52 protein-coding genes and 1 tRNA gene (2 of these 53 cut by a window edge) are annotated in these 56893 nt (G+C 67.7%); 18 read left to right on the top strand and 35 right to left on the bottom strand.

Annotation, left to right across the window (positions count from 1 at the left end; all coding sequences use genetic code 11):
- Window positions 1–868: the 5' portion of a D-2-hydroxyacid dehydrogenase gene (locus tag RIN18_RS02825; RefSeq protein WP_309102426.1), read on the bottom strand. It extends 191 nt beyond the left edge of the window; the window shows 868 of its 1059 coding nt (coding positions 1–868); it begins with the start codon at window positions 866–868; its stop codon lies beyond the left edge, outside the window.
- A 127-nt stretch (window positions 869–995) separates the two neighbouring features.
- On the opposite strand from RIN18_RS02825, the gene gndA reads away from it, so the two are divergent.
- Window positions 996–2444: an NADP-dependent phosphogluconate dehydrogenase gene (gene gndA / locus RIN18_RS02820; RefSeq protein ID WP_309102425.1), complete on the top strand. Its 1449-nt coding sequence runs from the start codon at window positions 996–998 to the stop codon at window positions 2442–2444.
- A gap of 65 nt (window positions 2445–2509) precedes the next feature.
- Here the strand turns inward: gndA and RIN18_RS02815 are convergent, their stop codons facing one another.
- The 6 genes from RIN18_RS02815 to RIN18_RS02790 form a co-directional block, all read right to left on the bottom strand.
- Window positions 2510–3748, bottom strand: a complete 1239-nt coding sequence (locus RIN18_RS02815) for an FAD-binding protein (RefSeq protein WP_309102424.1) — start codon at window positions 3746–3748, stop codon at window positions 2510–2512.
- Window positions 3749–3821: 73 nt separating this feature from the next.
- Window positions 3822–4973, bottom strand: coding sequence for a galactonate dehydratase (dgoD, locus tag RIN18_RS02810; RefSeq protein ID WP_309102423.1), 1152 nt, complete (start codon window positions 4971–4973; stop codon window positions 3822–3824).
- Window positions 4970–5494: a gluconokinase gene (locus RIN18_RS02805; protein WP_309102422.1), complete on the bottom strand. Its 525-nt coding sequence runs from the start codon at window positions 5492–5494 to the stop codon at window positions 4970–4972. The genes dgoD and RIN18_RS02805 overlap by 4 nt, the downstream gene beginning before the upstream one ends.
- Before the next feature lie 2 nt (window positions 5495–5496).
- Window positions 5497–6366 carry a carbohydrate ABC transporter permease gene (locus RIN18_RS02800; protein ID WP_309102421.1) on the bottom strand — a complete coding sequence of 290 codons (870 nt, stop codon included), beginning with the start codon at window positions 6364–6366 and terminating at the stop codon, window positions 5497–5499.
- Window positions 6367–6371: 5 nt separating this feature from the next.
- On the bottom strand, window positions 6372–7298 hold the full coding sequence (locus RIN18_RS02795) for a sugar ABC transporter permease (RefSeq protein WP_309102420.1): 927 nt from the start codon (window positions 7296–7298) through the stop codon (window positions 6372–6374).
- Window positions 7299–7365: 67 nt separating this feature from the next.
- On the bottom strand, window positions 7366–8676 hold the full coding sequence (locus tag RIN18_RS02790) for a sugar ABC transporter substrate-binding protein (RefSeq protein WP_309102419.1): 1311 nt from the start codon (window positions 8674–8676) through the stop codon (window positions 7366–7368).
- Between the two features lie 136 nt (window positions 8677–8812).
- Between RIN18_RS02790 and RIN18_RS02785 the strand changes: the two genes are divergently transcribed.
- The 3 genes from RIN18_RS02785 (at window position 8813) to RIN18_RS02775 (ending at window position 11857) form a co-directional block, all read left to right on the top strand.
- Window positions 8813–9574, top strand: coding sequence for an FCD domain-containing protein (locus RIN18_RS02785; RefSeq protein ID WP_309102418.1), 762 nt, complete (start codon window positions 8813–8815; stop codon window positions 9572–9574).
- 88 nt (window positions 9575–9662) lie between these two features.
- Window positions 9663–10385, top strand: coding sequence for a response regulator transcription factor (locus RIN18_RS02780; protein WP_309102417.1), 723 nt, complete (start codon window positions 9663–9665; stop codon window positions 10383–10385).
- Window positions 10386–10411: 26 nt separating this feature from the next.
- Entirely contained in the window at window positions 10412–11857 is a 1446-nt protein-coding gene (locus RIN18_RS02775) for an ATP-binding protein (protein ID WP_309102416.1), read from the top strand.
- Window positions 11858–11863: 6 nt separating this feature from the next.
- Here RIN18_RS02775 and RIN18_RS02770 read toward each other — a convergent pair whose 3' ends face one another.
- The 6 genes from RIN18_RS02770 to RIN18_RS02745 form a co-directional block, all read right to left on the bottom strand.
- On the bottom strand, window positions 11864–13435 hold the full coding sequence (locus tag RIN18_RS02770) for a flavodoxin reductase (RefSeq protein ID WP_309102415.1): 1572 nt from the start codon (window positions 13433–13435) through the stop codon (window positions 11864–11866).
- Window positions 13436–13449: 14 nt separating this feature from the next.
- Complete coding sequence (locus RIN18_RS02765) at window positions 13450–14331, bottom strand: FAD:protein FMN transferase (protein WP_309102414.1); 882 nt, start codon at window positions 14329–14331, stop codon at window positions 13450–13452.
- 9 nt (window positions 14332–14340) lie between these two features.
- Window positions 14341–14808 (bottom strand): FMN-binding protein, encoded by a 468-nt coding sequence (locus tag RIN18_RS02760; RefSeq protein ID WP_309102413.1) that lies wholly within the window; start codon window positions 14806–14808, stop codon window positions 14341–14343.
- A gap of 91 nt (window positions 14809–14899) precedes the next feature.
- Window positions 14900–15934 (bottom strand): ribose-phosphate diphosphokinase, encoded by a 1035-nt coding sequence (locus RIN18_RS02755; protein WP_309102412.1) that lies wholly within the window; start codon window positions 15932–15934, stop codon window positions 14900–14902.
- Window positions 15935–15940: 6 nt separating this feature from the next.
- Entirely contained in the window at window positions 15941–17371 is a 1431-nt protein-coding gene (gene glmU, locus RIN18_RS02750) for a bifunctional UDP-N-acetylglucosamine diphosphorylase/glucosamine-1-phosphate N-acetyltransferase GlmU (protein WP_309102411.1), read from the bottom strand.
- A gap of 1 nt (window position 17372) precedes the next feature.
- Window positions 17373–17444: transfer RNA gene (locus RIN18_RS02745), tRNA-Gln, on the bottom strand.
- 115 nt (window positions 17445–17559) lie between these two features.
- Here RIN18_RS02745 and RIN18_RS02740 point away from each other — a divergent pair.
- Genes RIN18_RS02740 through RIN18_RS02730 form a run of 3 tightly spaced genes read left to right on the top strand, consistent with a single transcriptional unit; the run spans window position 17560 to window position 19523 of the window.
- Entirely contained in the window at window positions 17560–18057 is a 498-nt protein-coding gene (locus RIN18_RS02740; protein ID WP_309102410.1) for a GNAT family N-acetyltransferase, read from the top strand.
- Between the two features lie 7 nt (window positions 18058–18064).
- Window positions 18065–18559, top strand: coding sequence for a MarR family transcriptional regulator (locus tag RIN18_RS02735; protein ID WP_309102409.1), 495 nt, complete (start codon window positions 18065–18067; stop codon window positions 18557–18559).
- A 22-nt stretch (window positions 18560–18581) separates the two neighbouring features.
- Window positions 18582–19523: a pseudouridine synthase gene (locus tag RIN18_RS02730; RefSeq protein ID WP_309102539.1), complete on the top strand. Its 942-nt coding sequence runs from the start codon at window positions 18582–18584 to the stop codon at window positions 19521–19523.
- 12 nt (window positions 19524–19535) lie between these two features.
- Here RIN18_RS02730 and RIN18_RS02725 read toward each other — a convergent pair whose 3' ends face one another.
- From RIN18_RS02725 to RIN18_RS02710, 4 genes are all read right to left on the bottom strand, one after another.
- Window positions 19536–20198: a methionine ABC transporter permease gene (locus RIN18_RS02725; protein WP_309102408.1), complete on the bottom strand. Its 663-nt coding sequence runs from the start codon at window positions 20196–20198 to the stop codon at window positions 19536–19538.
- A complete protein-coding gene (locus RIN18_RS02720; protein WP_309102407.1) occupies window positions 20198–21241 on the bottom strand; it encodes a methionine ABC transporter ATP-binding protein in 1044 nt (347 codons plus the stop codon). The genes RIN18_RS02725 and RIN18_RS02720 overlap by 1 nt, the downstream gene beginning before the upstream one ends.
- Before the next feature lie 98 nt (window positions 21242–21339).
- Entirely contained in the window at window positions 21340–22251 is a 912-nt protein-coding gene (locus RIN18_RS02715) for a MetQ/NlpA family ABC transporter substrate-binding protein (RefSeq protein ID WP_309102406.1), read from the bottom strand.
- Between the two features lie 103 nt (window positions 22252–22354).
- A complete protein-coding gene (locus tag RIN18_RS02710) occupies window positions 22355–24103 on the bottom strand; it encodes a Na+/H+ antiporter (RefSeq protein WP_309102405.1) in 1749 nt (582 codons plus the stop codon).
- 145 nt (window positions 24104–24248) lie between these two features.
- Here RIN18_RS02710 and RIN18_RS02705 point away from each other — a divergent pair, with 145 nt between their 5' ends.
- Window positions 24249–25415 carry an aminotransferase class I/II-fold pyridoxal phosphate-dependent enzyme gene (locus tag RIN18_RS02705; protein WP_309102404.1) on the top strand — a complete coding sequence of 389 codons (1167 nt, stop codon included), beginning with the start codon at window positions 24249–24251 and terminating at the stop codon, window positions 25413–25415.
- Between the two features lie 9 nt (window positions 25416–25424).
- Here the strand turns inward: RIN18_RS02705 and RIN18_RS02700 are convergent, their stop codons facing one another.
- Complete coding sequence (locus RIN18_RS02700) at window positions 25425–27239, bottom strand: ABC-F family ATP-binding cassette domain-containing protein (RefSeq protein WP_309102403.1); 1815 nt, start codon at window positions 27237–27239, stop codon at window positions 25425–25427.
- Window positions 27240–27686: 447 nt separating this feature from the next.
- Between RIN18_RS02700 and RIN18_RS02695 the strand changes: the two genes are divergently transcribed.
- Window positions 27687–28640, top strand: a complete 954-nt coding sequence (locus RIN18_RS02695; RefSeq protein ID WP_309102402.1) for a beta-ketoacyl-ACP synthase 3 — start codon at window positions 27687–27689, stop codon at window positions 28638–28640.
- A 137-nt stretch (window positions 28641–28777) separates the two neighbouring features.
- Here the strand turns inward: RIN18_RS02695 and RIN18_RS02690 are convergent, their stop codons facing one another.
- The gene (locus RIN18_RS02690; RefSeq protein ID WP_309102401.1) at window positions 28778–29362 is read right to left on the bottom strand and encodes a TetR/AcrR family transcriptional regulator; all 585 of its coding nucleotides are present in this window, start codon (window positions 29360–29362) and stop codon (window positions 28778–28780) included.
- Window positions 29363–29425: 63 nt separating this feature from the next.
- Between RIN18_RS02690 and RIN18_RS02685 the strand changes: the two genes are divergently transcribed.
- The 4 genes from RIN18_RS02685 (at window position 29426) to RIN18_RS02670 (ending at window position 33797) form a co-directional block, all read left to right on the top strand.
- Complete coding sequence (locus RIN18_RS02685) at window positions 29426–30847, top strand: MFS transporter (protein WP_375163485.1); 1422 nt, start codon at window positions 29426–29428, stop codon at window positions 30845–30847.
- 146 nt (window positions 30848–30993) lie between these two features.
- Window positions 30994–31275 (top strand): metal-sensitive transcriptional regulator, encoded by a 282-nt coding sequence (locus RIN18_RS02680; protein ID WP_309102400.1) that lies wholly within the window; start codon window positions 30994–30996, stop codon window positions 31273–31275.
- 31 nt (window positions 31276–31306) lie between these two features.
- Window positions 31307–31630: a cation transporter gene (locus tag RIN18_RS02675; RefSeq protein WP_309102399.1), complete on the top strand. Its 324-nt coding sequence runs from the start codon at window positions 31307–31309 to the stop codon at window positions 31628–31630.
- 55 nt (window positions 31631–31685) lie between these two features.
- Window positions 31686–33797 (top strand): heavy metal translocating P-type ATPase, encoded by a 2112-nt coding sequence (locus RIN18_RS02670; protein WP_309102398.1) that lies wholly within the window; start codon window positions 31686–31688, stop codon window positions 33795–33797.
- A 686-nt stretch (window positions 33798–34483) separates the two neighbouring features.
- Here the strand turns inward: RIN18_RS02670 and RIN18_RS02665 are convergent.
- The 7 genes from RIN18_RS02665 to rsmA form a co-directional block, all read right to left on the bottom strand.
- The gene (locus RIN18_RS02665; RefSeq protein WP_309102397.1) at window positions 34484–35605 is read right to left on the bottom strand and encodes a substrate-binding domain-containing protein; all 1122 of its coding nucleotides are present in this window, start codon (window positions 35603–35605) and stop codon (window positions 34484–34486) included.
- A gap of 62 nt (window positions 35606–35667) precedes the next feature.
- Window positions 35668–37038, bottom strand: coding sequence for a multiple monosaccharide ABC transporter permease (gene mmsB, locus RIN18_RS02660; protein WP_309102396.1), 1371 nt, complete (start codon window positions 37036–37038; stop codon window positions 35668–35670).
- Window positions 37035–38585 (bottom strand): multiple monosaccharide ABC transporter ATP-binding protein, encoded by a 1551-nt coding sequence (gene mmsA, locus RIN18_RS02655; RefSeq protein ID WP_309102537.1) that lies wholly within the window; start codon window positions 38583–38585, stop codon window positions 37035–37037. Before mmsA ends, mmsB begins: the two co-directional genes overlap by 4 nt.
- Before the next feature lie 125 nt (window positions 38586–38710).
- A complete protein-coding gene (locus tag RIN18_RS02650) occupies window positions 38711–39724 on the bottom strand; it encodes a LacI family DNA-binding transcriptional regulator (RefSeq protein ID WP_309102395.1) in 1014 nt (337 codons plus the stop codon).
- A gap of 102 nt (window positions 39725–39826) precedes the next feature.
- Window positions 39827–40759: a 4-(cytidine 5'-diphospho)-2-C-methyl-D-erythritol kinase gene (locus tag RIN18_RS02645; protein WP_309102394.1), complete on the bottom strand. Its 933-nt coding sequence runs from the start codon at window positions 40757–40759 to the stop codon at window positions 39827–39829.
- A 35-nt stretch (window positions 40760–40794) separates the two neighbouring features.
- Entirely contained in the window at window positions 40795–41862 is a 1068-nt protein-coding gene (gene mgrA / locus RIN18_RS02640) for an L-glyceraldehyde 3-phosphate reductase (protein ID WP_309102393.1), read from the bottom strand.
- Window positions 41863–41884: 22 nt separating this feature from the next.
- Window positions 41885–42727: a 16S rRNA (adenine(1518)-N(6)/adenine(1519)-N(6))-dimethyltransferase RsmA gene (rsmA, locus tag RIN18_RS02635; RefSeq protein WP_309102392.1), complete on the bottom strand. Its 843-nt coding sequence runs from the start codon at window positions 42725–42727 to the stop codon at window positions 41885–41887.
- Window positions 42728–42801: 74 nt separating this feature from the next.
- On the opposite strand from rsmA, the gene RIN18_RS02630 reads away from it, so the two are divergent.
- From RIN18_RS02630 to RIN18_RS02620, 3 genes are read left to right on the top strand one after another with little or no spacing between them, the layout of a single operon-like run.
- Window positions 42802–43383 (top strand): winged helix-turn-helix domain-containing protein, encoded by a 582-nt coding sequence (locus RIN18_RS02630; protein ID WP_309102391.1) that lies wholly within the window; start codon window positions 42802–42804, stop codon window positions 43381–43383.
- Window positions 43376–44071, top strand: a complete 696-nt coding sequence (locus RIN18_RS02625; RefSeq protein WP_309102390.1) for an SRPBCC domain-containing protein — start codon at window positions 43376–43378, stop codon at window positions 44069–44071. The genes RIN18_RS02630 and RIN18_RS02625 overlap by 8 nt, the downstream gene beginning before the upstream one ends.
- A gap of 9 nt (window positions 44072–44080) precedes the next feature.
- Entirely contained in the window at window positions 44081–45343 is a 1263-nt protein-coding gene (locus tag RIN18_RS02620; protein WP_309102389.1) for an MFS transporter, read from the top strand.
- 2 nt (window positions 45344–45345) lie between these two features.
- Here RIN18_RS02620 and RIN18_RS02615 read toward each other — a convergent pair whose 3' ends face one another.
- The 4 genes from RIN18_RS02615 to rsmI are packed head-to-tail and all read right to left on the bottom strand — an operon-like array spanning window position 45346 to window position 49372.
- Window positions 45346–46224, bottom strand: a complete 879-nt coding sequence (locus RIN18_RS02615) for a TatD family hydrolase (protein WP_309102388.1) — start codon at window positions 46222–46224, stop codon at window positions 45346–45348.
- A gap of 46 nt (window positions 46225–46270) precedes the next feature.
- On the bottom strand, window positions 46271–47848 hold the full coding sequence (gene metG, locus RIN18_RS02610; RefSeq protein ID WP_309102387.1) for a methionine--tRNA ligase: 1578 nt from the start codon (window positions 47846–47848) through the stop codon (window positions 46271–46273).
- A 58-nt stretch (window positions 47849–47906) separates the two neighbouring features.
- Window positions 47907–48554, bottom strand: coding sequence for a class I SAM-dependent methyltransferase (locus RIN18_RS02605; protein WP_309102386.1), 648 nt, complete (start codon window positions 48552–48554; stop codon window positions 47907–47909).
- Window positions 48551–49372: a 16S rRNA (cytidine(1402)-2'-O)-methyltransferase gene (rsmI, locus tag RIN18_RS02600; protein ID WP_309102385.1), complete on the bottom strand. Its 822-nt coding sequence runs from the start codon at window positions 49370–49372 to the stop codon at window positions 48551–48553. Before rsmI ends, RIN18_RS02605 begins: the two co-directional genes overlap by 4 nt.
- A gap of 35 nt (window positions 49373–49407) precedes the next feature.
- Between rsmI and RIN18_RS02595 the strand changes: the two genes are divergently transcribed.
- Entirely contained in the window at window positions 49408–50961 is a 1554-nt protein-coding gene (locus RIN18_RS02595) for a phospholipid carrier-dependent glycosyltransferase (RefSeq protein ID WP_309102384.1), read from the top strand.
- A 7-nt stretch (window positions 50962–50968) separates the two neighbouring features.
- Here RIN18_RS02595 and RIN18_RS02590 read toward each other — a convergent pair whose 3' ends face one another.
- From RIN18_RS02590 to RIN18_RS02580, 3 genes are read right to left on the bottom strand one after another with little or no spacing between them, the layout of a single operon-like run.
- Window positions 50969–51457: an Lrp/AsnC family transcriptional regulator gene (locus tag RIN18_RS02590; protein ID WP_309102383.1), complete on the bottom strand. Its 489-nt coding sequence runs from the start codon at window positions 51455–51457 to the stop codon at window positions 50969–50971.
- 4 nt (window positions 51458–51461) lie between these two features.
- On the bottom strand, window positions 51462–52850 hold the full coding sequence (locus RIN18_RS02585; RefSeq protein WP_309102382.1) for an amino acid permease: 1389 nt from the start codon (window positions 52848–52850) through the stop codon (window positions 51462–51464).
- The gene (locus RIN18_RS02580; RefSeq protein ID WP_309102381.1) at window positions 52847–53974 is read right to left on the bottom strand and encodes a histidinol-phosphate transaminase; all 1128 of its coding nucleotides are present in this window, start codon (window positions 53972–53974) and stop codon (window positions 52847–52849) included. Before RIN18_RS02580 ends, RIN18_RS02585 begins: the two co-directional genes overlap by 4 nt.
- Before the next feature lie 313 nt (window positions 53975–54287).
- Here RIN18_RS02580 and trpS point away from each other — a divergent pair, with 313 nt between their 5' ends.
- The gene (gene trpS, locus RIN18_RS02575) at window positions 54288–55340 is read left to right on the top strand and encodes a tryptophan--tRNA ligase (protein ID WP_309102380.1); all 1053 of its coding nucleotides are present in this window, start codon (window positions 54288–54290) and stop codon (window positions 55338–55340) included.
- A 94-nt stretch (window positions 55341–55434) separates the two neighbouring features.
- Here trpS and RIN18_RS02570 read toward each other — a convergent pair whose 3' ends face one another.
- Both RIN18_RS02570 and RIN18_RS02565 read right to left on the bottom strand, forming a co-directional pair.
- Window positions 55435–56091: a phosphotransferase gene (locus RIN18_RS02570; protein WP_309102379.1), complete on the bottom strand. Its 657-nt coding sequence runs from the start codon at window positions 56089–56091 to the stop codon at window positions 55435–55437.
- Between the two features lie 125 nt (window positions 56092–56216).
- Window positions 56217–56893, bottom strand: partial view of a thioredoxin domain-containing protein gene (locus tag RIN18_RS02565; protein ID WP_309102378.1) — the end only. 1126 nt of this gene lie beyond the right edge of the window; the window shows 677 of its 1803 coding nt (coding positions 1127–1803); its start codon lies beyond the right edge, outside the window; the stop codon is at window positions 56217–56219.

Here is a 56893-nt window from a genome sequence, read left to right as displayed (position 1 = left end):
CGTCGAGCGCGGCGAAGCCGATCCGTCCGTCCTCGAGCGCAGCCAGCAGCGCCCGCTCATCGATGACGGTGCCACGTCCGACGTTCACCAGTGTGGTGCCCTCTGCCACGGCGCCCAGTACGGCGTCGCCGATGAGGTGGTGCGTCTGCTCGGTGCCGGGCAGCGTCACCACGATCGCGTCGACGTGCCCCGCGGCGTCGGTGAGCTGGTCGAGCGCGACGAGGCGGTCGACGGCGTCGACCGGGTCGCCGGTGCGCGTCGTACCCCAGACTCGGGCGCCGAGTGCCTTCAGCCGCCATGCGCACTCGCCACCGATGCCGCCGAGCCCCACCACCAGCACGGTCATGTCGTCGACCTGGCGCATCTCCCAGCGGTCCGGCCAGTTCCGGTCGCGCTGGTCAGCGGCCAGGCGCGGCAGCCCTTTCGCGCCGGCGAGTACACCGAACACGGCGAACTCGGCGAGGGGACCGCCGTGGACGCCGGCGCTCGTGGTGAAGACGACTCGATCCAGAACCGCACGCTCCAGACCCGCCTCCTTCACCTGGCTGCCGCCGCCGGCCGCCGTGGTCATGACCCAGCGGAGTGCGGGGTTGGCCGCAGTGGTTCGCGCGAGTGCCGCGGCGTCGACATCGGGGATGCCGAACAGCGCGTCCGCGGAGTCGATCATCGCCTCGAACGCCGCCTGCTGCTCATCGGTGCGCACGTATGCAGGATCCCCCGTCCAGTCCGCGGGGCCCCGCATCGGCGGCGTGAGGGTATGGTCGCGGACGAGTTCGATCCGCGGCTCGAGCTCCTCGATCAGCCGGCAGTGCGCCTCGGACAGCGGCACCGCCACGACGGCCCGCAGTCTCTTATCGTTCTCGGCCATCCGCGGCTCCTCCCGACGATCATCGACGCCACCACGCTACCCGCCGCGCACCTGTCATACGTGCGCGCCGACCCCGCCCGCAGCGATACGCTGAAACCACCCCTTCTTCACGATCGAGGAGCCTTCTGTGCCCGAAGCATCAGCGAACATCGGAGTCGTCGGACTCGCCGTCATGGGATCGAATCTCGCCCGCAACCTCGCCAGTCGCGAGGGCAACACCGTGGCGATCTTCAACCGCAGCCATGAGAAGACGCAGACGCTTCTCGACGAGCACCCCGAGGCCGAGTTCATCGGAACGAGCACGTACCGCGAGTTCGCTGACAGCCTGCAGAAGCCGCGCACCGCGATCATCATGGTCAAGGCAGGTGGCGCCACCGACGCCGTGATCGATTCACTCGTCGAGGTGTTCGAGCCGGGCGACATCATCGTCGACGGCGGGAACTCCTACTTCCCCGACACCATCCGCCGCGAGAAGGCGGTCCGCGAGACCGGCATCAACTTCGTCGGAGCCGGCATCTCGGGCGGCGAGGAGGGCGCGCTGCTCGGCCCGTCGATCATGCCGGGCGGATCCGACGCGTCGTGGGTCACCCTCGGGCCCATCCTGAAGTCCATCGCCGCCGTCGCCGAGGGCGAGCCCTGCGTGACGCACGTCGGCCACGATGGCGCCGGTCACTTCGTCAAGATGGTGCACAACGGCATCGAGTATGCCGACATGCAGCTCATCGCCGAGGCCTATGACCTCATCCGCCGCGGCACCGGCAAGTCTCCCGCCGAGATCGCCGAGATCTTCGCCGAGTGGAACAAAGGCGAACTGGAGTCGTATCTGATCGAGATCACCGCCGAAGTCCTTCGGCAGGTGGATGCCGAAACCGGCAGGCCCCTCGTCGACGTCATCCTCGACCAGGCCGGCGCCAAGGGAACGGGCGCGTGGACCGTGCAGACGGCACTCTCGCTGGGCGTGCCGGTCTCCGGCATCGCCGAGGCGACCTTCGCGCGTTCTCTCTCCTCGCACCCCGAGCAGCGCGCGGCCGCCGCTTCTCTCCCCGGGCCCGACGAGGAGTTCTCGGTCGAGGACACCGAGGCGTTCATCGAGGATGTCCGCCTCGCGCTCTACGCGTCGAAGATCGTCGCCTACTCGCAGGGGTTCGACGAGATCCGCGCAGGAGCCGCCGAGTACGGGTGGACGATCGACCTCGGCGCGATCTCCAAGATCTGGCGCGGCGGCTGCATCATCCGCGCACAGTTCCTCAACCGCATCGCCGATGCCTACGCGGCAGCGCCCGAATTGCCGGTGCTGTTGACCGCTCCGTACTTCACCGAGGCGATCACGCGCGCCCAGGGCGCATGGCGCCGCGTGGTGGTGACCGCGGCCGAGGCGGGGATCCCCGCTCCGGCGTTCTCGTCGTCGCTGTCGTACTACGACGGAATCCGCGCCGACCGCCTGCCGGCCGCACTCGTGCAGGGCCAGCGCGACTTCTTCGGGGCGCACACCTACAAGCGCATCGACAAGGAAGGCACCTTCCACACGCAGTGGTCGGGCGACCGCACCGAGATCGAGGCAGAGGACACGCACTGACCCTTCACTGACGCGTCGGAGGGCCGGGTGCAGTCGCCACCCGGCCCTCTCGCGTCATGCGGCGCTCACGCGACGATGTTGTGGTTGCGGCGGAAGACGTTCTGCGGGTCCCACTGCGCCTTCACTGCGCGCAGCCGGGCGTATCCGGCCGCCGCGAACATGCCCGGAACCGCCTCCGGCCTCTCGGAATCGGCGAAGTTGCCGTACTCCGCCAGCCGTCCGCTCTCGATGAGCTGCCAGTCGGCACGGATCGCGGCTCGCGCCGCGTCGTCGACCAGTCCCGGGATGTCGAAGGCGCCGGCCATGACGAACCAGCTCGCCGACCGCGCGGGGAACGCCGTCGCATCCTGCGCGACGTCGCCGAACGCACCGCCCAGCGAGCGCAGGAAGATGATCGAGGCGGGATAGGCCGCGCGGAACGCGACCAGCCGGTCGATGAGCTCATCCTTCACCTCGGCGAACAGGCCGTTGCCGCCGATGAATCCAGGGGGGCCGGCGGGCGCCTCCGCCTCGGGCGCCGGCATCTCCATGAGGATGTCGCGATAGCGCGGCGTGCTGATCTTCTCCGTGACGGCATCCAGCGCTGCGACAGGCGCCATCACCGCGCGCAGCTGCTCGGGGTCGCTGCCCGCCCATACGGCGTTCAGACTCGCACCGGCCGGTGCGCTGGGATCCATCGCAGGCACGTCCATGAACGTCACCGTCAACTCTCGGGGTGCGTCTCGCAGGACGTCGCGCGCGACCCGCAGCACCGCGCCCGCATCGCCGCTGACGGCGTACTCGCCGAACACGATGCCGGGCAGCCGATGTGCCTCGAAGTCGAAGCGGGTGACGATGCCGAAGTTGCCGCCGCCGCCGCGCAACGCCCAGAACAACTCCGGGTGCGCGTTCTCGGAGGTCTCGACGACGTCGCCGGACGCGGTGACGATCTGCGCACCGACCAGCTGATCCACTGCAAGGCCCCAGGCGCGCACCATCCAGCCGATTCCGCCGCCGAGCGTCAAGCCTCCGACCCCGACGGACGCGGTGTCGCCCGAGCTGATGGCGAGTCCGTGCTGTGCGAGGGCTGCGGCGACGGCGCCCCAGGTGGCTCCGCCGCCGACGCTCACGCGCGTGCCGTCGACACGGATGTCGGTGAGTTCACCGAGTTCGATCCGCAGCCCCGGGGCGTCGGGATCGTGGGACCAGGGTCCGTGCCCGCCGGACACGACGGTGAGGGGGAGGGATTCCTGCTGTGCACGCCGCACGAGGGAGGAAACCTCGTCGACGGAGGTGGGGCGAGATGACATTGATGTCTCGGTCATGCAAGCAAACATAGCCACGATCGGCGACATCGGCTCCGGTGCCTCATGGAACCCGGGACGACCGCCATGGATCTCACCACTCGGCGACCGACCCGTCGGCGTGCCGCCAGATCGGGTTCTCCCACCTCGTCCAGTGGGATGACGCATCCCGCACGGCGTGCTCATCGACCTCGATGCCGAGGCCGGGACCGGTGAGGCGTTCGAAACCGCCCTCGACGAACTTCAGCGGTGCGGTGTCGACGACGTAGTCGAGCACCTCCGCACCCTCGTTGTAGTGGATGCCGATCGACTGCTCCTGGATCAGGTAGTTCGGCGTCGCGAATCCCACCTGCAGGCACGCGGCGAGCGCGATCGGCCCCAGCGGGCAGTGCGGCGCGATCACGGCGTCGAAGGTGTCCGCCAGCGCAGCGATCCGCCGCACCTCGGAGATGCCCCCGGCATGCGACAGATCGGGCTGAGCGATGGCGACTCCCGCCTGCAGCACCGGCAGGAACTCCTGCCGGCTGTAGAGCCTCTCGCCTGTCGCGATGGGGATCGTGGTGGCATCCACCATGCGCCCGATCACATGGGAGTTCTCCGGCACGACCGGCTCCTCGATGAAGAACGGGTGCAGCGGCGCGAGCAGCGGCGCCAGCCGACGAGCAGTGGCGAGTGTGAACCGCCCATGCAGGTCGACGGCGACGTCACGGTGAGGACCGAGGACCGCCCGGGCGCTGGCGACGCGCGCGACGACGGCGTCGAGCTCCGCCACCGATCCGTTTCGATTCATCTTTCCCGACGCGTTCATCTTGACCGCGGTGAGGCCGGCCTCCAGCTGGGCCGAGATATGGTCTGCCACCTCGGCCGGGTCGTCACCACCCACCCAGCCGTAAGCGCGTATGCGGTCGCGCACCGGCCCTCCGAGCAGGTCGTGCACGGGAACGCCGAGATGCTTGCCCTTGAGATCCCACAGCGCCTGGTCGACGCCTGCGACCGCGCTCGCGAGCACGGCGCCACCGCGGTAGAACTGGCCCTTCGTGAGCACCTGCCAGTGATCCTCGATCCTCCCCGGGTCCTTGCCGACGAGATAAGTCGCGAACTGTTCCACGGCAGCGAGCACGACGTCCGCGTAGCCCTCGAGCGATGCCTCGCCCCACCCGACGACGCCATCGTGGGTCTCGATGCGCACGAAGAGCCAGCGCGGCGCCACCGGGAAGGCCTCGACTCGCGCGATCGCGTCGATCATGACACCGCTCCTGATCGCTCGCGCAGGTCCGCCGCCACTTCGTCGATGATCTCGGCCGGTGACTGGTCGATGCTCACTCGGATTCCCCGTTCGTCCTCGCCGAGCGGTTCCAGCGTGTCGAACTGGGACCGAAGCAGCGACGGCGGCATGTATTCGTGGGTGCGGGCGGCGATTCGCCGCGCCACGAGTTCGATGGGCCCCCACGGTTCGACGACATACAGCTCGGGCGCGTGCCCACGGAGCACGTCGCGATAGCGCCGCTTGAGCGCCGAGCAGGCGACGACCACGCCGCTCGCATGATGGCGGGCCAGAGTTCCCCCCACCGCGTGCAGCCAGGGTTCGCGGTCGGCGTCCTGCAGAGGTCTGCCCGCCGCCATCAGTTCGATGTTCCGCGGCGGATGCAGCTCATCCCCTTCCACGTACGGCACGGCGAGGCGCTCCGCGAGCAGGCGTCCGATGGTCGACTTGCCTACTCCCTGCACGCCCATGACGACGATCGAGGCGGTCCCCTCCTGCGGCATCCTCAGCCTTTCGTGGCGCCGGCGGTCAGGCCGGTGACGATGTAGCGCTGGGTGAACAGCGCGATCAGCATGATGGGGGTGGTGACGACGACGGATGCCGCCATCAGGGCTCCCCAGTCGATCGATGCGTATCCGATGAAGTCGAAGATCGCGACCGGCAGCGTCTTGGTGGCGTTGCCGGAGAGCACGAGGGCGAACATGAAGTTGTTCCACGAGAAGATGAACGACAGGATCGTCGCGGTGGCGATTCCCGGTACCGACAGCGGCAGCGCGATCTTGAAGAACGCTCCGATCGCGGTGAGTCCGTCGACCTGCGCGGACTCCTCGAGCTCGAGAGGCAGCTGATCGAAGAAGGACATCATGATGTACAGGATCAGCGGCAGCGACACGAACATGTGCGCGAGGATGAGTGGCGCGTAGCCACCGGTCATCTTGAGCTGCGCGAAGATGAAGTACCACGGCACCAGCAGGCTGACGCCCGGGATGATGCGGGCGAGGAGCACGACCATCGCCGACTTGTTCATCACGAAGCGGCTCATCGCATAGGCGGCCGGGACGGCGATCACGAGCGACAGTGCCGTCGCCATGAAGGCGACGAAGAACGAGTTCCAGATGTAGACGAGGTAGTTGCCACGGCGCGGATCGAAGACCGTGCCGTAGTTCTCCAGTGTCGGGTCGAAGATGAACGCCTTCGTCGGATCGTAGATCTGGACGTTGAGTTTGAAGCTGGCCAGCACCATCCAGACGATCGGTCCGAGGAATGCCAGCACGATGAGTGCGAGTCCGACGAAGCGGCCCACCGTGCCGATGCGGACTCTGCGGCGGCGTGGGGCGGGCTGGCGCTGTGCGACGTCGGCGCGAGCATCCGTCATGACGGTCATGATTCCTTGGCCTTTCTCTGCATCTGCAGCACCCAGATCACGCCGAGGATGAGCAGGAAGAACAGGATCAGCACCGCAGATGCCAGCCCGTACTCGTTGTAGTCGAAGCTCAGCCCGTAGGCGTAGACGTTCAGCGTCTCCACGTCGTGGAAGGCGCCGCCGCCCTTGCCCTTGGTCGCGTAGAGGATGTCGAAGGTTTTCAGCGCATCGATGCCGCGCAGCAGCACGGCCGCGATGATCACCGGACGCATCAGCGGCACGGTGATGAACCAGAAGCGCTGCCAGGCGTTCGCGCCGTCGACCTTCGCCGCCTCCTGGGGCTCCTCGGAGAGTCCGGTCAGCCCGGCGAGCAGGATGATCGCCACCATCGGCGTCCACTGCCAGATGTCGACGAACGTCAGCGTGGCCAGCGACGTCGACGGGTCCGCGAGCCACGGCTGCGGAGGAATGCCCACCCACCCGAGCATCTCGTTGATGAACCCGATGTTGGGCTCGAAGAGCAGCCGCCACATCATGCCCACCGCGACCGGGGTCGCCACCAGCGGCAGCAGGATGATCGTCCGCACCAGCCCCTGACCGCGGAACGGCTTCCACAGCAGCAGCGCGATGATCATGCCGAGGATCAGTTCGAAGGTGAGCGCTCCACCCGTGAACGCGAACGTCCGCCAGACCGCCGGCCAGAAACGCTCGGTGTCGGTGAGCACCTCGGCATAGTTGGACAGTCCGTTGAAGTCGAATTCCCGGCGCACCGAACGCTTGGCATCGGTGAAGCTGAGGAACAGGGTCCAGCCCAGCGGCACGGCCAGCAACAGCGCGGTGAAGACGATCGAGGGTCCAGCGAACAGCCACTTGCGGTGCCGGTTGGCCCAGCGGCTGAAGCGTTCCCCCGCCCCGACGCTGCCGGGGCTCTGAAGTGCAGTCATGAGTGCTTCCGTGAGGATGGTCGTCGCCGCGCCGACCTGCGGCCGACGCGGCGACGAGGGCGGGAGGTTACTCGGCGTCCTCGACGAGGAACTCGTCGAAGGCGGTGTGGGCGGACTCGACGGCCTCGTCCACGTCTGCGCCGGCGATGGCGGCGACGATCGGTTCTCCGACGATCTCGCGCGCCTCGGCGACCTGGAACACGAGCGGGCGATCCTCGCCGACGCCGTTCTCACCGTTGATCTTGATGGCCTCCACGAGCTCTTCGGGGTACTCCGCCGTCGCCTCGGGGTCGTCCCACACCGAGGTGCGTGCGCCCATGACGCCGAGCTTCGACATCTCCAGCGTGATCTCCTTCGACGTCGCCCACTGGATGAACTGCCATGCGGCGGACTGGTTCTCGGTCGATTCGTTCACCGCGAGAGCCCAGGCGGCCACGTTGTACGGCTTGGACCCGTCCTCGCCCTCCGGGAACGGCGCGAAGCCGACCTGCTCAGACACCGTCGACTGCGACGGATCCGTCATGTTCTTGTAGAGGCTGTCGGCATCCGCGATGAACGCCGCCTGCCCCTGCTGGAAGACGGCGAACGCCTCGGGCCAGCTCATCTCGGGATTGATCGTCGCGTCGGTGTGGTTGCGGATCAGATCGCCGTAGTACTTGTAGGCGGAGCGGGCCTCGTCGCTGTCGATCGCCGAGGTGCCGTCCTCGTTCATCCACTTGCCGCCCGAGCTGAACAGGAACGCGCTGAACTGCGTCACCGCAGCCGACTTGCCTGTCCGGCCGATGTACCCGGCGACCTCCGGGTGCAGTGCGTGGATGGCGGCGGCCGCCGCGTCGAGTTCCTCCAGCGTGGTGGGCACCTCGAGCCCCGCCTCGGCGAGGAGATCCTTGCGGTAGTAGAGAACCGTGCGCTCGGTGATGATCGGAACGCCGACGATCTCGTCTTCATAGGTCGTCAGCGATGCCGGGCCCTCTTGGAAGTCCGACCAGTCCCAGTCCTCATCCGCCTCGGCCTGCTCGGTGAGGTCGGAAAGATAGCCGTTGCTGGCGAACAGCTTGTTCTCCTGCAGCGGGCGGTACATCAGGACGTCGATCTCATCGGTGCCGGCGTTGAGCTTGACGTTGTACTGATCCGAGAGCTGATCCTCGGCGAGCTGCGAGATCTCGACCGTGGCGCCGGTCTCCTCCTCGAACTCGGGGATCAGTTCCTTGATCGTCTCCGTCCAGACGTGGTTCGCGAGCGTGACGCGAATCGTCGTCCCTTCGATGTCGGCGCTCTCGTCGATCTCCGGCTCCGAGCTGCAACTGACCAGCGACGCCGCGATGACGGCGGTCGATGCCGCCGCGACGAAGCGGGCGGTCTTGGATCCGTACTTCACTGTGACTCCATCCTGGACGGCGCGCCTTCGCGTCGAGCCCCTGGTTCAGATGTCTCGTTACATCTGCTCAGTGGCCAAGATAACGCCCACAAGTCATACTTATCAAGTGGAGGAGCCGAAAAGATAAGCTCAGGCCATGTACATCACACCGGAGGTCGCCACCGAAGTCTCGATCGCGGCGCCGGTCACCGGCGACCTGCGCAACCTCGTGCTCGACACCCTCGGCCGCGAGATCTGCAGCGGGGCGATCGGGCCGGAGACCACCTTCACGACCGAGTCGATCGAATCGAGGTTCGGCGTCTCCCGCCCCGTCGTCCGGGAGGCGCTGCGCGCGCTCGAGGCACTGGGCCTGGTCACGCCGAAGCGGCGCATCGGCGTGCGGGTGCTGCCGCTCACCCAGTGGAACGTCTACGATCTGCAGGTCATCCGCTGGCGACTGGCCGGTCCGAGCCGGGTGGCGCAGCTGCGCTCGCTCACCGAACTGCGCGGCGCCATCGAGCCCGCCGCTGCCCGGCTGGCTGCGATCCGCGCACCACTGAATCAGGCGAGCGAGCTCGTCGGACTCGCCGGACGGCTCTGGGCCGCCGGCCGCGCAGGAGACGCCCCGAGCTTCCTCCGCCTCGACAAGGAGTTCCACAGCCTCATCCTCACGATGAGCGGCAACGAGATGTTCGCCCAGCTTCATCATCTCGTCGGCGAAGTCCTCACCGGGCGGACGCAGTACGAGCTCATGCCTCGCTTCCCCGCCCCCGAGGCTCTCCAGATGCACGTCGACATCGCCACCGCCATCCAGACGGGGAACGCCGAGAAGGCCGCGAGCTCGATGGTCGCGATCATGGATCGCACCCTCGCCGAGATGAGCTCGATCTGGGATCGAGAGCTCGACGAGTCGGAGTGACCGCAAGTCCGCTCTTCGCCGCCCACCTCACAGCGGAGGCATAGCGGTCTCCATAGGAACTCCATAGATGATTCCTCAGAATGGAGTCATGACACAGCCTGACCTTCACCGCGCCGACGGATCCCCGCTTCGCATCCTCGCTGTGGACGACGAGCAGATGCTCACGGATCTGCTCGCGATGGCGCTGCGGATGGAGGGCTGGGAGGTTCGGACCGCCTCATCGGGCCTCGAGGCGCTCCAGGTCGCTCGCGAGTTCGAGCCCGATGCCCTCGTGCTCGACATCATGATGCCCGACCTCGACGGGATGTCGGTGCTGAAGCGGCTGCGGGAATCCGGCAACCTCGTGCCGGTGCTCTTCCTCACCGCGAAGGATGCCGTCGGTGACCGAGTTGCCGGCCTCACCGCCGGCGGTGACGACTACGTCACCAAGCCGTTCAGCCTGGAGGAGGTCATCGCGCGCCTGCGAGCGATCATCCGTCGCACCGGACACGCGACGGCCGACGAGGGTCAATCGATTCTGCGGGTCGCGGACCTCACCCTCAACGAGGACAGCCATGAGGTGATCCGCGACGGCGTCGAGATCGACCTGACCGCCACCGAGTTCGAACTGCTGCGCTACCTGATGCGCAACGAGCGCCGAGTGCTGTCGAAGGCGCAGATCCTGGATCGGGTGTGGAGCTATGACTTCGGCGGCAAGTCATCCGTCGTCGAGTTGTACATCTCCTATCTCCGCAAGAAGATCGACGCGGGCCGCACGCCGCTGCTGCACACCGTCCGAGGCGTAGGATACATGATCAAGGCACCGCAGTGAACTCGTCGGGGATGACCCGACGGCCGATGAGCCTGCAGACACGGCTGATGACCGCCGTGATCGGGTTCGTCTCGCTCATCCTCGTCATCGTGGCCGTCATCACGAGTGCGACGCTCGGGCAGTCGCTCGAGGAACGCCTCGACGCCCAGGTGCGCTCCTTTGCTTCACGAACGACCGCATTCGTGCAGGACTGGGCATTCTTCGGCACAGAGCCCGGGTCGGAGATCACGGTGCAGAACTTCCTCGCGGCCACCCCGCTGCGCGGACCCGATTTCCTCCTGGCGATCTCCAGTCCCGGTGGTGGAATCAGCGGCGCGGTGGTCACTGCGAAGGGTGACACGGACCTCTCCGCCGCCCAGCTCGACGAGCTGAGGGATGCCGTACACGAGTCCGCCAACGCGTCGGTGTCGATCTCGGACCTCGGTTCGTTCCGTCTGGCGGTGACGAAGACCGCCGGCGGAATCGTCGTGGTCACGGGCCTTCCCCGCGGCGAGATCCTGGCGACGATGACCCAGCTGTTCACCGTCATCGCCCTCGCGACTCTCGGCGGCCTCATCCTCCTCGCCCTCACCACCGCGATCACCATCCGGGTGGGGCTTCGGCCGCTCCGCGCGGTGGCGAACACCGCAACGCGCGTCGCCAACCAGCCGCTGGATCGCGGAGAGGTCTCGATCACCGAGCGGGTACCCGCATCAGAAGCAGACCCGAGGACCGAGACGGGTCTGGTCGGCGCCTCACTGAACAAGCTCCTCGATCACGTGAACACGTCGCTGGCATCCCGGCAGAAGAACGAGGAGCGGATGCGACGATTCGTCGCCGACGCCAGCCACGAACTCCGCACCCCCCTGGCATCGATCCGCGGCTACTCCGAGCTGTCACTGCGAGACAGCACCTTGCCCGACACCGCCCACACGGCGCTGGAGCGCATTCAGGCGCAGTCTCTGCGCATGACCCGGCTCGTGGAGGATCTGCTGTTGCTGGCCCGTCTCGACGAGGGGCAGGAGCTCGTCTACGGCTCGGTCGATCTCACGCAGCTGGCTCTGGAGGAGCTCGCGGACGCGCGCCCCACGGCGCCTGAGCACCACTGGAGCGTCGACGTGCCGGATGAGCCCGTGGTCATCGTCGGCGACGCCGGGCGCATGCATCAGGTGGTCGCGAATCTGCTCGCCAACGCCCGCACACACACCCCACCGGGCACGCAGATCACCCTCAGCGTCGCGCAAGAGGACGAGCATGCGGTGCTGACCGTGCGCGACAACGGCCCCGGCATCGACGAGGGCGTGCGCGAGGAGCTCTTCGCACGGTTCGCCCGCGGCGACAGCTCGAGAGCCCGGCAGACCGGCGGGACCGGGCTCGGACTCGCCATCGCGAAGGCGATCGTCGAGGGGCACGGCGGCTTCATCTCGGTGACGAGTGAACCGGGAGACACCGCCTTCACGGTACGGATCCCGCTCCGGAGCCCCGCTCAGTAGCCCCGCTCAGTAGCCGGCGAAGGCGTCGGTGGTGATGCTGCGGGCCTTCTGCAGCGCGGGCGCCAGGTCGGCGATGAGCCGCGGCGGGCCCGAGATGTAGGCGTGACGCTCGGCGATGTCGGGTACCACCTGCTCGAGCCCCCGTGCATCCAGTCGCACGCCCTCCGCCCACGACCAGTGCGCGGGCAGATCGCCCGGCCGATCCCTGGTGAACACGATCACTCTGGCGCCGGTCGCTGCCAGCTCCTCACGGAACGCGAGCTCGGCCGCGGTGGCCGCCACGTACACGAGCACGACATCCCGGCTCTGGCCCGACAGCTGCAACTGGCGCAGCTGTGAGACGAATGGGGTGACGCCGATGCCGGCCGCCACCATCAGGACCGGCGATTCCGAACGGGGAAGGATGAAGTCGCCCCAGGTTCCGGTGACGGCCAGCGTCGCTCCCGGCTCCGCCGCGGCGAGTGCGCGCTTGTAGCTGGACGGATGCTTCTGGTCACCCCCCTTGTATGCGATGCGCAGCGTCGGCAGGTCACCCGGCGCCGACACGATGCTGAACTCGCGGCGCGTACCCCGCGCGTCGGGGCGGCGGTGCGGCACGTCGAGCTCGAGGTACTGGCCGGGCACGAAGCGCAGCCGGCCCTTCGCTCGGAAGGTGAGCTGCTGCGCGGTCGGGGTGATGAGCTCGCGCTTCACGAGGGTTAGGCGTACCGACCCTCGTACGGCGAACGCGAAGGCGAGCAGGTTGCCGATCAGCAGCGCCCGCTCCTGCCCCAGTGTGAAGAGCCCGGCGACCGGGATCGGCCAGCCTGCCAGGACGCCGACGAGGACGGCGACCGAGAACTGCTGCCAGCGCCGGGGCGGCATCGTCAGCGGCTCCGACAGCATGAAGGCCCCGAGGAACAGGAACGGGGACTGCAGGAGCGCGAGCTCGAACGCCGCGATGAGATCGAACGCGATGTCGAACTGCTGTGCCTGAACGGCCTGGCGCAGGATCGCGGTGGCGACGGCGATGATGAGGAACACCACGATGATCCGCACCTTCTCGGTGCGCCAGAGCACGGCGAGTCCGAGCACGAGCACGGCGGCCGTGAGCGCCGGAGTTCCCACCCACCATGACGCCGAGGTCCCGAGCCACTCGAATGCGCCCAACGATCCGACGATCGTCACGACGGCGGCCCCGAAAGCCGCAGGGTTCAGGATGTGCCGGCCGCGCCAGGCGATCGCGTACTTCGAGATGCTGGCCACGGCGCCGGCGAGCGCGAGGCCGACGAGGGCAGCAGGATCCGCTCCCGGCTGCAGCACGAACAGGAGGATGAGGGCGGTGACCAGCGACGACTCGACGCGCCACGGCAGGCGCAGCAGCCGCTGCGCTGCGGCATCGACGAGGCAGATCACGACAGCCAGCACCACGAAGGACGCCGCGATCGCGAGTGGGTCCGGCGAGACGAGATCGAACAACGACAGCCCCAGTGCGATGACCGCCAGAGCGAGGAGGGCGAAGAGCACGAGCCGGTACATCGAGATGGCGCCGAGCAGCGCGAGGATCCGCTGGCGAAGGGCGGTGAGAGATGAGATCACGGTTCCACTCTTTCCTACTTCGACGTCGCGGGGCGCAGCCGAGCGCCCGAGGTGAACAACTCGGCAGGGCAGCCCGGCGACCGCTCCACCCGTCCGTCTGTGGCCATCCTGACCCATTCGACACCCCAGGATGCCGCCAGGCGTGCACCGCCGTCGAAGAAGAGCGCCGTCGCCGCAGCATCCGCCGACATCGCATCGGAGGCGATCGCCCAGGTCGCCGCCCAGGTGCGCACCGGTTCACCGGTGCGGGCGTCGAGCACATGATGAAGCCCGCTCCCCCAGGCCCGGCGGTTGACGGCGGACGCGCACAGGGCCGCGTCCTGCAGGGTGACGACCCCGATGGCCTTCGCGGCGTCGTACGGATGCTCCAGGCCGACACGGATCGATCCGCCGCGCACCCGCAGGTCGCCTCCCGCGTCGACAACGAGGTCGCCGTCCACTGCAGCCAGCACGTCGAAGACCAGATCCACCAGACGGCCCTTGCCGAGTGCACCGACGTCGATCTGGGACGGATCTGCGAGGGTCGCCCGTCCCGGCGACCACTGCAGACGACGGGCCCAGTCGACGGGGGCGGCGAGCGGCTCGCCCGCGACGAGGGAGTAGCCGGGGTCGTAGCCGAGCGCGCTGAGGCTGTTCCCGACCAGCGGATTCACCGCACCGCCGGTCGCGTCGGAGAGTTCGCGATAGGTGTCGAGCATGGGCCCTGCGTCCGGCGACTCCAGCGAGCCCGCGCTCACGCTCAGACGATGCACGTCCGAATCGGCGCGGAAGCGGGACCACGTCCGGTCGAAGCCTTCGACCGCCGCCGACACGGCTGCGCGGTTGTCCGCGTCGAGCTGCTCGTCCGACACGATCTCCCAGCGGGTGCCGATCGCGTCGAATCGCCAGACCGCCACGGTGCTCGCCTAGGCCGCGGCCTCTTCCTTGATGGTCTCGACCGCCTGGTTGAATCCACCGCTCGTGAGCGACGAACCGGCCACGCGGTCGACGTCCAGATCGTCGATCGCGACACCTTCGACGACCTCCGCGATGCCGTCGATGAACTCGCCCTGATAGCGCTCGGTCTCGGGGGCCTGGGGGTCGCCGGTGACCTCGACGTCCGTGACGACACCGTCGGCGAGCGTGAGCGTGACCGAGATCTTCTCCACGGTCTCCGGCGTCTGATACGAACCCTCGGCGGTGTAGGTGCCGTCTTCGTACTCGCCGGAGCCGCCGCCCGCATCCTGCGTCGACGGTTCGGTGCCCGCGCCGCCCGCAGGCTCGTCGCCGCCCGCAGGCTCAGCGCCGGCGCAGCCGGCGAGCAGCAGGATCCCTGCCACGCCCATCGCGGCGGCTCCAGCGCGGACGGTCGTCGGAACGGTCGTGCGAGTCATGGCAGTCCTCCTGGAGCTGAATGGTTGCGTCACCGCGTCGTGCTCGAAGGTATGCACCGACCCTATGCGCGGGCTGTGCCTGACCGCTCTGTTACGCGTCGCCGCCGAACATGCTCGTCACGGAGCCATCCTCGAAGACCTCGCGGATCGCTCGGGCGAGAAGGGGTGCGATCGGGAGGATCGTGAGCTTGTCCCATCGCCGCGATTCGGTGAGCGGAATGGTGTCTGTGACGACGACCTCGTCGATGGACGCGTCCTGAAGACGCTCGTTCGCCGGGTCGCTGAAGATCGCGTGGGTGGCCGCGACGATCACGCGCTCGGCACCGGCGGCCTTGAGCGCCTGCGCCGCCTTGACGATCGTGCCGCCGGTGTCGATCATGTCGTCGACGAGCAGGCACGTGCGTCCCTCGACGGTGCCGACGATCTCATGGACGGAGACCTGGTTGGCGACCTTCGGGTCGCGACGCTTGTGGATGATCGCCAGTGGTGCACCCAGGCTGTCGGACCAGGTGTCGGCGACGCGTACGCGCCCCATGTCGGGCGAGACGACCGTGAGGATCTCGCGGTCCTCGGCGGTGAGGGTGCGCTGGAAGTGGTCGAGCAGCACCGGCTTCGCGAAGAGGTGGTCGACGGGGCCGTCGAAGAATCCCTGGATCTGGGCGGCGTGCAGATCCACGCTCATGACGCGGTCCGCTCCCGCCGTCTTCAGCAGGTCGGCGACCAGACGCGCGCTGATCGGCTCGCGCCCCCGCCCCTTCTTGTCCTGGCGGGAGTACGGATAGTAGGGGGCGACCACGGTGATGCGCTTGGCGGATGCGCGCTTGGCGGCATCGATCATGATGAGCGTCTCCATGAGCCACTCGTTGACCGGTTCGCCGAAGGTCTGGATGAGGAACAGATCGCACCCGCGGATGGAGACCTCGAAGCGCGCATAGATCTCGCCCGACGCGAAGGTGCGGTGCTCGGTCGGCGCGATCTCCGTGCCGAGGCCCTTGGCGACGGCTGCGGTCAGCTCTGGGTGCGAGCGGCCACCGGCGACGACGAGGCGCTTCTTGGTCTTGGCGACCAGTCCTGGCGCGATGCCGTTGTCGCGATCCAGATCGACCGTCTTCTTCTTGCGCGCCATGTCCGCCTATTCCGCCGATTTCTCTCGGGCTGCAGCATCCGCCGCGCCCGTGCCTGCTCTGTTCTTCTCGACCCACCCCTCGATGTTGCGCTGAGGGGCGACGGTCATGGCCAGGGCGCCCGCGGGAACATCCTTGCGGACGACGGCGCCTGCACCGGTCTTCGCACCTGCTCCCAGCCTAACGGGAGCGACGAGCACCGTATGCGAGCCGGTGTGGACCTCGTCGCCGATCTCGGTGCGGTGCTTGTTCACGTCGTCGTAGTTGGCCGTGATCGTGCTCGCGCCGAGGTTCACACCGCGACCGATCGTGGCGTCGCCGACGTACGACAGGTGCGGCACCTTGCTGCCATCGCCGATCTCGGCGTTCTTGGTCTCGACATACGCGCCGATCTTGCCGCCGGCGCCCAGCACCGTGCCGGCACGGAGGAACGAGAACGGTCCGACCGTGGCCTTGGGCCCGATGACGGCGAGGGTGGCATCGGTGCGGCGGACCACAGCGTCTTCGCCGACCTCGCAGTCGACCAGGGTGGTGTCGGGACCGATGAGGGCTCCCGGAGCGACGACGGTCGCCCCCAGCAGGTGCGTGTTCGGCAGGAGCGTGACGTCGGCCGACAGGGTCGCGTCGTCGTCGATCCATGTCGTCGCGGGGTCGATGATCGTGACCCCCTCGAGCTGCCAGCGCCGCACGATGCGCGCGTTGAGGAGCCGCCCGACCTCGGCGAGCTGGGCGCGGTCGTTCACGCCGAACGTGACCGTGACGTCGGACACGACGGATGCCGCGACCCGGCCCCCGTCGCGCCGAAGCATGCCGGGGACATCGGTGAGGTACATCTCTCCCTGCGCGTTGTCCACACCGACCGCCGGAAGGTACTCGCGCAGCACACCGACGCGGAAGACGTACATCCCGGCGTTGATCTCGCGAACCGCGATCTCGTCGTCGCTGGCGTCCTTCTGCTCGACGATGCGATCCACGCCCCCGTCCGCATCGCGGATCACGCGGCCGTAGCCGGTCGGGTCGTCCACCACGGCGGTCATGAGCGTCGCCGCGGCATCCGCTTTCCTGTGCGCGGCGAGGAATGCCTGCAGGGTGTCCGCATCGGCAAGCGGGCAGTCGCCCGAGAGAACGAGCACATCGCCGTCGAAGTCCTGCGGCAGAGCGTCGACCGCCACCTGCACCGCGCGTCCCGTGCCGGGGATATCGTCCTGGTCGACGAAGATCGCTTCGGGGTATGCCTCGCTGAGCGCTCCGACGACCTGGTCGCGTTCGTGCCGCACCACGACCTCGATGTGGTCGGCGCCGAGCCGGCCGGCGGTCGTGAGCACGTGACCGACGAGCGGGCGCCCGCCGATCGCGTGCAGCACCTTCGGAAGGCGGGACTTCATGCGGGTGCCCTGGCCTGCGGCGAGGACGATGATGGCGAGATTGTTCCCAGTCATGCTCCGCCGCCAGGACTCGAACCTAGACCTAACAGCTCCAAAGGCTGTCGTGCTGCCATTACACCACGGCGGACCGCAGCATCCGCGAGGGATGCCGCCCGTCAAGTCTGCCACGTCCTCGGTGTGCGCCCTGCGTGAATCCGGCCGCTCGTGATCAGCCGGAAACATTCGACTGCGATGCTGGCCTGATGAGCATCGTCATCGAGCGGGCGCATGCGGAGACACCCGGGCTGTCCGCATTCCTCGAGGCCCACCATGAAGAGATCTCGGGAACCGCGCCGCCGGAGAGCATCCATGCCCTGCCGTTCGACCGGCTGCTCGCCCCCGGCGTACGCCTGTTCGCGGGGCTCAGCGCGGGTCGAGCCGTGGCGACCGGTGCGCTGGTGCCTCTCGGCGACGACCACGAGGAGCTCAAGTCGATGCGCACCGACCCTTCGGTACGCGGTCAGGGCGTGGGACGCGCCATGCTCTCCTTCCTCCTCGGCGACGCGGAGCGCCGCGGCGTGGGCCGCATCTCGCTCGAGACGGGCAGCGATGATTTCTTCCTACCGGCACGGACCCTGTACTCGGGAGCCGGATTTCGCGAATGCGGCCCGTTCGGCCGGTACCGCCCAGACCCGAACAGCACCTTCATGACCCTGTCTCCGCTCTCGGCGTCCCGGCTCCTGTCCGTCGACACACGATAATGGGCGGATGAGCGCAACGGACGAGGTCGATCGCATCGTCGGCGCGTGGAACAGGCAGCGCCCCGATCTCGACTTCTCGCCGCTCGAGGTCCTGTCGCGGATGGACCGGCTTTCGCGCCACCTGGATCGGGCGCGGCGCGACGTGTTCCGCCGCAGCGACCTGGAACCCTGGGAGTGGGATGTGCTCTCGGCGCTCCGGCGCGCCGGCGCGCCGTTCCAGCTCTCACCCAAGCAGCTGCTTCAGCAGACGCTCGTGTCCAGCGGCACGATGACCAACCGGATCGACCGCCTCGTCGCCCGGGGCTTCGTGCGCCGTGAGGCCGATCCCGGTGACGGTCGGAGTGTTCTCGTCACCCTCACCGACGACGGGCGCATCCGGGTCGACGCAGCCATCACCCGCCTGGTGGATGCCGAGGCCGATCTGCTCCAGGCGCTGTCGCGCCCCGATCGCGAGCGCATGGCGGGGCTGCTGCGCAAGCTCAGCCTCAGTTTCGACGCCTGATGAGCGGTGTCCTCTGATGGCGATGCGCTCTCCGCTTCCGGTGCGCGACGGCGTCGGCGCGACACGTCTGCACGTGCCCCTGCACGGCCCGTGGCCGACCATCGCGGACTACATGGCCGAACGGTTCTTCCACCTGGATCGCGACACGCTCCTGGAGCGCTTCGACCGCGGGGAGATCGTGGGCCGGGAGGGCGCGCCGTTGACTCGTGAGACGGCGCTCGGAGCAGCGGAGTTCATCTGGTACTACCGGAAGCCGCCGCCCGAGATCCCCATCCCGTTCTCGGAGGAGATCCTGTATCAGGATGACGATCTGGTCGTCATCGACAAGCCGCATTTCGTACCCACGACTCCGGGCGGCAGGTACCTTCAGAACTCGGCGCTCGTGCGGCTCCGCCGCCGCCTGGACAATCCCGACCTGGCCCCCATCCATCGACTGGATCGGGCGACCGCGGGACTTCTGATGTTCTCGGCGCGACCGCAGACCCGCGGCGCGTATCAGCTGCTGTTCGAGAACAGGCAGGTCGAGAAGGTGTACGAGGCCGTGTCGGCCCGGCCGGCGGGGTGGGACGACGCCGGTGCTGCCCTCGCCGGGCAGTCGTTCCCGGTCGTGTACCGGAATCACATCGTGAAGCTTCGGGGCGAGGTGTGCGTGCAGGTGGACACGGATCGCGAACCGAACGCCGAGACACTGATCGAGCTGCTGGCCATCGACGAGCGTGTCGTGCACACGCTGCTTCACCCGCACACCGGCAAGATGCACCAGCTGCGCGTGCATCTCGCCGCCATCGGCCTCGGCATCCTGAACGACAGCTTCTACCCCGAACTGCTCCCGGAGACCCCGGATGACTTCGGCCGACCGCTTCAGCTGCTGGCCAGAGAGCTCCGCTTCGTCGATCCGCTGAGCGGCGAAGAGCGTGTCTTCACGACGGGTCTGACGCTGCAGGACGCGCCGACCCGGTCATGAGATGCGGCGCGATCAGCGCCGCATCACCTTCCGTGCCAGCCGGTTGCCGAGCATCTGGACGAGGTGCACGAACACCACGATGAGCACGATCGCCGCCCACATCACGACGGGTTCGAACTGGCGGAAGCCGTACACCTGCGCGAAGGCACCGAGACCGCCGCCGCCGATGAGTCCCGCCATCGCCGTCATGTCGATGAGCGCGACGATGATGAAGGTGTACCCGAGGATGAGCGGACCGAGAGCCTCGGGGATGGCCACGGTGAACAGGATGCGCCAGGGACCCGCTCCCATCGCCCGCGCCGCCTCGATGACGCCGGGGGGCACGGAGACCAGGTGCTGCTCGACGATGCGGCCGATCGCGAACGACGCGGCGAGTCCGATCGCGAACGCACCCGCGTTCGTCCCGATCCCGGTGCCGATGATGACGCGCGCGAGCGGTTGCGAGACCGCCGCGATGAAGATGACGAACGGGATGGGCCGGAAGATGTTGATGATCGTGTTCATGACGACACTGACCGGGACATTCGGCAGGATGCCGCCGCTGCGGGTGACGTAGAGCACGACGCCCCAGACGAGGCCCAGCAGGCCGCCGAGGACCAGCGCGACCGATGTCATGTAGAGCGTCTCGAGTGCCGCGACCCAGAAGTCCGGCCACAGTTCGATCAGGCGATCCATCAGCGGGCCTCCTCTTGCGAGATCTCGGTGACTTCGACGCGTTGCGAGATGGCGGCGAGCGCGCCGTCGATGGCGGCGCCCTCGCCTCGGATCGCCAGGGTGAGATGGCCGAACGCTCGGCCGCGGATGTCGTTGATCCCGCCGTAGACGAGTTCGAAGTCGAGGCCGGCACCGGCGAGATCGAGGAACACCTGCGCCTGGGACGAGTCGCCGTCACGGAACGAGAAGGTCACGAGCCGGCCCTGATGCCGCTCCCGCAGCACCGAGAGCTCCGACGGCGACGGAACGCCCTTGACGACGGTCCCGACGAACCGCTGGGAGGCCGGGTTCTGCGGCGCCGAGAACACGTCGAACACATCACCCTGCTCGATCACGCGACCCGCTTCCATGACCGCCACCTTGGTGGCGATGGTCTGGATGACGTCCATCTCGTGGGTGATGACGACGATGGTGACCCCCTGCTCCTCGTTGACCCGCTTGAGAAGGTCGAGCACCTCGTGGGTGGTCTGCGGGTCCAGCGCGCTGGTCGCCTCGTCGGCGAGCAGGATCGCCGGTCCCGTCGCCAGAGCGCGCGCGATGCCGACCCGCTGCTTCTGGCCGCCGGAGAGCTGCTCGGGGTACGCCCTCGCCTTGTCGGCGAGCCCGACGAAGGAGAGCAGTTCGGTCACGCGCCGGTCGATGTCGGCCTTGGACCAGCCGGCGAGCTTCAGCGGATACGCGATGTTCGCCCTGACGCTCTTGGAGGCGAAGAGGTTGAACTGCTGGAAGATCATGCCGATGCCGCCGCGCACACCGCGCAGCTCCCGCTCCCGAAGGGCGGTGATGTCGACGCCGTCGACGGTGATGGTGCCGCCGGTGGCGGGCTCCAGGGCGTTGATCAGCCGGACGAGGGTCGACTTGCCGGCTCCGGAGTAGCCGATGATGCCGAAGACATCGCCCTTCTCGATCGAGAGGGTGACGTCGTCGACGGCCACGATCGGCCCGGAGCCCGGGTTGCGCGACGGGTACGCCTTGGAGACGTTCGTCAGGGTGACGATCGGCATGGGATGCTCCGGTCTGGTTCTCGGGGAAACGGCGAATCGGGTGACGCTCATGGCGCCACCCGATTCTCTCGCATCAGGCGGAAGGGCTCCGCCCGAAACTACCCGTTCTTCGCGACGTCCTCTTCGACCTTCTTCAGCGAGGCGACCAGGTCCTCCACCGGCGTCTGCAGCGGCACCGCGGTGTCGCCGGAGGATTCGAGCAGGCCCGCCTGCACGTCCTCGTTCGTCTGGAAGATCTCGACCAGCTTCAGGTAGGTCTCGTTGTCGGCGTCGTCGGCGCGCGCCGCGAAGATGTTCACGTACGGCAGCGCGTTCGGGTCTTCGGGGTCGTCCTGCGCCAGCGCGTCCTTGAACGTGAGCCCGGCATCCTCGACGAAGTCGTTGTTGATGATGCCGGCGGCGACGTCCTGCACCGAAGTGGCGATGAGGGCGGCTTCGAGCGCCGTGACCTTCACCTTCGACTTGTCGGTGTCGACATCGGCGAGATCGGAGAAGATGGTGCCGCCGCTCTTGAGCTCCACGAGGCCGGCGGACTGCAGCACGAGAAGCGCGCGCGCCTGGTTCGAGGCGTCGTCCGGCACGAGCACGGTCTCACCCTCGGGGATGTCGTCGACGTCGTCGTACTTCTTGGAGTACAGCCCGAGCGGATAGATCGCGGTCGAGCCGACGGGCGTGAGGTCTTCACCGGACGCGTCGTTGTACTGCGCGAGGTACACGATGTGCTGGAACTGGTTGAGGTCGAGCTCGCCCTCGGCGAGCGCGGGGTTGGGCTGCTCGTAGGAACCGAAGTCGACGAGCTCGACGGTGATCCCCTCATCGGCTGCCGCCTCGACGAACGGCGCCCACTGCGCGTCGCCCTTGCCGACGACTCCGATCTTGACCGTCTCGTTCTCGGCCGGAGAGCCACCGCCTGTGCCGGGGTCGGAGGACGCGGTGGCGCAGCCGGCGAGGGCGGCGAGGAGCGGAACCGCGGTGAGCGCGGCGATGATGGACGTTGTGCGACGTGACATGGACTTCGGGTTCCTCTCTTGGGGGACTCCGATACGTTAGGCAGCCTTCGTCACGCGCGCAGAATCGCGCTGTCACAGAACGTCATCCTCGCGGACGCGGACGTCAATCGAACTCCTCGACGCCCTGCAGGCGCACCTGCTCGAGGTCGAGGCGCGCGGAGATCCGCCGCACCACGAGATCATCGACCGTCCCGGCACGGCGAAGACTCAGCAGCACCTCTCGCTTGCGCTCGAGCAGCGCGAGCTTGAGCCGGGTGTGCTCCTCGAACCGCACGAGCGGTGACCGCTGCACCATGTCGACATCGGCGGACGTCGCGATCATCTGCAGGGTCGTGCCGTCGACGGCATCCGCTGTCCGGGCCGCTGCCGCGCCTTCCGTCGCCGTCCCGGTTCCGTCCCCGAGGGGATCGGGTTCATCGAGCAGCGCATCGAGTTCCTGCAACTCGGCGTCGACCAGTGCCTGCTCGCGTGCGAGGGAGCGCGCGTTCGCGAGCTCGAGCATCAGATACCCCTCACTCCTGACCCGGTCCCGCACCTCCTGTGCGACGCCGTGCTCGGCGGCCAGATCGTCGAGGGCCGCGAGCGCCGCGCCGGAGATCGCGCGTTCGGCGAGCTCGTACTCCTCGTCGGCGGCGTGATCGACGGGGATCCGCGCCCAGCGCAGCACGGCGGGCAGGAGCGGGCCCTGCACCAGCAGGCTCAGCAGGATGACGCCCGCCGTCACGAACACGATCTCGTCACGCCCGGCGCCGCCCGAGTTCTCCGAGATGGTCGCCGGCACGGAGAGAGCGATGGCCAGGGAGATCGCCCCGCGCATGCCGGCGACCGTCGAGACCAGACGGGCGCGGCCGCGGACGCCGCGCGGAAGGGGCGCCTGCTGACGCCGTTGGAAGACCGCGTTGAGAAGCTGGAACACGTACCGCACCGCGAACAGCACTGCCCACACGGCGAGCGTCACGAGCACCAGTCTCCCGATGGTCGCAGCCGGCACCTCGTGCACCACGTACTGCACTTCGAGCCCGATGAGAACGAAAAGCGCACCGTTGAGCAGGAAGACGCCGAACGGCCACGCCGCATCCGCCTGCCGCCGTGACGACGCGGTCGTGACGCGAGGCGACACGTAGGCGATCGCGAGCCCCGCCACGACGACCGCCAGCACCCCGGAGGCGTGCACGATCTCGGCGAGGAGGAAGGCGGAGAACGGGATCAGCAGCAGGGTGACGTTGATGACGATCGTGGCGGACATCCGACGCAGCAGAAGGTATCCGAGCAGGGCGATCAGCGCTCCGGCGGCCACACCGCCGACGTACGACACCAGGACCGTCCACGTCACGGTGAGAGGGGTGACGTTGCCGCCGACGGCGATCGAGACCGCGATCGCGTAGAGGACGAGCGCAGTGCCGTCGTTGGTGAGGCTCTCCGCCTTCAGTTTCATGAACATCCGGCGCGGCAGCAGACGCCCGAGCGCCGCGACGGCGGTCGCATCGGGCGGAGCGACGGCTGCCCCGAGGATGAGCGCCGCCTCCCACGGCATGCCGAAGAGCACTGCGACGCCTGCGACGGCGAACGCGGACGCGACGACCAGCACCGTGCTCATCGGAAGGATGTACTGGAAGTCGCGGCGGATCGACCGCAGCGATGTGGTCAGGCTCTCCCAGAACAGCATCACCGGGAGGAACAGCAGCAGCACCGTCTCCGGGGGCAGCTGGATCTCGCGCAGGGCGGGCACGAATCCGAGCAGCAGACCGAAGATCACCAGCACCAGCGGCAGCGCGAGTCGCACCATCGGCGCCAGCATGGTGCCTGCGAGGATCGTGAGCCCGAGCAGGACGGTGACCTCTAGTCCTTCCACATCTGCCTCCCGACGGCTGCCGGCCCGCGTCTCGCACCTGAGAGAGCGGCCGACCCCGCCCAGAGCATAGCGCTCCGCGCGGGCGGGCTATTCCCGCGCCGGGTGGCCGCGTCCTGCCCCCTTCTGCGGCGGATAGCCTGGATCGGTGAACCTGGAGCAGAGAATGGATGCCGTCACCGTCGAGCAGTTGCACGCACGGGGTGGCCTGAAGTGGTCCGATCCGCAGGCTCCCATCGGTGCCTTCGTGGCTGAGATGGACTTCGGTGTCGCGCCACCGATCACGGCTGCGCTGCATGCCGCCGTCGACGAGGGTGCCTTCGGCTATGCGCCGCCCCGGCTGTGGGACGAACTCCGATCGGCCACGGCTGGCCGGCTTCGCAGCCGTCACGGCTGGAGCATCGAAGCAGATCAGGTCTTCCCGGTTCCCGATGTCATCAAGGCGCTCGAGGTCGCGATCGAGCACTTCTCCGCTCCCGGATCGAAGGTGATCGTGCCGACGCCGTCGTACATGCCGTTCCTGACGGTGCCGGGGATTCTCGGTCGTGAGGTGATCGAGGTTCCGATGATCCTCTCCGAGGGAGTGTGGCGCTTCGATCTCGACGGCATCCAGCGCGCCTTCGACGACGGCGGCGAGTGCTTCGTCCTGTGCAATCCGTACAACCCGCTCGGTCGTGTGTTCGACCGGGAGGAGCTGACGGCGCTGAGCGCGGTGATCGAGCGGAACCACGGCCGCGTCTTCAGCGACGAGATCTGGGCTCCGCTCGTCTTCCCCGGCCGCGAGCTGATCTCGTACGCGACCCTGTCGGATGAGACGGCGGGCCACACCATCACGGCCACCTCCGCATCGAAGGCGTTCAACCTGCCCGGTCTGAAATGCGCACAGCTCATCGTGAGCAACGACGCCGACAAGGCCCGTCTCGCCGAGCACGGCATGTGGATCGGGCACGGAACGGCGAATCTCGGCGTGATCGCCAACACGGTCGCCTATCGGGACGGCCAGCCGTGGCTCGACGAGGTCGTCGACTATCTGCAGCAGAACCGAGACGAGCTCGTGCGGCTCGTCGGCGAGCATCTGCCCGACGTCACGGTGACGGTGCCCGAGGGGACCTACGTGGGCTGGCTGGACTTCTCTGCCACGGGGATCGATCGGCCGGCGCAGTTCTTCCGCGAGCATGCCGGCGTCGGCCTCACCGACGGCACGGCATGCGGTGCGGCCGGCGCCGGCCACGCCCGGTTCATCTTCGCGATGCCTCGCCCCGTGCTGCGGGAGGCGATCATCCGCATGGGCGAGGCTGTGCGCGCCCAGGCCTGAGCCGAGCGCTCAGCCGAGTTCCTCGGTGAGTTCGAACCAGCGCAGCTCCAGCTCCTCGATCTCCGCCTGCTGCTCGCTGATCGTCTTCATCTTCTCGCCGAGGCCTTCGTAGTCGGACTGGTCGTGGTCGGCGAGACCGTGCTTGGCGGCATCCACCTGCTGTGTCAGCTTTTCGATCCGCCTTTCGAGGGAGGCGATCTCCTTTTGCGCGGTGCGCAGCGCCGCACCGTCGAGTCCGCGTCGTGCTGACGCGGCGGACGCCCCGGCCTTCGGCTTCGTGTGCGCGGCATCCTGCAACTGCCGCAGTCGCAGGTACTCGTCCACTCCGCCCGGGAGGTGGCGGAGGCGCCCGTCGAGGATCGCGTACTGCTGGTCGGTGACCCTCTCCAGGAAGTAGCGGTCGTGGGATACGACGAGCAGCGTGCCCGACCACGAATCGAGAAGGTCCTCGATGGCCGCGAGCATGTCGGTATCGAGGTCGTTCGTCGGTTCGTCGAGGATCAGCACATTGGGCTGATCGAGGAGCACGAGCAGCAGCTGCAGGCGGCGCTGCTGGCCGCCGGAGAGGTCTTTCACGGGCGTCGAGAGCTGAGCCGACGAGAAGCCGAGCCGCTCGAGCAGCTGGCCGGGCGTGAGATCCTGCGCCTTCGAGCCCGTCCCCATCGTGTACGAGGTGCGCAACCGCGAGATGACGACCCGCACCGGGTCGTTCCAGGCCTCGGTGAGCTCGTCGAGGCGTTGGGTGAGCGTCTGCACCTTGACGGTCTTGCCACGCTTGACCCGGCCGGCGGTCGGCTCGATCGTTCCGGAGACCAGGCCCAGAAGCGTGGACTTGCCGGCCCCGTTCACCCCGAGGATGCCGGTGCGCTCCCCCGGCGCGATGCGCCATTCGACGTCGTGGAGGACCTCTCGCGCAGGACCCGTGTCGGTGGCGGGGTATGTGACGCCCACGTCGAGCAGGTCGACGACGTCCTTGCCGAGGCGGGAGACGGCGAGTGATTGCAGCGACACCTTGTCGCGGATCTCGGGGACGTCGGCGATGAGATCGTTGGCGGCGTCGATGCGGAACTTCGGCTTGGCGGTGCGCGCCGGAGCCCCCCGGCGGAGCCAGGCGAGCTCTTTGCGTGCGAGGTTCTGCCGCTTGGCCTCGGTCGCCGCCGACATCCGATCGCGCTCGACGCGCTGCAGGATGTACGCGGCGTACCCTCCCTCGAAGGGCTCGACGATCCGGTCGTGCACCTCCCACGTCTCGGTGCTGACCTCGTCGAGGAACCACCGATCGTGGGTGACGACGAGGAGTGCGCCCGAGTTCGCGGACCAGCGCTTCTTCAGGTGCCCGGCGAGCCAGGTGATCGCCTCGACGTCGAGATGGTTGGTGGGCTCGTCGAGCGCGATCACGTCCCAGTCGCCGGTGAGGAGCTTCGCGAGCGAGACCCTCCGGCGCTGACCGCCGCTGAGGGAGCGCACCGGTGCGTCCCAGGCGAGGTCTCGGAGCAGCCCGTCGATCACATCCCGGATCTTGGGGTCCCCTGCCCACTCGTGCTCCGCGGTGTCGCCGACGACCGCCTCGGCGATCGTGAGGTCGTCATCCAGGGTGTCGCCCTGATCGAGCACTCCGATGGTCGTGCCGCTGCGTACCGTGACGCGGCCGGCGTTCGGCTCCCTGCGTCCCGCGAGCATGCCGAGGAGGCTGGACTTGCCGTCGCCGTTGCGGCCGACGATCCCGATCCGATCCCCCTCCTCGATGCCGACGGTGACCGAGTCGAAGACGACCCTGGTGGGATATTCGAGATGGAGGCCTTCGGCCCCGAGAAGATGTGCCATGTCTCTCTCAGGGTAGTCGGGGGCGCATGAGTGGCACCCGCGAGCGCTATGGCGACTTCCGATGGGAGGGACTCGACGCTCCCCAGCGGGTGTCAGGCTTTCGCGTTCGTGCGGCGGACTGACGCGCACTGACGCGTCGCGAGGACTTCTGTCTCAACCTGCAGCTGCTTGGGCTGAGGTGTTCTGCGCCGCCGAGATCGATCCGGAGATTGCGAAACCCGTGCTCTTGGAGCTCGCGGTGCTAGGGGCCTTGGACGTCGTCAGATGGGCCCTCGAACGGCGGCGAGACCACGTGGCTGAGTTTACGCGCGGCACACTTTCACCCTCGGCGGCGAAGGACCAGTCGACGTGGAACCCCTCATCGAGGGCTCGGACCTTCGACGTGAGGCAGCAGGCGTGGGCGTTCCGTACCTCCTACGGAATTCGTACTCAAGTAGCGTGGAGACTATGCGGAAGACAACGACGCGGGGGGCTCGGCTCCTTGGGCTCGGCCATTTTCAGCCTGAGCGCGTGCTGACGAATGACGAGATCTCAACAATGGTCGAAACGAGCGACGAGTGGATTCGCGCCCGGACAGGCATTCGGGAACGGCGCGTGGTCGGCCCTGACGACAACGTCCTCTCGATGGCAGTCGCCGCGGCTCGCATGGCGATGCACGACGCGCAGGTCACCGCCGTGGACCTCGTGGTCCTCGCATCCACCACGTCTACCCATCGGAGCCCCAACACCGCCGGCCGCATCGTCGCGGAACTCGGGCTTGACGGCGCGGCAGCGATCGATGTGAACACCGCGTGCTCGGGGTTCGAGTACGCGCTCGGCATCGCGGAACAAGCAGTCAGGGTCGGCAATGCGAATACCGCACTGGTAGTCGCTTCCGAGGCGCTCTCGACTTTCACCGACTGGACCGACCGCACCACGTGCGTACTTACCGCGGATGGGGCGGGCGCCGTCGCCGTGGGCGTGTCCGACGAACCCCAGATCTCCCCAGTGGTCTGGGGCACGGTTCCCGGCCTTACGGACAGCGTCCGCATTGAAGGCAACCCGCAACGATTCAGTCAAGACGGGCGCCATGTGCTGCGCTGGGCGCTCACCGAGGCGGCTCCCGTCGCTCACCGCGTACTCGAGGCCGCTGGCGTCACGATCTCCGATATCGACGTGTTCGCCTTCCATCAGGCGAATCTGCGCATCATCGAACCGCTCGCCAAAGCCCTCGGCGTGACCCCGGAGCAGACTGTGCTCCGCGATGTGGAGGAATCGGGCAACACGTCGGCAGCGTCGGTCCCGCTTGCACTTTCAAAGGCATGGCACCGCGGCGATCTCGTTCGCGGCTCGCAAGTGCTGCTCTTCGGGTTCGGCGGCGGATTCGCCTACGCCGGTCAGGTCGCACAACTCCCCGAGTAGCGATCAGGCGGACTTCGGTGACGCACACCCAGCCTTCATAGCCGCCGGAACCCGACGCCAGAGCCGGATCAGCCAGGCGACATCGGCAACGCTTCGAGCGCCTGAGACACGCCCTTGCCTTGAACGATCGTTCTCGGCTACTCTCGACCGGCGCCCGCCGACCAGAGGTCGATCGCGGAGCGAGCGATGAAGTCCGCGGCATCTGCATACGCGAGGCGCTCCGCTACGACCTCATCGAGACCAAGCTTCATGAGTGCGTGAAGGCTGTTCACCAACCAATGAGCCGGAAGGTCGCGCCGGAACGCGCCATCGCGTTGCCCCCTCTCGAGGAGTTTCCGGGCGCGCTGAGCTGGACGGTCATGGAGGGCACGGATCTGCGCAGCGCTGAGGGTTCCGTGAGCGGCGACCCACACATTGGCGCTGAGCGCGGAGAGTTCCCAGCTGGCGTCGACCAGGCGTTGAAGCGCGACGTGCGGGTCCCCGTCGAAGTCGAGATGCGATAGGGCCGCGTCGCCTCGCTCGATAGCTCGCTCAAGCGCGGCTTCGACCAGCGCCCCGCGAGATTCGAAATGCGCATAGGCGGTCACCCGCCCGACTCCGGCTTCGGCGGCGATCTGTTGCATCGTCGCATCGGGGTCTCGACTCAGACAGGTGATCGCCGCATCCAGGATGCGGTCGATGTTACGCCGAGCATCAGCCCGGAGCGCCGGGGTGTCGTTCAACGCTTCTCCTAACCCGTACGGAATTGTTCGAGTTAGTCTAGTGGTCTGCTAACCCGTACAACCATGTACGACTACTGTTTGGAGAGCACTGTGAGCATGCCCGACACCGATCCTTCGTCGACGACGTCACAACCGCGCAGATGGGTTCTCCTGTGGCTCTTGGCGGTGGCGCAGCTGATGCTGATCCTTGACATCACGATCGTCGCTATCGCTCTGCCGCTCATGGGAGACGAGCTAGGCCTGACTCGAGGACCATTGACCTGGATCATCAGTGCGTACACGCTGACGTTCGGTGGACTGATGCTGCTCGGGGGCCGCCTCGCTGACACCGTCGGCGCCCGAACGATCGTGCTCGCCGGGCTGGCGATCTTCACCGTGTCGTCGCTGACGATCGGGTTGGCCCCCGATGGTGCTCTCGCCATCGCGGGTCGAGTTGGTCAGGGCCTCGGTGCCGCATTGCTCTCCCCGAGCGCGCTGTCGTGGGTGGTCGCCCTCTTCGACGGGAAGGAACGCGCTAAAGCGCTCGGGATCTGGTCCGCGCTCGGCGGTGGCGGCGCCGCGATCGGTGTTCTCCTCGGCGGAATCGTGACTGCGATCGCCGGGTGGCGGTGGGCGTTCTTCTTGAACGTCCCGATCGGTATCGCACTGTTCGTCACGCTGGTGGTCTTGCTCCCTCGCGGCGTGCGCACCGCGGGTTCTCGGAGCATCGATCTCTTCGGCGGCCTCCTGGTCACCGCCGCGACCGGCACTCTCATCTGGGTCATCATCAACGCGGGTGAGGCCGGTCTGTGGCAGCGGGCGAACGCTATCGCGCTCGTGATCGCGATCGCGCTGTACATCGCGTTCGTCGTTCGACAGCGCACCGCCCGGACGCCGTTGATGGATCTTGGTCTGATGACGCGCCGCCCCGTCGCCGCCGGGATCTTCCTGATCTTCACGGCGACCGCCCTGATGATCACGGTCTTCTTCCTCGGATCGTTCTACTTCCAACAGCACATGGGATACGGCCCCCTGATCACCGGGCTGCTGTTCCTGCCCGTTGCGGCGGCCACGATGATCGGGGCAACACTCGCGGGGAACCTCGCTGCGCGCATCGGTCTCCCAACCCTCGCTGCCACCGGTCTCATCGTCGCGGCCGTCGGGCTCGCCGTCGCCGGCCTATGGCTGACGCCAGTAGTGGCAACAATCGGTATTGCCGTGGCCGCAGCAGGCACAGGCGTTCTGTTCGTCGCCGCGTCCGCATCAGCCCTCGGGAACGTCGCCCCGCACGAAGCGGGCATCGCGTCCGGCATCGTCAGCACGTTCCACGAGTTCGGTGCGTCGGTAGGCGCTGCCGTGATGTCCAGCGTCGCCGCGGTAAGCCTGGCCGGAGGCACCACCGATGGCTTCACCGCAGCGCTCATCGTGGCTAGCATCGCCGCCGTGGTCGCTGCGGGGGTGGCGGCGATGATCACCCCCCGTGCGCCGAAGAACGCAGCCGCCTGACTCAGCGAGAGGGCGCCGAGCGCGCTGCGGTCGCTCGGCACCTTCCGCTCCACCGGGGAGGCGGGTGAACCCGCAGTTGAAGCCGCTGTCTGGGGATAGTGTCATGCCCATTGAAATGGATACCCCCAGGGGGTATCCTGGTGACTATGAACGGTTACACCGACGACAAGGCGGATGTGCGCAAGCGATTGAGTCGGGTTGAGGGTCAGGTGCGAGGTATCTCTCGGATGGTCGATGAGGACAAGTACTGCATCGACATCCTGACGCAGGTCGCCGCGGCCACGAAGGCACTCGAGACCGTGGCGCTGTCGCTGCTCAGCGACCATCTGAGCCATTGCGTCGCTCAGGCAAGCGCTGAGGGCGGCGAGGTTGCGGCGGAGAAGGTCCGCGAAGCGAACCACGCCATCGCTCGCCTGGTCCGTTCATAACCGCCCGTTCAACTATCTGGAGGAACCCACCATGACTGACCGCATCGATCTCGGGCTGAAGGACGCAAACGCTGGTTGCGCATGCTGCGCCGCCCCATCGAACATCGAGGCATCCACTCCCGTCGCGGCCCCGGTGTCGGAAGACGTCCTGGTCACGGGAATGACGTGCTCACACTGCGTGTCGAGCGTCAGTGAAGAACTGAGCGCCCTTGACGGTGTCGCATCCGTCACTGTCGACCTGAACACCGGCGGCTCGTCCCGAGTGACGATTCGCAGCGCAGCACCTGTCGATCCCGCGGCCGTGAAGGCTGCGGTCGAAGAGGCAGGCTACAGCCTCGCGACCAGCCAGGCCTGACCCACCATCCGTCCACACCCGGCTCGCCCCGGGCGCTTCCGAGCAAGGGTTTCCGATGAGCCAGCACGACGACCACACCCATCACACCGCACACGAGAATCACGGCGGGGCACCGGCGGCGCAGCATGACCACGCGGCGATGAACAACGACCACGGCGCTCCTCAAGAACACACCGGTCACGGCGGTCACGAGGGCCACGGCGATCACGTGGGCCAGTTCCGGCGGTTGTTCTGGATCATGCTGGTCCTTGCGGTCCCGGTTGTCGGGTTCTCGATGATGTTCTCGATGCTGCTCGGGTACTCGTTGCCAGAGGCCGCGTGGGTCGGGTGGGTATCCCCGGTTCTCGGGACGGCCATGTATGTGTGGGGTGGTGCTCCCTTTCTCACGGGCGCGGTGAGTGAGCTTCGTGGCCGCAAGCCCGGGATGATGCTGCTGATCACCCTGGCGATCACGGTGGCGTTCCTCGCGTCATGGGGTGCGAGCCTCGGGGTCCTCCATCACGAGCTGGACTTCTGGTGGGAGCTGGCGCTGCTGATCGTGATCATGCTGCTCGGTCACTGGATCGAGATGCGCTCCCTCGCACAGACGTCCTCGGCACTGGACTCCCTGGCTGCGCTGCTGCCCGACGAGGCGGAAAAGATCGAGAGCGATACGACCGTCACGGTGACCCCGTCTGATCTGCTGGTGGGTGACGTGGTGGTGGTGCGCCCCGGCGGGCGGGTCCCTGCTGACGGGCGGATCGTGCAGGGCTCGGCCAGCATGGACGAGTCGATGATCACCGGCGAGTCCCGGCCCGTGCGCCGCCGCGACGGCGATCGGGTCACCGCCGGCACCGTCGCTACCGATTCCGGTGTGCGGGTCGAGATCACCGCTATCGGTGAGGACACTGCTCTCGCGGGAATCCAGAAGCTGGTGACCGACGCGCAGAACTCGTCTTCGCGGGCCCAGCGGCTAGCCGACAAGGCGGCGGGATGGCTGTTCTGGTTCGCGCTCGGCGCGGCCGCGATCACCGCCATCGTCTGGACGATGGTCGGAATGCCCGACGCCGCGGTGATCCGCACGATCACCGTGCTGGTGATCGCTTGCCCGCACGCTCTGGGCCTGGCGATCCCGCTCGTCGTGTCGATCGCGACCGAACGGGCCGCCCGTGGGGGTGTCCTGATCAAGGACCGTCTCGCGCTGGAAAGCATGCGCATCGTCGATACCGTCCTGTTCGACAAGACCGGCACGCTCACCAAGGGCACCCCCGCCGTGACCGCGATCGACCCCGTCTCCGGGACCGATTCCGACCAGCTGCTGGCCTGGGCCGCGGCCGCGGAAGCCGACTCCGAGCACCCGCTCGCTCGCGCGATCGTGAACGCGGCGAAGCAGAAGAATCTCACGGTCCCCTCCTCAACCGACTTCGAATCCTCCCCGGCGGTCGGGGTCCGTGCACATGTCGATGGACGCGTGGTGCAGGTGGGTGGCCCGTACATGCTCGAGCAGGAGCACGCCGCCGAGCTACCGATCGCCGATGAGTGGCGTCATGAGGGTGCGATCATCCTCCATGTGCTCGTCGACGGTCAGGTCGCGGGCGCGCTGCGCTTGGCGGACGAGATTCGCTCGGAGTCGCGTCACGCAGTCGAGGCCCTCCATGAGCGCGGAGTGCAGGTGGTCATGATCACCGGTGATGCCGACGCAGTGGCAGCCTCTGTCGCGGGCGAGCTCGGCATCGAGCGGTACTTCGCCGGGGTGCGACCCGAAGACAAGGCTTCGAAGGTGAAAGAGCTGCAAGGCGAAGGCCGCAAGGTCGCCATGGTCGGAGACGGCGTCAACGACGCCCCCGCGCTCGCGCAGGCCGACGTCGGCATCGCCATCGGTGCGGGAACGGATGTCGCGATCGCCTCCGCAGGCGTCATCCTCGCCAGCGACGACCCTCGGTCGGTCCTATCGGTGATCGAGCTGTCGCGGGCCAGCTACCGGAAGATGAAGCAGAACCTCTGGTGGGCCGCCGGGTACAACCTGCTCTCCGTCCCCCTCGCGGCCGGCGTGCTCGCCCCGATCGGGTTCGTGCTGCCGATGTCCGTGGGCGCGCTGCTGATGTCCCTGTCGACCATCGTCGTCGCGCTCAACGCGCAGCTGCTTCGCCGGTTGGATCTGCGCCCGAACGCGGTGGCGAGCAAGTAGCGAGAAGCAGCCAGGTCGACGGACATAGGCTGGGAGGAACGGGAGGTGGGCCGTCCTGCCGGACTCACCGACAGTGGATGCGGGACGCGCGACGTGCGGGGGGCGAGGACCCGATGATGTGGATGGCGTGCATCCTCGCTCTCATGGTCGCCACGATTCTTCTCGGGCGGATCGGGTCGGCCGGCGGCACAGCGCACTGATCGCGATACGCGCGAGCGCGATCACACGCTGCCCGCCCGAGACCACGCGCTTCCATCAGCTCCTTTCTCCCACGGTTCTCTGCATCAGTCGTACGTGATGCTGCGCTAGCTGCAGCCCACCCCTCCATTGATCCGTTGCCCACACCATCAGCTGACTCCTGCGGACGACATCGCACGCTCGAACACCACTCCCCCTGGCTCCCGTCCCAATCACCCGGCGGGATTCTGGAGTGGACCAGCCCGACCGGCCGGATCTCCAGCGATCGTCCGCGGCCGCGGCCGCGGAACACCGTGACCTTTGCGCCGGGACAAATCGCCCGCCTGGGATGCACCGCGCCCCGAGGGCGCCAGGAAACGGAATCAGCCGCACGACCTCGAAGGGCCCGACGCCTCGAGAGCCGCTACCGGACACGCAGGAACGATGAAACGGAACGAGCCGCCCGACCCCGAAGGGCCGGACGGCTCGCACGTCCCCAGCGGACGTGGTTACTGGTACGAGTTCACGATCTCGAGGAGGCTCGGCACGTTGGCGTATGCCTCGGCCGCGTTCTCCTTGGTGACGATCAGCGGCTCGAGCAGGTACGAGTCGACGACCTTGACGCCGTTATCGTAGGACTCGGTGTCGTTGACGTCGACCTCTTCGCCCTTCTGCAGCTGGCCGACCATCTTGATGGCCTGCTCCACGAGCAGCGCGGTGTCCTTGTTGATCGTGGAGTACTGCACGCCCTCCATGATCGACTTGACCGACTCGACCTCGGAGTCCTGTCCGGTGACGACCGGAACCGGCTTCCCGGCCTGCTGCACCGAGGTGATGATGGCGCGAGCGAGCGTGTCGTTCGGCGACAGCACACCGTCGAGCACGGCGTCGCCGCTGTACGAACCCGTCAGGAGCGTGTCCATACGGTTCTGCGCGTTCTCGGCGAGCCAGCCCTCGGTCGCGGTCTGAGCGATCTCGGTCTGACCCGAAACCACCTTCAGCGTGCCGTCGTCGATGGCCGGCTGGAGGACCTCCATCGCACCGTCGAAGAACACAGCCGAGTTCGCGTCATCCGGCGAGCCCGAGAAGAGCTCGATGTTGTACGGCGCCTCGTGGCCTGCGCGCTCGGCAAGCCCGTCGAGCAGTGCCTGCCCCTGCAGCTGGCCGACCTTGAAGTTGTCGAAGGCGACGTAGTAGTCGACGGCCTCGGTGTTCTCGATGAGACGGTCGTAGGCGATCACGTAGGCGCCGGCATCCTTCGCCGCCTGCACCTGCGTGGCCAGCTGCTTGCCGTCCTTCGCACCGATGATGATGACCTTCGCTCCGTTGGTCACCATCGCCTGGATCTGGTTCTGCTGCTCGGCGACGGTGTTGCTGGCCGGCGCGTACTGCACGTCGGCCTCGAAGCCCGCCTCGGCAAGTCCGTCCTCGAACAGCTTGCCGGCGAGAACCCAGTTCTCACTGGTCTTGTCGGGAAGCGCGACGCCGATGCTGGAGCCGGCCTCGAACCCTTCGGTGGTCTCTTCACCGGAGCCCGTGTCGGTGCCGCCACCGCGCTCTGCCGAGCATCCGGTGAGGGCGAAGGCTGCCGTCGCGACGATCGCTGTCGCGGTGACGATGATCTTCTTCATGTGATCTCTTTCTGTGGTGTGTGGCGGATGTCTGCGCGTGCGCTGCGCGAGGCGTTCGCCTACTATCCGCGCGTCTTCTCGACGGCGGGGGCTTCGTAGTTCTGCTTGGTGGGATAGGTCTGAGTGGGATCGAACGTGTCGGTGCCCGGCTCCTGACGACGACCGCTGCGCCGCGTGAGGAAGCCAATGAGCGACGGGCGGCCCTGCTGCTTGTTCCAGACGTCGATGCCGACGGCGACCAGCAGCACGAGGCCCTTGATCATCGAGACGACATCCGCACCCTGCCCGAGCAGAGCGAGACCGTTGTTGAGGAAGGCCATCACGAGGCCACCGATGATCGAGCCGATCACGGTTCCGATGCCGCCGGCGACCGCCGCGCCGCCGATGAAGACCGACGCGATGGCGTCGAGCTCCCAGCCGGTGCCGTCGTTGGGTCCAGACGCCTGCGAACGGGCGACGAAGATCATGCCCGCGAGGGCTGCCATCACCGACATGTTCATCATCACGAAGAAGTCGACCCAGCGGTCCTTGACGCCGGACAGGCGCGAAGCCTGGCGGTTGCCGCCGACCGCGTAGATGTGACGGCCGAAGACGGTGTTCCGCGTGATGAAGGAGTAGATGATGACCAGCGCCAGCAGGATGAGACCCGGCACCGGGAAACTCGTCCCGGGGCGACCGGTCGCGAACATCCAGCCGGCCGCGAGAACCACGACCGACAGCAGCACGACCTTGAGCGTGCTCACCCAGACGGGCGCGCTGTCCGAGCCCATCTTGCGCTGGATGCGACGGGTACGCAGCTCCCAGAAGACCAGCCAGGCGACTCCCAGCAGCGCGAGGATCATCGTCGGCACGTTGAACGCCAGCGGCAGGGCGAGCTCGGGAAGGTAGCCCGTGCCGATGATCTGGAAGCCCTTGGGAACCGGGATCGTCTGCGCGTCGCCGATGAACTGCTGCGCGCCACGGAAGAACAGCATGCCCGCGAGGGTGACGATGAACGCCGGAACACCGACGTAAGCGACCCAGAATCCCTGCCACGCCCCGACCAACGCCCCGACTCCGAGGCCGAGGAGGATCGCGAGCGGCCAGGGCAGGTTCCACTCGGTCATGGACTTCGCGACGATGATGCCGGTGAACGCGGCCACCGAACCGACCGACAGGTCGATGTGACCCATGATGATCACCATCACCATGCCGATCGCGAGGATCAGGATGAACGAGTACTGGTTGATGACGTTGATCAGGTTGCCGGGGGTCAGCGTCGCGCCGTCGGGGTTGCGCAGATACGTCGCCACCTGGAAGAACAGGATGATGACCAGGAGGCTTCCGAGGATGCCGAACTGGCGAAGCGTCGACGTGCCGCTGCCGCCGAACATCTTGCGAATGTCCTTGAAGTGGAAGCCGCGCTTGTCTGACACGGAGGTTTCGGTGCTCATGCGTGTGCCTTCTGGTTCGTGGAGGTCATGCTGCGCATGAGCGCCTCCGGTGTGGCCTGATCGGAGGGGATGCAGTCGGTGACGCGTCCCTCGAAGACGGTGTAGATGCGGTCGGAGATCCCCAACAGCTCGGGCAGTTCGCTCGAGATGACGATGACGCCCTTGCCGGATGCTGCGAGCTCGTTGATGATCGTGTAGATCTCGTACTTGGCGCCCACGTCGATCCCGCGCGTCGGCTCATCGAGGATCAGCAGGTCGGGGTCGGTGAACATCCACTTGGCGAGCACCACCTTCTGCTGGTTGCCGCCGGACAGCTTCGACACCCCCTCTTCGACCGTCGGGGTCTTGATGCGAAGCGCCTTGCGGTATCGATCCGCGACGGCGAACTCTTCGCGGTCGTCGACGACGCCGTTGTGCGCGATCTTGGACAGCTTCGCCGAGACGACGGAACGCTTGATCGTGTCCAGCAGGTTGAGCCCCAGGCTCTTGCGGTCTTCGCTGACGTAAGCGAGCCCGTGCTTGATCGCCGAGGCCACGTCGGGCATCACGATCTCCTTGCCGTCCTTGACGATCGTGCCCGAAAGGAACGTGCCGTAGGAGCGGCCGAAGATGCTCATCGCGAGCTCGGTGCGCCCAGCCCCCATGAGGCCGGCGATGCCGACGACCTCGCCGCGGCGCACGTTGATGCTCGATCCCTTCACGACCATCCGGTCGGTGACGGTCGGATGCTGCACCCACCAGTCCTTGACCTCGAAGAACACCTCGCCCAGGTTCGGCGTGCGGTCCGGGTAGCGGCTCTCGAGCGATCGCCCGACCATGCCGCGGATGATGCGGTCCTCGTTGATCTCGCCGCGGGAGATGTCGAGCGTCTCGACCGTGCGGCCGTCGCGGATGATGGTGATCTCATCGGCGATCTGCTCGATCTCGTTGAGCTTGTGGCTGATGATGATCGACGCGATGCCCTTGGCCTTGAGACCCAGGATCAGGTCGAGCAGGTGCTGGGAGTCGTTCTCGTTGAGGGCGGCGGTCGGCTCGTCGAGGATCAGCAGCCGGACGTCCTTGTTGAGCGCCTTCGCGATCTCGATGAGCTGCTGCTTGCCGACGCCGAGGTGCTTGATCGCGACGTCCGGGTCTTCGTTGAGTCCGACACGTGCCAGCAGCTCCGTGGCCCGCTGCCTCTGACCCTGCCAGTCGATCCGGCCGAAGCGGCGGATCTCGTTGCCCAGGAAGATGTTCTCGGTGACCGAGAGCTCGGGGATCAGCGCGAGTTCCTGGTGGATGATGGCGATGCCCGCCTGCTCGCTGGCGACGATGTCCTTGAAGCGCTGCACCTCGCCGTAGAGCAGGATGTCGCCCTCGTAGCTGCCGTACGGGTACACCCCCGAGAGCACCTTCATGAGGGTCGACTTGCCGGCGCCGTTCTCGCCGCAGATGGCGTGGATCTCGCCGGCCTTGACGGTGATCGAGACGTCGGCGAGCGCCTTCACACCCGGGAATTCCTTGGTGATGCCACGCATCTCCAGGATCGGGCCTGATACGGCAGGCATCGTTGCTGTGGTGCTCACGTAACTTCCTTGCGACGGGCGGTCACCTTCGATGTGACCGTTCACATTGGATTACATCGTCTACTTCTGACGAGATGCTGTCAAGTCCTGGCGCGAATTTCGTTTCGCTACCGTGATGTGGCTGATTCGCGCATGCGCAGGGTGGGCTGCAACTGTCCGGACGCCGGCGTCTGTTCGCCGCGGATCTGCGCGAGCAGGATCCGCACCGCACGCCTGCCGAGTTCGGGGAAGTCCTGGTGAACGGTGGTCAGCGTCGGCGTGACATGTGCCGCGACGGGAATGTCATCGAACCCGACCACGCTGACGTCCTGAGGCACGCGCACCTCCGCGTCACGGAAGCCGTGCATCAACCCGATCGCCATCAGGTCGTTCGCGGCGAAGATGGCCGTGAAATCCCTGCGACGCGACAGCTCCTGACCCGCGAAATACCCGAAGTCGGCGGTCCAGTCACCGCGAATCGGCGGGAAGGTCGGCAGGTCGGCTTCTCGGAGCGCGTCCAGGTATCCCCGCATCCGGGATTCCGCCTCGATCCAATCCTGGGGTCCCGCGAGATGCAGGATGTCGCTGTGACCGAGACCGATGAGATGCTCTGTGGCCGCACGGGCGCCGGCTACCTGGTCGGCAGACAGGCTCACACCGTCTGACCCCGACGCCGTCTGCAGGGTCACGAAGGGCATCTCCACCGCCATGCCGCGAAGGACATGGAAGACCCGCACCTGGGGTGCGAGCACGACGATCCCGTCGACCTGTTCACGTGCCAGTTGCCGTACCGCGTTGCCGATGGCCTCCGGAGTGGTCGCCGCGAGGTTGAGGGTCGACACCGAGTAGCCCTCCTCGCGCGCCGCATCCTCGATGCTCGCGATCGACGACGTCGGACCGAACTCGCCGATGGTCGCGGAGAGGATGCCGAGGGTGTTGGTCCTGCTCGTGACCAGCGCCCGCGCGGCGAGGTTCGGGCGATAGTCGAGCACCGATATCGCGTCGAGAACCTTCGCTTTGGTCTCGGGGCGGATGCTGGGATGGTCGTTCAGGACACGCGAGACGGTCTGGTGCGACACACCGGCGAGCCGGGCGACATCACGGATGCTCGGCATGCGGGCGCGCTCTGAGGCCGTCGACATCGCAGCCTCCTTGCATGTGCACGGTCACATCGGATACTTCATTATGTCGGTCGGCGCACGCCAGCGCATCCCGGGCCCCCCGGCCCGCGGCTCACACGGAATTCAGGGGATGATGCGCGCGCCGGGCACGGCGCCGTGTACATGCAGCGGATCGCTGCCTGAGAGCCGCAGGGTGGATTGCACATCCTGTGCGCTCTCCGGTCCGTCGCACAGCAGCGCCACCGTCGGACCGGACCCCGAGACGATGCCACCGAGCGCACCGGCACGGATGCCCTCTTCTATCGCGTCTGCGACATCAGGACGCTCGTGCAGCGCCGCTGGTTGCAGGTCGTTGTGCAGTGCCGCTGCGAGCAGCACCGGGTCTCCCGAGCGCAGAGCCTGCAGCACAGGGATGGGCACATCGAGCGACAGCGGCGGATCGTCGGCCAGCGCCCCCTCCTCGGCGCGGAGGGCGTCGAGGCGCTGGTAGACCGCCGGGGTCGAGAGCCCTCGATCGCTCGTCACCAGCACCCAGTCGAACCGTCCCCGCGCCAGTGCCGGGTTCAGTTGGTCGCCGCGGCCGGTGCCGACCGCGGTCCCACCGTGCAGCGCGAACGGCACATCGGCCCCGAGCCGCGCGGCGAGTTCGTGCAGGCGTGCCGATGACAGCCCGGTGCCCCACAGGGCGTCGCAGGCGACGAGGGCAGCCGCGGCGTCCGCCGATCCTCCCCCCATGCCACCGGCGACCGGCACGCTCTTGCGGATCTCGAGGGCCACGCCGCCGCGGTGATCGGTCGCGGAAGCGAGGAGTTTGGCGGCGCGCATCGCCAGATTGCGATCATCCAGCGGCACGGCCGCAGTGTCGTCGACCCCCGACACCGTCAGCGTGAACTCGTCCGCGTGGCGCGCGATCACGTCCTCGTAGAGCGACACCGCCTGAAACACCGTCGCCAGGGCGTGATAGCCGTCCTCGTGACGATCGCCGACCCCGAGGTAGACGTTGATCTTGCCCGGTGCTCGGACGTGCACGGCCTCGGCGGTTGCGGCGAAGCTCATATCCCGTTCAACTCCCGACTCTCATGGCACGACGCTCACAACTCCGACGACGTCGCCCACAGGTTGACATCGATGCCCTCCGAAAGCTCGTCGATTCGGGCGAGTTCGGCCGAATCGAACGCGGGGCCGGTGACGGCTGCGATGTTCTCGTCGAGCTGAGAGGGACGTGAGGCACCGATGAGCGCGGAGGCGACGACCGGATTGCGCAGCGTCCACTGCAGCGCCAGCTGGGCGAGGGACTGACCACGTTCACGGGCGACGTCATTCAAGGCTCTGATCGTCTTCAGGGCGGCGTCGCTGAGCCGGCCCTCCGGCAGAGAGCCGCGCTGCTGCGCCCGCTCGGCCGTTCCGTCGCCCAGATATTTGTCCGTGAGCAGCCCCTGCGCGAGCGGGGTGAACGCGATCGCCCCCATCCCGTGCTGCTCGAGCGTGTCGGTGAGCCCTTCCTCGATCCACCGATTGAGCACCGAGTACGCCGGCTGATGGATCACGAGAGGCGTTCCGAGCTCGCGCGCCACGGCGACGGCGGCCTCGGTGCGCTCTGCACTGTACGAGGAGATACCGACGTAGAGCGCTTTGCCCTGCCGCACCAGAGTGTCCAGCGCCGTCACCGTCTCCTCGACGGGGGTGACCGGGTCGACGCGGTGCGAGTAGAAGATGTCGACGTAGTCCAGGCCCATCCTGGTCAGCGACTGCTCAGCGCTGGCGAGGATGTACTTGCGGCTGCCGAGGTCGCCGTACGGGCCCGGCCACATGTCCCAGCCCGCCTTGGAAGAGATGATGAGCTCATCCCGGTACGGACGCAGGTCCTCGGCGAAGATGCGACCGAAGTTCTTCTCCGCCGAGCCGTACGGCGGACCGTAGTTGTTGGCCAGATCGAAGTGCGTGATTCCGCGATCGAACGCGTGGCGCAGCAATGCGCGCTGGTTGTCGAGCGGGATGTTGTCTCCGAAGTTCCACCACAGGCCGAGCGAGATCGGCGGCAGGTAGAGGCCGGACGAGCCGACCTGCCGGTATTCGAACTCGCTGTACCGGCCCGCGGCGGCGGCATACGGGCGGTGCAGTTCGGGGACGTCGGTGCGGAAGCGGGAAGACTCTGTCACCGTGCCAGATTAGCCCCGTCCGTCACTTCGCATGCTGCGCGATGCGCTGGTAGTCATCGACGGTGAGGTCCTCTCCGCGCGCCGTCGGGGCGACACCGGCCGCGATGAGGATCTCCGAGGCGGCGGCGGAGCTGCCGAACAGGCCGGACAGCGCCTGGCGAAGCATCTTCCGGCGCTGGTTGAACGCGGCGTCGACGATGCTGAACGTCCGCCTGCGCTCCTCCTCCGTGCCGCGCGGCTCGAGAGCCCTGTCGAACGCGACCAGCAGGCTGTCGACGTTGGGGACCGGCCAGAAGACCTGACGCGACACGGTGCCGGCGAGTCGCCAGTCGCCGTACCAGGCAGCCTTCACGCTCGGCGCGCCGTAGATCTTCGACCCCGGTTTCGCCGCGATGCGCTCGGCGACCTCCGCCTGCACCATCACCACGCCCCGCCGCAGATAGCTGAAATTCTCGAGGAAGTGCAGGAGGACCGGCACCGAGACGTTGTAGGGAAGATTAGCCACGAGCACGGCGGGGTCCCCCGGCAGTTCGGTGATGCGAAGGGCATCGGCATCGACGACGGTGAGCATCTCCGGGTCGACTCCGTGCTCGAGCGCGGTCTGCTCCAGGCGTGCCGCGAGGCGGTGATCGATCTCGACCGCGGTGACGGCGGCGCCCGCTTCGAGGATCGCCAGCGTGAGGGAGCCGAGCCCTGGGCCCACCTCGACGACCCGCTCGCCCGGCTGCACACGGGCCGCCTGCACGATCTTGCGCACCGTGTTGGCATCGACGACGAAGTTCTGGCCGAGCTTCTTCGTGGGGGTGACGTCGAGCTCGGCGGCGAGGCGGCGGATCTCGGAAGCGCCGAGCAGGGTGACTGTCATCCTGCCATTCTCTCCCACCACCGCTTGTCCGCTGACTATTGACAAATAGAACTGTCAATTGTGAGGATCGGAGCATGAGGTTCCTGGAAACGCCCGAGCAGGTGCGATCAGCACTGTCACCCCTCCGTCTCCGGCTGCTCGCGCTGCTGCGCGAACCCTCCTCGGCGAGCCGCTTGGCCGAGGAGCTCTCATTGCCCCGGCAGCGGGTGAACTATCACCTCAAGCAACTCGAGCGGTCCGGACTCGTCGAGCTGCTCGAAGAGCGGCAGCGCCGAGGCTTCACCGAACGGGTCTTCCGCGCGACCCATGCGTCGCTGGTCGTCGACCCGGCGGTGCTCGGCGGTGCGTTCGACGACATCCAGGACCACTACGCAGCCGAACATCTGGTGGGGGTCGCAGCGGGCACCGTCCGTGACGTCGCGCGGATGCATGCCGAGGCGGAGACGGCGGGAAAGCGGCTCTTGACCTTCACGATCGAGGCGGAGGTGCGCTTCGCCGAGCCCGGCGATCTGTCGCGCTTCGCCGACGCGCTGAGCGACGCGGTGCGCCGCACGGTCGAGGCTTTCGACTCTGAGCAAGGCCGGCCCTATCGACTGATCGCGGGAGCGCATCCCGCACCGAGAACGCCGAGAGATGAAGGAGTGGAAGATGTCTGAGGTTCCCAAGATCCAGGTCACCGTGGCGGCACCCCCGAGCGTCGTGTGGAACGCCCTCAGAGACAGGGACAGGATCCGGCAGTGGCATGGCTGGGAGTTCGAGGGAGGTGCCGACGGTGGGCTGGACCAGGAGATCGACCTGATCTATTTCACAGACGTCGAGACGGACGATCAGGGGATCCTGCTCAACGGCGGGGACCGAATCGATCTCGAGCCCGTCGAAGGCGGGACGCGCGTCACCCTGACCAGGGCGGCGCCCGCCGACGACCCCGATTGGGACCGCTACTACGACGACATCACCGAGGGTTGGATCACGTTCATCGAGCAGCTCCGGTTCGCTGTCGAGGTCCATCCGCACGACGAACGCCGCACGATCCTGCTCCGAGGAGCTGTCGGCGTCTCTCCCCTCACAGCGCTGTCCGCGCAAAACCTCCGGCCCGGGGACGAGTTCGCGTTGCCGCTGCCGGGCGAGCAGGCGACCGGCCGCGTCCGCTTCCGCTCCGACCACCAGCTCGGCCTCGCCGTGGACGGATGGAATCACGGCCTGCTGGTGCTGAGCCACGTGCCAGAGACCCGGCACGGGATGGCACTGCTCAGCCTCTATGACCTCGAAGAGGATCTCCGCTCGGCGCTCAGCGCACGCTGGGACGAATGGTGGCGCGGCACGGTCCAGCCGTCGACGTCGTAGTCTTCTCTGGTGCCTTCCCTCGGTGAACTGATCGCGCCCCGGCGGATGGGGCGGGACTTCCGGTGGCTGCTGGCGTCCTCATGGACGAGCAACGTCGGTGACGGCGTCGCGCTCGCCGCCGCACCCCTGCTCATCGCTTCGATGACGTCGTCGCCCCTGCTGGTGGCATCCGGTGCCGTCCTGCAGTTCCTTCCCTGGCTTCTGTTCGGCCTGCACGCGGGCGCCATCGCCGACCGGTTCGATCGCCGGCGCCTGGTCATGTTCGCCAATGCCGCCCGCGCGGTCGTGCTGGCAGCACTGTGCGTCTTCCTCGTCACCGGTACCGCCAACATCTGGATCGTCCTGGCCGTCGCCTTCCTCTACGGCACTGCCGAAGTCTTCGTCGACACCGCGGGAAGCACGCTCCTCCCCATGCTCGTGCGACCGGCCGATCTCGGGGTCGGCAATGCCCGGTTGCAGGCGGGGTATCTGGTCGCCAATCAGTTCGCCGGGCCGCCGATCGGCGCGTTCCTCTTCGCGGCCGGGGCCGCCTGGCCCTTCCTGGTCGAAGTGCTGTGCGTGAGTTTCGCCGTCCTGCTCATCTCGCGCATGGCGAAGACACCGGTGCCGCCGCGTGAGACGGGTGCGCACCCGCCGGTGCACACCGACATCGCCGAGGGACTGCGCTGGCTGTGGCAGAACCCGCCGGTGCGGATGCTGGTGCTGATCATCCTGCTCTTCAACGTGACGTGGGCGGCCCCCTGGGGCGTGCTCGTGCTCTACGCCACCGAGCACCTTCAGATGGGTGCCGTCGGCTACGGCATGCTCACCACTGCCTCAGCGGCAGGCGGCATCCTCGCGACGCTGAGCTTCGGCTGGCTGGAGCGGCACGTCTCCTTCGCCACCCTCATGCGGGTCGCACTGTCGCTCGAAGTGCTCATGCACCTGGCCTTCGCGCTCACCACCGCAGGCTGGGTGGCGCTGATCATCATGGTCGTGTTCGGCACGTATGCCTTCGTCTGGGGCACTATCTCGACCACGGTGCGTCAGCGGCTCGTCCCCGCCGAACTGCAGGGCCGCGTGGCATCGGTGAACATGGTCGGCGTCTTCGGCGGCATGATCATCGGCCAGGCGCTCGGAGGCGTGATCGCTCAGATCTGGGGGCTGACAGCGCCCTGGTGGTTCGCCTTCGCCGGAGCCGCGATCACCCTGGCCGTGGTGTGGAAGCCCATCTCACAGATCGTCAATGCGCGGCCGGTCGCCGAGGACCGGCCGGTGCCCGACGACGTCTGAGCTCAGCCGGCGAACGGGCCGTAGACCGCCAACGTGTTCGCGGCGATCTGCGCGGCGAAGTCGTCCACGTCGACCCCGAGTTCCGCAGCCATGAAACGCACCGTGATCGGCACAAGGTACGGCGCGTTCGGCCGACCGCGCAGCGGTACCGGCGTGAGGAAGGGTGCATCCGTCTCGACGAGGATCCGATCGATCGGCGTCACCGCCAGCGCGTCGCGCAGATTCTGGGCGTTCTTGAACGTGACGTTCCCGGCGAAAGAGAGGTAGTAGCCGGCATCCGCGCAGGTCCTCGCCATGGCCTCATCACCGGAGAAGCAGTGGAACACCGTCCTGTCCGGAGCGCCGACGCGCGCGAGCGTCTCGAGCACCGCCTGATGCGCATCGCGGTCATGGATCTGCATGGCCACGCCATGTTTCTTCGCCAGCGCGATGTGCGCCTCGAACGACGCGAACTGCGCGTCGTGACCCTCCGGGCCCGTGCGGAAGAAGTCCAGGCCGGTCTCGCCGACCGCACGCGTGCGCGGGTGGGCTGCGAGCTCGTCGATGACGGAGATCGCCTCGTCGAGCCGCCCGGCCTGCGCATACACGGGCGCATCGTTCGGATGGATGGCGACAGCGGCGAGAACGCGCGGGTCGGATGCCGCTGCATCCACCGCCCATCGCGAGGACTCGATGTCACCGGAGGCCTGCACCACGCCTGCGATGCCCACGGCGGCGGCGCGATCGAGCTGCTCGGTGAGCGACAGCGGCTCGTCTCCGTCGAGGATCTCGAGGTGGGCGTGGTTGTCGTACACCGGCACGGCGAGCGGCTCAGGAGCCGGCGGGTACCGCAGATCCTTGCGGCCGTCTCCCGACCTCTGCTGCACGTACGTCTCCGCCATCGCGCCTCCGCTCGCTCTGTTCACCCGTCCCGCACGGTGCGCGGGGTCAGGCGGTGGACTCCACACGCGGGAACAGCGGCGCGAGCGCCTTCACGCTCGTGCCCGATGGCAGCACTCCCCAACCGCCCGCCTCGCGGATGGGCTGGTCTTGCAGTGCTCCCAGGATTTCGGGCGCTCCCAGGGCCACCCAGAGCTTCTCGGTCGCCTGTGGCATCACCGGAGACAGCAGCACGGCGAGGGCACGCAAACCGTCGGCGCACGTGTAGAGCACGGCGCCGAGGCGGTCGCGCTTGTCCTCATCGCGGGCGAGCGCCCACGGCTCGTTCTCGGTGATGTATCCGTTGAGGGCGTCCACGATCGTCCAGATCGCCGAGATCGCCTCGTCGATGCGGAACTGGCCGATCGCAACATCCGCCGCTGTCGCGGCTTCGGCCACGATCTTCTGGATCGCGAGGTCCTGCTCGCTGTAGTCGGATGCCGCGGGCACGACGCCCTCGAAGTACTTCTCGATCATCGCGATCGTGCGCGAGGCGAGGTTGCCGAACCCGTTCGCGAGCTCGGCCTGATAGCGCGCCGACAGATCCTCCCAGGAGAACGAGCCGTCCTGGCCGAACGCGATGGCGGAGAGGAAGTAGAACCGGTAGGCGTCGGATCCGAAGACGTCGGTGATCTCGGTGGGCGCGATCCCGGTGAGCTTCGACTTCGACATCTTCTCTCCGCCGACGAGCAGCCAGCCGTGCGCGAAGACGCCCTTGGGCACTTCGAGGCCCGCGGCCATGAGCAGCGCCGGCCAGATGACGGCATGAAAGCGCAGGATGTCCTTGCCGACCACGTGATACGCCGGCCAGCGACGCGCGAAGGTCTCGTCGTCGGAGCCGTAGCCGACGGCCGTGGCGTAGTTGAGCAGGGCGTCGACCCACACGTAGATGACGTGCGACTCGTCCCACGGCAGCGGGATGCCCCAGTCGAACGTGGAGCGCGAGATGGACAGGTCCTTGAGACCCTGGCTGACGAATGACACGACTTCATTGCGCGCCGAGTCCGGTCGCACGAAGTCGGGCACGCTCTTGTACAGCTCGAGCAGGCGGTCCTGGAACTCGCTGAGTTTGAAGAAGTAGTTCTTCTCCTGCAGCAACTCGAGCGGCTTCGAGTGGATGGCGCAGACCTTCAGTCCCTCGAACGGACCCGTGCCGTCGACGATCTCGGACTCGGGTTTGAACTCCTCGCATCCGACGCAGTAGAGCGCTTCGTATTCGCCGGCGTAGATGTAGCCCCGGTCGTAGAGGCGCTGGAAGAACGTCTGCACGTTCGTCTCGTGCCGCTCCTGCGTGGTGCGGATGAAGTCGTCGTTGGCGACATCGAGGGTCTCCAGCAGCGGGAACCAGGCTTCACTGACGAGCTTGTCGACCCATTCCTGCGGCGTCACGCCGTTGGCGGCGGCGGCTCGCAGCATCTTCTGCCCGTGCTCGTCCGTTCCGGTGAGCATCCAGGTGTCGTCCCCCGCCTGGCGGTGCCACCGCGCGAGGGTGTCGACGGCCACCGTCGTGTACCCGTGACCGATGTGAGGCACGTCGGAGGGGTAATAGATGGGCGTGGTGATGTAGAACGATTCGCCTGCGGGCATGCGGTCAATTCTAGGTGGGACGCGGGCCCTGGTTACGCGCAGTCGAGCGGGGTTCCGCTCAGCGCAATGTCGCCGTGACGGCGCCGTGCGGGCGGCGGCTCATCTCACCCGGGCCGCGGTCTCGCCGCTCGCCCGAGACCGGAGCGAATCCCGCGTCGCGGAGCAGGGCGTCCAGAGCATCCGCCGACCAGAACCACGCGGGAGCGACGGCATGCTCGAAACTCTCCCCGGCTTCCCCATCGAAGAAGCCGAGCAGAAGTCCCCCGCCTGGAGCCAGCACCCTCGCGAACTCCACGAGCACCCCCGGCACGTCGGCCGGAGGCAGATGGATCAGCGAGTACCACGCGAGGATCCCGCCGATCGACTCCTCAGCGAACGGAAGGTGCCGAAAGGAACCGTGAGCGAACGAGAGGTGCGGATACTCGGCGCGGGCACGCGCGAGCAGACGCGCCGAGAGGTCGATTCCGACCACGTCACGGTGACCGTCGTGAAGGAACGCCGTCCAATGACCGGGACCGCAACCGGCATCCAGCAGCACCCCACTGGTGCCATCGCGCCAGCGCGCGACGGCACCTCGATCGGAGGAATCCATCTGATCGATCCGGCTTCCCAGCGCGATGTATTCCTTCGCGCGGTCATCGTACGCGGCAGCGACCGCTGCGTCGGCTGACGATTCGTCGGCCCCTACAGCGCCGGCGTCGGTCATCGGACGCGGGCGGCCAGCGCGGCCTGATACAGATCCCGGGACGACAGGCCGGTGAGAGCGGCGACCTCGGCCGCGGCATCCTTCAGGCGGATGCCTGAGGCGACGAGGGTCTGCACCTGGGCGAGCGCGTCGTCGGGCGACGCGTCTCGCCGGGGCGCTCCCTCGACGACGACCACGATCTCGCCCTTGACGCCGCCTTCGGCCCACGACACGAGTTCGGATGCCGTGCCCCGACGCACCTCTTCGTACAGCTTCGTCAGCTCCCGGCACACCGCGATGCGGCGGTCGTCACCGAGTGCCACGCCCATGTCGGCGAGTGACGAGGCGAGGCGCGCCGCCGATTCGAAGAACACCATGGTGCGCGGTTCCGTTGCGAGCGCCCGCAGCATGGAGCGCCGCTCGCCGGGTTTGCGCGGCAGGAACCCCTCGAATGTGAACCGGTCGGTGGGGAGCCCCGAGATCGCCAGCGCCATGAGCACGGCGCTCGGACCCGGGATCGCGGTGACGGTGACGCCCTGCGCCACGGCCTCGGCGACGAGTCCGTAGCCTGGGTCGCTGATCGCCGGCATCCCGGCATCGCTGAGCACGACGATGTCCTGATCCACGGCGAGAGCGGCGATCTCGCCCGCCTTCTGCTTCTCGTTGTGATCGTGGAGGGCGATGAGGCGCGGCCTGTTCTCGATCTTCAGCGCCTGCAGCAGGCGCTGGGTGGTGCGGGTGTCCTCCGCGGCGATGATCTCCGCGTTCTCGAGGACCTCGACGAGCCGGCGTGACGCGTCGCCGAGATTGCCGATCGGGGTGGCGGCGAGGATGATCACCCGCCCAGCCTATGTCGGTTGTCTAGTCTGGAGCGGTGACCGCGCCCCTGCCTCTGCTGCCCCCTCCGGGGGAACGGCTCACGCGCTTCGGCCAGCTGCGCGATCGCGTGCTGCTCGACCCGGACTGGGGACCGATGCTGCGCTGGTTCGCTCCGCTGGTCGTGACGGCGCTGGCGCTCGTGCTGCGCGTGGCGAACCTCGGTCACCCGCACGAACTCGCCTTCGACGAGACCTACTACGTCAAGGACGCCTGGTCACTGTGGACACTCGGCTACGAGGGCACCTGGGAGGACGGGGCGAACCAGGCATTCGCCTCGGGTGACCCGCTGCCGCTCGACACGGAAGCCGCCTTCGTCGTGCACCCGCCGCTGGGCAAGTGGATCATCGCGCTCGGGATGGCCATCGGAGGGCCGGGAGTCAGCGAGGGATGGCGCCTGACGACGGCGCTGCTCGGCACCGGAACCGTGCTGCTGGTCTACCTGGTCGCGCGTCACCTCACCGGCTCGATCGTCGTGGCCACCATCGCGGGGATGCTGCTCGCGATCGACGGGCTCAGCATCGTGATGAGCCGCACCGCGCTGCTCGACGGCTCGCTCACCTTCTTCGTCCTGCTCGGCTTCCTCTTCGTGCTCTTCGATCGACGGCGCACCATCCCGCTGCTCGAGCGCCGCAGCACAGACGACCCTGACCCGTTCTGGGGCCCGGTTCTCTGGCGGCGTCCCTGGCTGATTGCGGCGGGAGCGGCGCTGGGAGCTGCGACCGCCGTCAAATGGTCCGGGCTGTACGCGCTCGCAGGACTCGGGCTCTATGTCGTGGTGACAGACGCGCTCGCCCGCCGGCGCGTGGGAGTGGCGTTCTGGCCGACGGATGCCGCCTTCCGGCAGGGTCCGGTCTCGTTCCTGCTCCTCGTGCCGCCGGCGATCGCCGTCTACCTCGTCAGCTGGAGCGGGTGGCTCCTGACCGCGGGCGGCTACGACCGGACCAGTGACCCGAACCCGCTCATCGCCCTGTGGAACTACCACCAGTCGATCCTCGGCTTCCACGTCGGGCTGAACCGCGGTCACCCCTACGCGAGTGCGGCCTGGGAGTGGCCTTTCCTGCTGCGCCCCACCGCGGTCTGGGTCGGCGGCGAGGACGGCCGATGCGGCGTGGAGCACTGCATCGCCGTCGTCTCGGCGCTGCCGAACCCTCTCATCTGGTTCGCCGGCGTGGCGGCAGCCGTCTACCTGATCTACCGTCTGGTGCGCGGATGGATCGATCGCTCGCCTGTCGGGCCGGAGTTCACGATCCCGCTGGTGGGCGTGGCCGTGACGTACGTGCCCTGGCTGCTTCTGCCGGAGCGGACGATCTTCCAGTTCTACACGGTGGTGATGATGCCGTTCCTCGTCATCGCACTCGCCGTGACGCTGCGTATCATCGCCGGGGAACGCGCCGCTCCGCTGCACCGACGGCAGGCGGGAGAGCGCACGGTGCTGCTATTCCTGGCCTTCGCGGTGCTGGTCTCCGCGTTCTTCTATCCGGTGTGGACCGGCATGAACGTGCCGTACGGATTCTGGCTGGTGCACAACTGGATGCCTGGCTGGATCTGACCGCCTGTCACGGCGAGGACTCGGGCTGCTGCGACACGTGCTCGACGAGCGGCAGCACTCGGCCCTCGAGGTGGGTGCGCATCGCGATGGACGACGCGGTGCGCGCGACGCCAGGAACGAGCGCCACGCGGTCGAGCACCTCCTGCAGCTGCGCCGCCGTGCGAGCGACGAGCCGCAGTTGCATGTCGCTCGCACCGGTCACGGTGTACATGTCGATGATCTCGGGCACGGCGTCCGCCAGAGCCTTGGCGACCTCGTCATGTCCGATCTTCTGATCGATCTCGATCAGGCAGAAGGCGACGAGTCCGTACCCGAATCCGCTCGGATCGACCTGCGGCACGATCGCCCGGATCACGCCGGCCTCGTGGAGCCGGGCGAGGCGGGAGGTCGCGGTACCGCGCGCCACGCCGAGCCGCCTCGCGCATTCGAGGATCGGCAGCTGCGGCGACTCCGTGAGCAGGCGGATGAGGTCGGCGTCGAGCTTGTCGATGCGCACCTGCCTACTCCCGGACGACGCCGGGGCGGGACACGCCGCGGGTGAGCCGCGCGACCACCAGGAGCACTGCCGTGAGCGCGAGCGTCAACAGCAGCTGCGTCCTCGCTGCCGGATCGATCATCGCGAGGGCGATGACGGCCACCAGGAGAACGAGACACAGCCACGACAGCCAGGGGAAGCCCCACATTCGCATCGGCATCTCCTCGCCGGCGCGGTCCGCCCGGCGGCGCAAGACGATCTGCGCGATGGTGGTCGCCGTCCAGATGACGAGGAGAGTCGAGCCGACGACGTTCAGCAGCGCCGGCAGGATCACATCCGGGAAGGCCCAGTTCAGCGCCACGGTGACGAAGCCGAAAGCGACCGAGGCGAGCACCGCGACATACGGCACGCCCTTGTCGCTGGTGCGGGTGGACGCCAGCGGTGCGAGCCCGCGCTCGCCGAGCGAGAACGCCATCCGAGAGGCACCGTAGATGTTCGCGTTCATGGCCGAGAGCAAGGCGACCACGACGATGAGCGACATCACCAGGTCGACGCCGGGCACGCGCAGCGTTGCGAGCACCGCCGAGAACGGTCCGTCGAGCACCTCGGGGGCGTTCCACGGGAGGACTGCGACGATGACGAAGATCGAGCCGATGTAGAACACGATGATCCGCACCATCACCTCGCGAACGATCCGCCGGATATTGCGGCTGGGGTCATCCGACTCGGCGGCGGCGATCGCGACGACCTCGGTGCCGCCGAACGCGAAGACGACGATCAGCAGGGCCGCGGCGATGCCGGTGATGCCCTGGGGCGCGAAACCGCCGTGGTCGACGAGGTTGCCGATGCCCGTCGCCGGGACGCCGGGGAAGAGACCGATGATCGCGCAGACGCCGACGATGAGGAAGAGGATGATCGCGGCAACCTTGATGGCGGCGAACCAGAACTCGAACCGGCCGTAATTGCGCACTCCGAACAGATTCACCGCAGTGAGTGCGGCGACGAAGACGAGCACCCATACCCACGCCGGCACCGCCGGGATCCATCCGGCGACGATGCCCGCGGCCCCGGTCGCCTCGGCGGCGATGACGACGATGAGCTGAATCCAGTACAGCCACCCGACGGCACTGCCCGCGCTGCGCCCCATGGCCTTCTGCGCGTAGGAGCTGAACGCACCTGAGCTCGGGCGGGCGGCCACCATCTCGGCGAGCATCGCCATCACGAGCACGACGATGGCGCCGGCGACGAGGTAGGAGATGAGCACAGCAGGGCCTGCGATCCCGATCGCCTGGCCGGATCCGACGAAGAGCCCGGCACCGATCGCGCCGCCGAGTCCCATCATCGAGATCTGTCGGCGGGTCAGGCCCGGGTGCAGTCCCCTGGTCGTCGTCGTGGTTGCGGGCACTTCGGTCATGCGTGGACCTCCTCGTTCACGTGCTGATCGTGCTGGTTCTGCGCTGGGCTGATCCGGATGCCTGCGGCGAGCGCCGCCTCGACCCTGTCGATGTCCTCGGCCGTTCCGGATGAGATGCGAACACCCTCGCCGGCGAACGCCCTCGTGATCACTCCGCCCGCGCGAAGCAGCTCTTCCAGGTGCGCGGTGCGTGGGCCCGACGGCACCCAGACGAAGTTCGCCTGAGAAGGCGACGGAGACCATCCCGCCGCCTCCAGCAGTGCCGACAACCGTGCGCGCTGGACGACGACGTCGTCGATCCGGGCGGCGAGCTCATGCGCGGCATCCAGAGAGGCGATCGCGGCGGTCTGTGCGAGGTCGGTGACGCCGAACGGGATCGCAGTCTTGCGCTGATTCTCGGCGATGACCGTCGGCGCGATCGCATAGCCGATGCGGAGCCCTGCTAGGCCGTATGCCTTGGAGAACGTGTGGAGCACGGCGACGTGCGGATGACGGCGGAAGAGCTGGACGCCTGCACCCTGGCCGCCGGACGCGTCGAAGTACGCCGACCGGTCGAAGTGCACGTACGCCTCGTCGATGACGACGAGGATGTCGCGGGGCACCGCCGCGACGAAGCGCTCCAGCTCGTCCGCTCCGACGACGGTCCCTGTCGGATTGTTGGGGTTGCACACGAAGATCAGTCGCGTGCGTGACGTGATCGCGGCGAGCATCGCGTCGAGGTCGTGCTGGTGATCGGCATCGAGGGGAACGGCGACAGGGGTCGCACCGGCGATGCGTACGAGCGACGGATACGCCTCGAACGACCGCCATGCGAACATGACCTCGTCACCGGCGCCGGCCGTGGCGTGGATGAGCTGGGCGGCGAGTTCCACCGAACCCGCCCCGACCGTCACCTGCTCCGCCGCGACGCCGTGACGCTCGGCGATCCTGGACCTCACCGCCTCCGCGCTCATGTCGGGATAGCGGTTGATGTGGGCGAGGCGGTCCTGGACAGCGGCGATCACCGAGGGCAGCGGCGGGTGCGGCGATTCATTCGACGAGAGCTTCGAAGCGCCGTCGGGAGCGGGCCGCCCCTGGCGGTAGGCGGGAACGGCGTCGAGACCGGGACGGACGGGAAGGGGCATCTGCAGAGCATCCTTGCTGTGAGAGGGGCGAGGCGGGCGTTCTCGCGGCGATGGCAACAGTAAACGGATGCCGGGCACTGGGCAAACGGTTCAGCAGAAGCTGCGCATGCCGCGCAATGGGCGGGCGTATCGTGCAGCCGCACTATGCAGTCTGCTCAGCTGGCCGTTCGGCGTAGAATCATCGACATGCGTTTTCCCGCTTCGAGTGGATGGTGGCTGCTACCAGCAGCCCCATAACGCGTTTTCGCGGGCTGCATGGCGGCCCGCATCGTGTGGAGACCTGTCGTGCGCCCCTTTCTTCGAGGAGCAGACGATGGACACCTTCACCGCGGCGGCCGCACGATCACGCGATCTGAACCGTCGCATCACCGAGCACCCCGAGCAATTCCGCGTCCTCACCGGTGAACGCCCGACCGGCGCGCTGCACCTCGGTCACTACTTCGGCACGATCCGTGAGCGCGTTCGGCTGCAAGCCGCCGGGGTCGAGACGCTCATCATCCTGGCGGACTACCAGGTGATCACCGACCGGGACGCCGTGGGCGACATCGAGGCGAACGTCCGCTCCGCGATTCTCGACTACATTGCGGCCGGGATGGACCCGGCGCAGGCGGTCATCTTCACGCACTCCGCCGTTCCCGCTCTCAATCAGCTTCTCGTGCCGTTCCTCAGTCTCGTCACCGAAGCCGAACTGCACCGGAACCCCACCGTCAAGGCGGAGTACGCCGCGTCCGGGCGGGTGCTGAGTGGTCTGCTGCTGACCTACCCGGTGCATCAGTCGGCCGACATCCTGTTCTGCAGGGCGAACCTCGTGCCCGTCGGCAAGGACAATCTCCCGCACGTGGAGCAGACGCGGGTGATCGCTCGCCGTTTCAACGATCGATACGGAGACGTCTTCGCCGAGCCCGAACCGCTGATCTCAGCGGCCCCTGAGGTGCCGGGGCTCGACGGCCGCAAGATGTCGAAGAGCTACGGCAACGCGATCTCACTGTCGATGACCGAGGATCAGACGGCGGATGCGATCCGGCGCACGCGGACGGACGCGCAGCGCCGCATCACGTTCGATCCGGCCCAGCGCCCCGGCGTTTCAGGTCTCCTGCAATCGGCGTCGCTGTGCCTGGGTACGACTCCGGAGGCGCTGGCGGACCGGATCGGCGACGGCGGAAGCGCGCGGCTCAAGCGGATCACCACCGACGCGGTGAACGACTTCCTCGCCAGCCACCGACGGCGGCGCCGTGAACTGGAGCAGGACGCGGCGTTCGTGGACGGCATCCTGCGTCGCGGCAATGAGTGCGCGAACGAGATCGCGGAGGCGACGCTGCATCAGGTGCGGGAGGCGATGGGGATGGGGTACGCGAACGCTCTGTGACGTGGCGCCGCGCTCGCTGATAGAAGAAACTTGTCGCTCATCGCGGCCACATGACCGTCATCTGTCTTCTTTCATCCGGTCGACCGGAAGACGGTCAGGCTCCGGAGCGCGCTCGCAGTCGCGCCGCGTCCCGCTCGTACATGAGGGCGTGACCCAGCAGTTCAGGCCTCCGAGCCGTCTCGCCGCGGGTGTGTTCGGCGAGTGCGTCGAGCCGCGCGGCCATGACCTCCCAGAGTCGCTCGGCAGGGGCATCGGTGCCGTACGCCGTCAACAGAGCGCCCAGCCGCGCGTCCTCCGCATCTCGGATGCTCGGTGGGGCGGCAGCGTCCTCCACGAAAGGAACCAGTCGATAGGCGAGATACGCCAGATCCCAGAGCCGCGGACCCGGAGCAGCCATGTCGAAGTCGATGACTCCCACCACCGCGCCATCGCGGAAGACCAGGTTGTACGGCGCGAAATCGTTGTGACAGATCACTTCGACGGGCTCGCGCGCCGCCCCTCGCCACCCTTCCCGAGTCTGTACGTGGATGACGCTCGCGTCATGGATCCGTCGCAGCAGCCGCGCAGCGCTCTCGAGGGAGCTGTCAGACCAGAGCCAGTGCGGCAACGGATAGTGGCCGACGACACCTTCGATGAACGACAACCGCTCGCGTCCGTCCGCGGTGGTGCCGAGCACTTCAGGCACCTCGGTGATCCCGGCCCGCCGCAGGGTGCCGAGAAGCTCATGGACATTACGGGACCACGGACCCATCGGCCGTCGTATCTCATCGCCGAGCCGCGAGACCGCGCTCATATTGCCGCCGTCCAACGGCGTCTCGACTGCCCCGCCGGACCCACCCAGAGCAGCCTCGTTACAAGGCCGATCGGCGGCCCGGGTCATCGTTCGAGCTGCAGGTCGGCGGGGTCGCTGACGGGCAGCCGGCACACGAAGGCGCGGCAGTCGTATGCCCGCTCCGAGGACTCACCCTTCCCCTCGAACAATTCGAAACCGGCATCCGCGAACGCCCGGGCCTGCTCCGCAGTCACCACCGCGACGACGTCGGCGTCGGTCCGAAGTGCCGCACCGGCGAGCGCGCTCGATCGGTACGCGGTGACGACGACGACTTGCCGAGGCGGCTCGACGAGGCCAGCTGCCGCCTGCAGCATGGAGCTGTAGGCGAACGGCTGTGCGAGCGCCCGCTCGGCATTTTGCTCGACCCACGTCGCCGCCGCGTCGCGGTATCGTTCCCCGGCGCCGAGCCGCCACGCGGCGAGCGCGGCAGCGGCGACGGCAGACGCTCCGGACGGCAGATCACCGTCGCTCTGATCCGGCGAAGAAGCCACCCCGTGCGCAGACAGCACGGGGTCGGGCTCGACGCCGGCCAGCGCGCGGTCGAGGATCTCCCGGCCGCGCACCGCCCACCGTGCTTCACCACCCGCGGCGGCGAGCGCGAACAGGCCCTCCGCCAGCAGACCGAGATCGGCAAGCCCCGCGACGGCAGGCGACGGCTTGCCGTCGAGGGATGCGCGCACGATCGAACCGTCCGCCGTCACGTTCGTGCGCAGAACCGCCT

This window comes from Microbacterium sp. (assembly GCF_031179285.1).
Lineage (GTDB): Bacteria > Actinomycetota > Actinomycetes > Actinomycetales > Microbacteriaceae > Microbacterium.
Note: the sequence above shows the minus strand (reverse complement) of the source record. Positions and strands in the feature narration are given on the sequence as shown.

Coding starts and splice junctions, on each gene's coding strand:
- RIN18_RS02815 (WP_309102424.1), bottom strand. CDS start 3,748: ATGACCGAGACATCAATGTCATCTCGCCCCACCTCCGTCGACGAGGTT.
- dgoD (WP_309102423.1), bottom strand. CDS start 4,973: ATGATCGACGCGATCGCGCGAGTCGAGGCCTTCCCGGTGGCGCCGCGC.
- RIN18_RS02805 (WP_309102422.1), bottom strand. CDS start 5,494: ATGCCGCAGGAGGGGACCGCCTCGATCGTCGTCATGGGCGTGCAGGGA.
- RIN18_RS02800 (WP_309102421.1), bottom strand. CDS start 6,366: ATGACGGATGCTCGCGCCGACGTCGCACAGCGCCAGCCCGCCCCACGC.
- RIN18_RS02795 (WP_309102420.1), bottom strand. CDS start 7,298: ATGACTGCACTTCAGAGCCCCGGCAGCGTCGGGGCGGGGGAACGCTTC.
- RIN18_RS02785 (WP_309102418.1), top strand. CDS start 8,813: ATGTACATCACACCGGAGGTCGCCACCGAAGTCTCGATCGCGGCGCCG.
- RIN18_RS02780 (WP_309102417.1), top strand. CDS start 9,663: ATGACACAGCCTGACCTTCACCGCGCCGACGGATCCCCGCTTCGCATC.
- RIN18_RS02775 (WP_309102416.1), top strand. CDS start 10,412: ATGAGCCTGCAGACACGGCTGATGACCGCCGTGATCGGGTTCGTCTCG.
- RIN18_RS02760 (WP_309102413.1), bottom strand. CDS start 14,808: ATGACTCGCACGACCGTTCCGACGACCGTCCGCGCTGGAGCCGCCGCG.
- RIN18_RS02755 (WP_309102412.1), bottom strand. CDS start 15,934: ATGGCGCGCAAGAAGAAGACGGTCGATCTGGATCGCGACAACGGCATC.
- glmU (WP_309102411.1), bottom strand. CDS start 17,371: ATGACTGGGAACAATCTCGCCATCATCGTCCTCGCCGCAGGCCAGGGC.
- RIN18_RS02740 (WP_309102410.1), top strand. CDS start 17,560: ATGAGCATCGTCATCGAGCGGGCGCATGCGGAGACACCCGGGCTGTCC.
- RIN18_RS02735 (WP_309102409.1), top strand. CDS start 18,065: ATGAGCGCAACGGACGAGGTCGATCGCATCGTCGGCGCGTGGAACAGG.
- RIN18_RS02730 (WP_309102539.1), top strand. CDS start 18,582: ATGCGCTCTCCGCTTCCGGTGCGCGACGGCGTCGGCGCGACACGTCTG.
- RIN18_RS02725 (WP_309102408.1), bottom strand. CDS start 20,198: ATGGATCGCCTGATCGAACTGTGGCCGGACTTCTGGGTCGCGGCACTC.
- RIN18_RS02720 (WP_309102407.1), bottom strand. CDS start 21,241: ATGCCGATCGTCACCCTGACGAACGTCTCCAAGGCGTACCCGTCGCGC.
- RIN18_RS02715 (WP_309102406.1), bottom strand. CDS start 22,251: ATGTCACGTCGCACAACGTCCATCATCGCCGCGCTCACCGCGGTTCCG.
- RIN18_RS02700 (WP_309102403.1), bottom strand. CDS start 27,239: ATGGCACATCTTCTCGGGGCCGAAGGCCTCCATCTCGAATATCCCACC.
- RIN18_RS02695 (WP_309102402.1), top strand. CDS start 27,687: ATGCGGAAGACAACGACGCGGGGGGCTCGGCTCCTTGGGCTCGGCCAT.
- RIN18_RS02685 (WP_375163485.1), top strand. CDS start 29,426: ATGTACGACTACTGTTTGGAGAGCACTGTGAGCATGCCCGACACCGAT.
- RIN18_RS02680 (WP_309102400.1), top strand. CDS start 30,994: ATGAACGGTTACACCGACGACAAGGCGGATGTGCGCAAGCGATTGAGT.
- RIN18_RS02675 (WP_309102399.1), top strand. CDS start 31,307: ATGACTGACCGCATCGATCTCGGGCTGAAGGACGCAAACGCTGGTTGC.
- RIN18_RS02670 (WP_309102398.1), top strand. CDS start 31,686: ATGAGCCAGCACGACGACCACACCCATCACACCGCACACGAGAATCAC.
- RIN18_RS02665 (WP_309102397.1), bottom strand. CDS start 35,605: ATGAAGAAGATCATCGTCACCGCGACAGCGATCGTCGCGACGGCAGCC.
- mmsB (WP_309102396.1), bottom strand. CDS start 37,038: ATGAGCACCGAAACCTCCGTGTCAGACAAGCGCGGCTTCCACTTCAAG.
- mmsA (WP_309102537.1), bottom strand. CDS start 38,585: ATGCCTGCCGTATCAGGCCCGATCCTGGAGATGCGTGGCATCACCAAG.
- RIN18_RS02650 (WP_309102395.1), bottom strand. CDS start 39,724: ATGTCGACGGCCTCAGAGCGCGCCCGCATGCCGAGCATCCGTGATGTC.
- RIN18_RS02645 (WP_309102394.1), bottom strand. CDS start 40,759: ATGAGCTTCGCCGCAACCGCCGAGGCCGTGCACGTCCGAGCACCGGGC.
- rsmA (WP_309102392.1), bottom strand. CDS start 42,727: ATGACAGTCACCCTGCTCGGCGCTTCCGAGATCCGCCGCCTCGCCGCC.
- RIN18_RS02630 (WP_309102391.1), top strand. CDS start 42,802: ATGAGGTTCCTGGAAACGCCCGAGCAGGTGCGATCAGCACTGTCACCC.
- RIN18_RS02625 (WP_309102390.1), top strand. CDS start 43,376: ATGTCTGAGGTTCCCAAGATCCAGGTCACCGTGGCGGCACCCCCGAGC.
- RIN18_RS02615 (WP_309102388.1), bottom strand. CDS start 46,224: ATGGCGGAGACGTACGTGCAGCAGAGGTCGGGAGACGGCCGCAAGGAT.
- metG (WP_309102387.1), bottom strand. CDS start 47,848: ATGCCCGCAGGCGAATCGTTCTACATCACCACGCCCATCTATTACCCC.
- RIN18_RS02605 (WP_309102386.1), bottom strand. CDS start 48,554: ATGACCGACGCCGGCGCTGTAGGGGCCGACGAATCGTCAGCCGACGCA.
- RIN18_RS02585 (WP_309102382.1), bottom strand. CDS start 52,850: ATGACCGAAGTGCCCGCAACCACGACGACGACCAGGGGACTGCACCCG.
- RIN18_RS02580 (WP_309102381.1), bottom strand. CDS start 53,974: ATGCCCCTTCCCGTCCGTCCCGGTCTCGACGCCGTTCCCGCCTACCGC.
- trpS (WP_309102380.1), top strand. CDS start 54,288: ATGGACACCTTCACCGCGGCGGCCGCACGATCACGCGATCTGAACCGT.
- RIN18_RS02570 (WP_309102379.1), bottom strand. CDS start 56,091: ATGGGTCCGTGGTCCCGTAATGTCCATGAGCTTCTCGGCACCCTGCGG.